Origin of the sequence: Maricaulis sp. (assembly GCF_017642925.1) — a bacterium.
Classification (GTDB): Bacteria; Pseudomonadota; Alphaproteobacteria; order Caulobacterales; family Maricaulaceae; genus Maricaulis.
In genome coordinates this window covers 1-54,196 of sequence record NZ_JAEPOL010000024.1, presented here as the reverse complement: position 1 = coordinate 54,196, position 54,196 = coordinate 1, and the positions used below count along the sequence as shown (strand labels likewise).

The following is a 54,196-nucleotide window of genomic DNA, read 5'->3' as shown; positions in this document are numbered from 1 at the left end:
GTCCCGCAAGGGATCCGGGTAAATCTCCGCGTGCGGGATGCCTCGGGCATCACCACCAAAGCTTCAAATCGGACACCAGATGTCCGCCGTGCATCCCGCACCCCTCTCATAGCTCCAGGCGCACAGCGCCGTGGAGGGTTTGGTGCTGACACACCTTTCCTCCCCATTTCATGGGGAGGTGGATCGCCGCAAGGCGGCGAGACGGAGGGGCGCCGCGTCAGCGGCGTTATGTTGATGCCAAGCTCCACCGCCCTCCGGCGCTGACGCGCCGGCCCCTTCGACCCCTCCTTCGCCAAGGCTACGGAGGGCCCACTTCCCCATGAAATGGGGAAGAAAGAGGGAGTGCCGCTTTCCCCGGACTTGTTCCGGGGTCTGGCGGCGTTTCAGGAGGAGGCTCCTCCTGGCCCCGGCACGGGGGCCGGGGGAAGCGGGGAAAGAGACAGGAAAAGAAAGCGGTGCGGCTCAGGTCTGGCCGGTCTTGATCCGGACGTCGGCCGGCGGGGCCTTGTAGGTTTCGAAAGCGGCCAGCAGCGTGTCGATACGGTCCGCGATCATCAGCGAGCGGCGGTGGTTTTCCGCCAGGAAGCGCTCGTCCGTCATCCGGTCGAGGAAGCCGATGAGGTCGTCGTAATAGCCGGCCGCATTGAGCAGCCCCACAGGATGGGTGTGGTGGCCCAGCTGGGCCCAGGTCCACACCTCGAACAATTCCTCCATCGTGCCGATACCGCCCGGCAGGGCGATGAAGGCCTGGGACATCTGCACCATCATCGCCTTGCGCGCATGCATGGACTGGACGACATGCAGTTCGGTCAGCTCGAGATGGGCGATTTCCTTCAGGGCCAGGAATTCCGGAATGATGCCGATCACGCGGCCACCGGCCTCCAGCGCGGCATCGGCCAGCTCGCCCATCAATCCGACCTGTCCACCGCCATAAACGACATCGATGCCGCGTTCGGCCAGCGTCCGGCCAACCCCGCGGGCTGTTTCGACGAAGGCCGGATCCTTGCCCGGATTGGAGCCGCAATAGACGCAGATCGATTTCATCGGAACTCCAATCGACTTGGTATACAGGTCAGCTATCGTATCCTGCGGGAAACGTGACGGGGGACAAGCATGAAACGGGTGTTCGCTCTGATAGTCGTGCTGCTGGTTGCAGGCAAGCTTGCCGCGCCGCCCCCGGCGGCCGCCCGCACGATCGATCCGGTCGTCCTGCCCTCGCAGATGTGCCGCGGCTATTTCTTCCTGCCGGTGACACTCGAAGTGCGCGACGGCGAGACGGCGCAAGACCGGACGCTCTGGTTTCTCTACGACACGGGCGCCTCGGCCAGCTATGTCGATCCGGACAGTGTCGAGCGCGTTTCCGGACAGCGGCTGGACAGTGGCGTGCGGGCGAATTTCGGACGCGTCACCGCCGGGCCGGTCGCCCTGACCGGCCTGCGGGCGGGGGTCCGCGAGCTCGATCACCTCTCGATTGCCCTGGGGCGCGAGATCGACGGCATACTGGAGTATGACGCCTTTGAGGATGTGCTGCTGACGCTCGACTATGGCCTGGGCGAGATGCGGGTGGAGAGCGGCGCCCTGCCACGCCCGGACGGCGTCACGGTGTTCGATGCGAACGGTCCCGACTCCCGCCCCTGGATCCGCGTCAGCTTTCCCGATCGCACGCGACGCCTGCTGATCGACAGCGGCGCGGCGCTGAGCCCGATCGTCCTGCGCGATCTGGAACGCTATGACACGATCGCGCCGCCGCGCGCGACCGGCGCAGCCGTCCGCTTTTCGGAGATCGAGCGCCGCTCCGCCGCGCGCCTCGCCGGAAATGCGCAGATCGGCGACAACGTGCTGATCCAGCCGGTGATTGAATCCACGCCCGAAACGGAAATTCTGGGTGGACAGGCCATGCGGCACTTCGTGTGGACCTTCGACCAGCGCCATGAGCGCGTCCGCATGATGCGTCACGCCCCGGACACGCCCATCACCTTCGAACCGCTGATCACGCACGGTCTGGTCCTGGTGCCGGAGGGCGACGGCATGCGCGTGGCCACCGTGATCGCCAATACTCCGGCCTTCGATGCCGGCGTGCTGACGGGCGACGTCATCACCCATTTCAACGGCCGTTCAATGCGCGACCGGGACTGCTCGGTCGACGGTACACCGCCCGAAATTCTCGATCTCAGCCTGCTGCGCAATGGCGAAGCGATGGACGTGCGCCTGACGCTCTACCCGCTGGTCGACTGAGCCGCGACGACATAGGCGCCCATGGCGCGGATGGCCTCGACGATGCGCATGATATCGGCCTGGAAAGCCCGTTCGCCGATGCAGAGCTCCAGAGCGGGCACCGGGTCGTGCCCGAAATGCCAGAACCGGTTGCCAAGCCAGACGCCCGTCGCCTCGGCGACCGCATCCCGGGCCGCTTCGGCCGTCGCGACATCACAATCCAGCCGGACATGCATCATGTTGACCTTCGGTGGATTGGGCGTGATCGACAGTCCGGGCTGGTCGCCGACCCCCATCGCGATCCCGCGCGCCCGTTCCACGAAAAGCGGGATCTGCGGCAGCCGCACATCGAGTACACGCAGCGCATCGGGCACCATCGGCCAGGCCGAGACCAGACGCCCGCCCATGCGCGCCAGCCACAGGCGGGCCTCCTCCACGAAGTCCGCCTCGCCGGCCAGGACGGCGCCGCCCGAGGCGCCGAGATCCTTGTAGAAGGAGGCGTAGACCGAGGCGAAGCCGTCGCAGATTTCGGGCAGGTCATGCCCGGGCCAGGCCATCGGCAGAGCCCAGATCCGCGCACCGTCCATGTGCAGCGCCTGGCCGGTTTTACGTGCACGCGCCTTGATCGCCTGCAGCGCATCCCAGTCGGGCAGAGCGCCGCCATTGTGGCGCTGCGGCAGTTCGATGATCGTGCACCCGGCATCGGCCGGCAGGTCGTCCGCACTCAGGGGACGGGGCCACGCGCCGCAGCTCACCGGCTCCAGCCCGTGCAGATGGATGTGGCCGTCTTCTTCGTGAAGGGCGAGATGCGAGGTCGGGTGCAGGCCGAGACGGGCATTGCCAGCGGCCTGGCAGTGCAGGCGCGCCGCAACGCCCTGGGCCATGGTGCCGGAGGGAAACCAGACCGCCGCCGGCTTGCCGAACAGGGCCGCCATGCGCGCTTCCAGACGGGCGACACTCTCGCCCGTCAGATAGGCTTCTGCCCCCAGCCCCGCTGAGCGCATATAGGCGGCGACGCGTTCGAGCCGGTCTGCCGGACTGCCATCGGTGTGATAGGGAAAGCTGAGATCGAGATCGCAGCGGGCTCTCAATGCGGCATTCATTCCGCGGCCGTGAGCCCGGCCAGCGTATCGCTGCTCCAGCCCACAATCACATCGCCGCCGGCCTCGATAACCGGCCGCTTGATAAGGGTGGGATAGGTGATGAGCAGGCCGGCCGGATCATCCTCGGCAATCAGCTTGTCTTCGGCCGACAGATTCCGCCAGGTCGTGGAACGCGTGTTCACGAGCTTCTTGGCGCCCACGGCATCGATCCAGGCCGGCACTTTTCGCACCCGGTCGAGCTCGTCGCGGATATCGACAAATTCGTGATCCCGGCCGGCCTCTTCCAGCTCCTTCACCGCCTTGCGGCAAGTGTCGCAATTCTTCAGCCCGTAGATCCTGACCTGCATGATTTTCCCCCAGCCGGAGAACCCGCGAATCCGGACTCTCCCCATGCGTGCATTTCACTAAACCGGCACCGGTCCGGAAAAAAGCCCGTGCCACAGCCGATACCTGGCCGTCCAGCCCTCTTATTCCGCAGCGGTGTCCGCCAGGCTCTCGGCGCGCATTTGCGCGGCGCGCGCTTCCACCATCTCGACGATGTGATCGATCATCTCCTCGTTGGAGACATTGTGGTCCGGCCGGCCGGACACGTACATCTTGCCACGCCCCGCACCGCCGCCGGTGAAACCGAGATCGGTCATCAGCGCCTCGCCGGGCCCGTTGACCACACAGCCGATGATCGACAGCGAGATCGGCTCGGAGATATGCGCCAGCCGCTGCTCGAGTTTTTCCACAGTCCGGATGACATCGAAACCCTGCCGGGCGCAGGACGGGCAGGCAATGATATTCACGCCGCGGGTGCGCAGGCCGAGCGATTTGAGAATGTCGAACCCGACCTTCACCTCCTCTTCCGGTTCCGCCGACAGCGAGACGCGGATCGTGTCGCCGATCCCTGCCCACAGGAGCGAGCCGATACCGATGGCAGATTTCACCGTCCCCGTCCGCAAGCCGCCGGCCTCGGTCACACCGAGGTGCAGCGGCGCATCCGTGGCTTCGGACAGCGCCTGATAGGCCGCCACGGTGAGGAAGGCGTCCGACGCCTTCACGGAAATCTTGTAGTCGCGGAAATCGAGGTCTTCGAGGATGCGGGCATGATCCAGCGCGCTTTCCACCATCGCCTCGGGACAAGGCTCGCCGTATTTCTCCAGCAGGTGACGCTCCAGCGAGCCGGCATTGACGCCGATGCGGATGGCACAGCCGTGATCGCGTGCGGCCTGGACGACATCCTTCACCCGGTCCATCGAACCGATATTGCCCGGATTGATCCGCAGGCAGGCCGCTCCGGCCTCGGCGGCTTCGATGCCGCGCTTGTAGTGGAAATGGATGTCCGCGATCAGCGGCACCTTGGCCGCTTTCGCTATGGTGCGGAAGGCCGCCGTCGAGTCTTCGTCGGGACAGGAGACGCGTACCATGTCGGCACCGGCCTCTTCGCAGCGCCGGATCTGGTCGATCGTCGCGGCGGCATCCGCCGTCGGCGTATTGGTCATGGTCTGGACCGTGATCGGCGCATCGCCGCCAACTTCCAGTCCGCCCACGCGGATGGTGCGGCTCTTGCGGCGCTCGATCATGCGCCACGGTCTCACGCTGCGGGGATCCTTACCGGCTTGCGACATCCGTCACTCCCTTCGCGGCCGTCCAACGGCCGTCCGGTGCGCATATAGCGTCAATGCGGCGATGTTTCGACCGGGGTGCGACAGATTACTGCGGCTGCGCGGTGTCCTGCGGCTGCAGCTGGGCCAGAACCGGCAAGTTCTCGACCGGTGCACCGAGTTCGCCGAGCGTGCCGACGATCTCGCCCTCATGCTCCAGCTGGATTGCGCCCGCATCCGTTGCGGACACGGTCAGGCCCGGCTCCAGCGCCTGATAGGTCTCGCCGGCGGCGAGCTCGCGGGCGAACAGGATCCGGCCAGACGCGTCCTGCACCTCGATCCAGGTCGGCGACAGGGCCCGCATCACGACGGTGCCGGCAGCGGTTCCGGCCTTGCCGAGCGGAAGCCCCGTCCAGATATCGTCGAGACTGGGCGCCGTGGCGGCCACGTCGAAACCGGGACGCGCCCATTCCGGCGCCGCATCCGGCGGCGAGGGCGGATTGCCCAGAATGCCGCCTGTGCCGACCTGCTCGGAATACCACCAGGCCACACCGGCCAGCGCGGCCAGGATGATGACGACACCGAACAGGCCGCGCGGCAGCTTGATCGGCTTGCGCGTCGGGGCCGCGGCACTGGGCGCCGCCCGGCCTGTCTCGGTGTCCACCTCGCGCTTGAACTGCTCGACGAGCCCGGCGGGCTCAAGCGACAGGAAGCTGGCATAGGTGCGCAGATAGCCGACAGCATAGGCCCGGGCCGGCAGGCCGCGCGGGTCCATGTTTTCAAGAGCTTCGAGATAGTCGGCGCGGATCCGGGTGCGTTCGGCAGCCTGTTTGAGCGACAGGTTCATCTTCGACCGCGCCTCGCGCAGCCGGTCGCCGGCCGTCAATTGCACATAGCCGATACTGTCATCAGAATAGACAGCATCAACCGGAACGAAGTCCGCACCCGACGCTTGACCCATCATAGCCATCTACCGCTCTCTCCCCGGAGCGATCGTCACCCAAGAACGCAATTAAGGGTAACTTTGCCCTAACCCCGCTCTATAAGATCAAATCCCTCGACCGTTTTCAACAGCCTCGCGAGGCAGTCCGGCGTCTTCCCCTGCCTCGAGGAGAAGCGGACGCAGACTGTCTGCGGGGCTCTGAAGCCGGCTCGCAAGCCAGATGCCAAGTTTTTCGACGTCGAGACCGGAGACGAGTTTCTTGATCGGGCCGATGTTCGGAGCGGCCATGGAAAGACTTCGGTAACCAAGGCCTATCAGCACGGCAGCCTCCAGCGGCTTGGAGGCGATTTCGCCGCATACGGACACCGGCGTGTCGTGTTCGGCGCAGATATCGCGTACCCGTTTGAGAAGGTCGAGGGCGGCCGGGCTGAGCACATCGTACCGATCCGAGACACGCGAATTCTGCCGGTCGGCCGCAAAGAAATACTGCATCAGGTCATTGGCGCCGACGGCGACGAAGTCGACCGCTTCGATGGCGTGCTCAAGCGCCCAGGCCATGCCCGGCGTCTCCAGCATGATGCCGACCTTGACGTCCGACGGCATGACATAGCCCGCCCGTTCGGCATGACGCAGCTCGCGGTCCAGCATGTCGCGCGCCGCGCGCACTTCCCAGGGCGCCGAGATCATCGGGAACATGACTTTCAGGGGCCGCCCCGCCGCCGCCAGGATCAGGGCGCGCAGCTGGTAGCGCAAGAGGCCGGGACGATCCAGGCCCATGCGGATGGCCCGCCAGCCCAGCGCCGGATTGGGTTCCTTGGTCGAGGGCGCAAAGGGCGCGACCTTGTCGCCGCCCAGATCGAGCGTACGGAACACGACCGGCCGCTCGCCCGCCGCATCCAGGACCGACTTGTAGACCGCCGACTGGGCGGACAGGCGCGGCAGCGTCTCGGCGACCATGAACTGGAATTCGGTGCGGAACAGGCCGACGCCGTCGGCACCGGTCTCGTCCAGCGCCATCAGCTCGATCAGCAGGCCCGCATTCATGTGCAGGCCGATCCGCACACCGTCCGCCGACACTGCCGGGCCCCGCAACTCGGCATAGGCCAGCCGGCGTTCCGACAGGGTCTGGATCCGGGCGTCATAGGTTTCGGCGACATCGACCTGCGGCCGGATGTGCAGCACGCCGAACTCACCGTCCAGGATGACCGGATCACCGTCCTCGGTCTGGTCGAGCGCACCTTCCAGGCGGCCGACGAGCGGAATGCCGAGCGCCTTGGCCACGATCGCGGCGTGAGACTGGGCCGAGCCTTCTTCCAGCGCGATGCCCTTGAGCTTCTCACGGTCGAACTCCAGCAATTCTGCCGGACCGATATTGCGGGCGATGATGATCGCATTGTCGGGCAGCTCGGCCGACGACTTGGCGCCGCCATTGAGATGGCGCAGCAGGCGGTTGGCGAGGTCTTCCAGATCGTGCAGGCGCTCGCGGAAGGTCGGATCCGCCGCCTTCATCAGCCGCGCCCGGTTCTCGTTCCGCACGCGTTCGACCGCCGCCTCTGCCGTCAGGCCACGCCGCACCGCCTCGCGCAGCCGCTCCAGCCAGCCGCGGTCATGGGCGAACATCCGGTAGGCCTGCAACACGTCACGCGTCGGTCCACCAAACGGGATGCGGCCACTGTCCAGCATCTCGTCGATCTGGATCCGCAGTGAGGAGATGGCCGTGTCGAGCCGCTCTTCCTCGCGGCCGGGATCGTCGGCAATCAGCCGGGCTGACTCGACATGCGGCTCGAACAGCACCGCGACGCCGCGCGCAATCCCGCCGGAGAAGGCGCCGCCCTGGAAGCGTTCAGGCCGCGACTGGCGCATGTCCAGACCGGCCATTTCCTCGGAGTCGACGATATCGCCGGAAGCGACGATCTCGGCGAGCACCATGGCGACGGTCTGCAGCGTCTCGATCTCGTCGGTCGCGACCTGGCGTTCCTGGGAGGTCTGCGCGGTCAGCACCCCGACCATGCGGCCGCCGCGCAGGATTGGCACGCCGACAAAGGTGTTGAAGGGCTCTTCGCCCGTTTCCGGCTTGTAGGAGAAGGCCGGATGCGCCCGGGCGTTCGAGGTCGAGAGCGGCCGGGCCCGGCGGGCGACCAGGCCAACCAGACCCTCGCCCGGCTGCAGGCGCACATGGTGCACGGCCTCGGCCTTCAGGCCGAAGGTGGCGCACAGTTCCAGCGCGTTGGACTGGCGGGCCAGATAGATCGAGCAGACATCCCACCCCGCCTCTTCCGCGATCATGGCGGTGAGATGGTCCAGGCGTGCCTGGGCGTTCTCCTGCACCGCCATGAGCTCGCGCATGCGCTTGAGCAGGCGGCGCGGATCGCGCATGGGAGAGGTCTTCAGATCGTCCATGCGGCTATACCCGCTCCAGTCCGTAAGCCGTGTGCAACGCCCGCACGGCGCGCTCGACGGCGTCATTGTCGATAAGGGCGGAAATCTTGATTTCCGAGGTTGCCAGCACCCTGACGCTGATCCCCTGTTCGCCCAGCACTGCAAACAGGGAGCGCGCGATATCGGCCCGCTGGCGCAGCCCCGCCCCCACAATAGAGACTTTTGCCAGCCCCGTCTCCGACGAGATATCGGCGCCGGGCAGACCGGCCTCCAGCGCCGCCTGGGCGCGGGCCAGATCGCGGTGGGCGACGGAAAACTCGATATTCACACGACCCGGCGTGCGGGTGTGCGCCTGAACGATCATGTCGACCCCGATCTCCGCGTCCGCAAGGATGGCAAATGTGCGTGCCGCGAGCTCCGAGCGGCCGGAGGCACCCAGAAGCGCAATCCGCGCCTGGTCCCGCGCATAGGCAACGCCGGACACGATGCGGCGTTCCGCGATGTCCTGCGTCTCGACCACATCCGTGCCACGGCTCTCACCGGTCTCGAGGAAGGACGACAGGACCCGCATCGGCACGCCGCGCGATTTCGCGAACTCGACCGAGCGGGTCTGCAACACTTTGGCGCCCTGGGCGGCCAGTTCCAGCATCTCGTCATGACTGATCGCGTCCAGCCGGCGGGCGGCCGGCTCGATACGCGGGTCGGTCGTGTAGACGCCATCGACATCGGTATAGATATCGCACCGCGCCCCCAGCGCCGCCGCCAGTGCGGCTGCGGACAGATCGGTGCCGCCGCGCCCCAGCGTGCGGATCTCGCCCTGCGAGGTGATCCCCTGGAAGCCGGCCAGCACGGGAATGACCCCGGCCTGCATCGCCGCCTCCAGTGCAGAGACATCCATCCCCGCGATCCGCGACGCACCGGGCGGACCGTCCGTCACCACCGGCAACTGCCAGCCCTGGAAGGATCGCGCCTCGAAACCGGCTTCGCGCAGGGCCAGCGCCATCAGCGCAGAGGACACCTGCTCGCCCGCCGCCAGGGCGACATCGGTCTCGACATCGCCAAGCCCCGCGCCGAACGCACCGGCCAGACCGAGAATACGGTCGGTCTCGCCGGCCATGGCCGACACGACAACGGCCAGGCTCTCGCCCCGGCGCACGGCCTCGGCCACGAGCCCGGCAGAATGCCGGATACGCTCGATCGACCCGACCGACGTGCCGCCGAATTTTGCCACGACGCGTGTCATTCACCCGCCATCCCGAAGCCGTCCCTCAACCTGTCCCTCGCGCTTTTCCTTGCCGGCGGGTGCGCCCATAACGTCGCACCGGGCTCGATTAGCGGCATCGGCAAGGCCATATTAAGATCGGCGCCCATGTCGTCGCGCTCGCGGTTAGGTAAGCGCAGACGGCCGGGCACGCAACGCTCGAACGCAATCGCGGGCACGCTCGCCTGCAAGGAGAAACACGGATGGCAACGGCGACAGCGCCCGACACCCTCACCCGCCCCTCGGTCGATCCGGAGGAAGTCGAGAAGTTCTCGCGCATGGCGGCGGACTGGTGGAATCCGGATTCCAAGTTCAAGCCGCTGCACAAGTTCAACCCCGTTCGCCTGGGCTTTATCCGCGACACGATCTGCGAGCATTTCGGCCTGTCCGGCGCGACGCCCTTCGAGGGCCTGCGCATTCTCGATATCGGTTGTGGTGGCGGGCTGGTCTGCGAACCCATGGCCCGGCTGGGCGCACAGGTGACGGGTGTCGATGCCGCCGAAGCGAATGTGAAGACGGCCTCGGTTCATGCGGAAGAGCAGGGTCTGAAGATCGACTACCGGCACGGCGTTGCCGAACAATTGCTGGAGGCCGGCGAACCGCCCTTCGACGTCGTGCTGAACCTGGAAGTGATGGAGCATGTCGCCGACCCGCATGCCTTCCTGGTCGACTGCACCAGGCTGGTGAAGCCCGGCGGACTGATGATCTGCGCGACGATCAACCGCACGCCCAAGGCCTTTGCCATGGCGATTGTCGGCGCGGAATGGATCATGGGCTGGCTGCCGCGCGGCACGCACCGCTTTGCCAAACTGGTCAAACCGGCCGAGATTCGCGCCGCATTGCGCGAAGGCGGCATGGAAATGCGCGAACCGGTGGGTGTGCTCTACAACCCGCTCAACGACCAGTTTTCGCTGGGCGAGGATATTGCAGTCAATTACATGGCGGTTGCACAGAAACCCTCCCGAAATTAAGGCTTTGGAAATCGCAGAACGGTGACTTGGCGATCCATTTCGCGAGGAATCCGTCATGAACCAAGCCGCCCGAAAAACCTCCGTCCGCCCGTCCGGTTCCAGGTCGCTCGATAACCTGCAGGCCTTTCTGCGCCCCGACGGCTGGTCTGTTGACGAAGGCAGGAAGGTCTGGGCGGTGCTGGAACCGGCGCTCGAAACCATTCTCGACGATTTCTACGCCGATCTGCGCAAACAGCCCGAGCTCGCGGAAATATTCGCGCCCTTCGAAGAAGGCATGACCGGCATCCGCAAGCGTCAGATGGCACACTGGAAAGGCCTGCTGACCGATCCGCCGAGCCTGGACTTTGAAAGCCGCGCCATCCGTATCGCCGAGGCCCATACCCGGATCGGTCTGCCCTCGCACTGGTATCTGGCCGCCTATGGCCGCGTGATTGTTCAGGCGATCCCGGTTCTGATGTCGAAGTTCCGCCGCTCGCCCCGCAAGGCCGAGGCCGCGCTGCAGGCCTTCATCGGCCGCGCCTTCCTCGATATCGGCCTCGCCCAGGAAGGCTATGAGAACGGCATTCGCCACCGTGTTGAAGACCGGCTGAACCGGGATGCCCGGCTGGGCAATCTGCGCGGCGTCGCCAACACGATTTCCAGCGTCAACGAGATGATGCTGAACATGGCCGTGCTGCAGTCCTCCACGCAGGAATCCACCGCAAACAGCGAGTCCATCTCGGCCGCGGCCGAAGAGATGGTCGCCTCTGCCGAACAGATCGCCCAGAATTCCGATGGCGCTGCCGACCAGGCCGAAGAGACCAATACCTCGCTCAGCCATAGCGTTGCTGCCATGGGCGAAGTGGCGACGTCGATCGCCGAAATTGACCGCACTTCGCAGGACAGCGCGACCAGCCTGGTCGAACTGAACGAGGCCGCCGAACAGATTTCCGGCTTCCTGGGCGTCATCCAGACCATCTCGGATCAGACCAATCTGCTCGCCCTCAACGCAACGATCGAAGCCGCCCGCGCCGGCGATGCCGGCAAGGGTTTCGCCGTCGTGGCCAGTGAAGTGAAGAGCCTGGCGAACCAGGCCGCCAAGGCGACCGAGGACATTGCCGAACGGATCACGGCGCTGAAGAACGGCATGAGCGTGATCGAGAATGCCATCACCAGCTCGCGCGCAGCGGTCGAGCGCGGCCGTGAAACCATCGACGGCGCCAACTCCAGCATCCGCACAGTGGGCCAGCAGGTCTCCAGCGTATCGCAGCGCATGCAGGAGATCTCGACCATCCTGCAGCAGCAGAAAAGCGCGAGTACGGAGATCTCCGAGAAGATCGCCGGCGTTGCCGACCGGGCCCGTTCCGACAATGGCCGCCTCGGTGAGATGAACACATCGCTGCAGGCCTCGAACGACGCCTTCCTGGCCAACGCCCAGTCCTGGTTCCGCGCCGATTGCCACCGCTCCCTGGTACAGATGGCCAAAATCGATCACGTCTTCTTCAAGAAGCGGATTGTCGACATCATTGTCGGGCGCACGACCGGCAAGTCCGGCGATCTGCCGACCCACCATCAGTGCCGGCTGGGCAAATGGTACGACACGCTCGACGTGGCGTCCGTGCGCAACCACCCGGCCTACAAGGCGCTCGAGGCACCGCACGCCCGCGTTCACGACATCGCCCGCGAGGTCCTGGAGGCGCACGAGGGCGGCGCATCCAAGCGGGCCTTCGAGCGGCTTGCCGATCTGGAAACGGCGAGCCAGGAAGTCCTGCGTCTGCTCGACACGCTCGCCGAGGCACTCGACACCGATCTGCATGACGCGGACAGCCGCAGCTATGCCCGCCGCCCGATAGAAGGCGTGACCGGCCGCTTCACCTCGTCCGATGCGACCGGCGAGATTGTCATTCGCGACATCTCCGAAACCGGGATCGGCGTCGCCGGCCCCAATCTCGGCGTAGCCGGACGTGCCATGCAGCTGGAGGTCAACGGCCAGACCGTGCTGGGCGAGATCGCCTGGTCGAACGGCCAGGGCGCCGGCATCCGCATCCTGAAAGGCGAAGTCTCGCTCTGACCGGCCCGGCTCCCTGCCGGGCGGTTGACGGCAGGAAAAGCCGGTCATAACATTCACCCTAAAAGGTGAATGTTATGACCCAAGCAGCACCCGCCGGCCTTGACGCCACACTGACCGCAATTGCCGACCCGACCCGCCGGGCCATTCTGGGCCGGCTGTCGCGCGGCGAGGCACGGGTCACCGAACTCGCCCGCCCCTTCCCGATTTCACTGAACTCGGTCTCCAAACATATCCGGGTGCTGGAGCAGGCCCGCCTGGTCACGCGGCGCAAAGCCGGCCGCGACCATTTCATCGCCTTCAATCCGGCCCCGCTGGGCGAGGTCAACAGCTGGATCGAGCGGCAATGCGCCTTCTGGACCGGCGCGCTGGACGATCTGGAAGCCGCGCTTCTGGCCGAAAAGGACATACACGATGAATGAACCTGCCAAAGTGGTCGACGACAGGACAGTCCGCCTGCGCCGTCTTCTGCCGGCTCCGGTCGAGCGGGTCTGGGCCTATCTCGTGGAGAGCGAGAAACGGCGGACATGGCTGGCCGCCGGCGACATGGAATTGCGGCCCGGGGCCCGCTTCACGCTGCAATTCAAACACCGCGAACTCTCTGCAGAGCCGGCCGAGGCGGGCGCCAGCGACTATGAGGGCGCCCATCCCGCCGAGATTGTGGAGGTCGATCCGCCGCACCGGCTTGTGATCACCTGGGGCGAAGGCATCCAGGACGTGGCCGCGATCTCCGAAGTCGTCTTCGAGCTTGAGCCTCAAGACACCGGCACGCGCCTCACCATCACGCACAGAAAACTGGATGCGCCGACGACCGCAAAGGAAGTGGCCATGGGCTGGCACACCCATGTCGGCCTCCTGGAAGATGCACTGGCCGGACGCGAGCCACGCTGGTTCTGGGCCAGCTTCCACTCCATCAAGCCGGTTTATGACGCCGTCTTTCCCGGCGTGCCCGATTTCCTCGACGACATTGCTGACAAGAAGGATCCGTCATGACCGCCAGCGTCGCCCCGTTTTTGATGTTCGAGGGTCAGGCCGAAGCCGCCATGTCCCTCTACACCTCACTGTTCGAGAACTCGCAGATACTGGACGTCGAGCGTTACGGCCCGGAGGGTCCCGGCCCCGAGGGCAGCATCGTGAAAGCGGCCTTCACCCTGAATGGCCGCCTGCATCACTGCATCGACTCGCCGTCAAAGCACGACTTCTCCTTCACACCGGCCATATCCCTGTTCGCCGAGTGCGAGACAGAGGCTGAACTCGACAGGTTGTTCGAGGCCCTGTCGACGGACGGGCAAATCCTGATGCCGCTCGACACCTACCCCTTCGCCCGCAAATTCACCTGGATTGTCGACCGGTTCGGCGTGTCCTGGCAGCTGCGCCTGGCCTAGGCACGGCCCTCAGCCGGCCTGCGAAGACGTGTCCGGCTGCAGGGCCTCGCGCTGGTCGGCCCATTTCAGAAGCGCATCCAGCGCCGGGCAAAGCGCCTGTCCCCATTCGGTGAGGCGATATTCGACCCGGGGCGGAACCACGGGATAGACCTTCCGGAACACCACGCCATCGCTTTCCAGCTGGCGCAGCTGCTGGGTGAGCATTTTTTGCGAAATGGCCGGGATCGCGCGCTCCAGCTCGGAAAAGCGCATCACCTTGCCGCCGAAGAGATGGAAGAGGATCACCAGCTTCCATCGCCCCTCGACGATCCGCAGCGTGTTGACCACGCCTTCGGCGGCCGTCTCGGCCGTGAAGGCCTCTAACTTACTTTTTGGTGCGTACCAGACTTTATCGTGCGTACTTGTCATTTTCTCATTGTCGCTCCACTTGCCTTGCCGATCAATCCGGAGGCTTGGCCTCCACCAGCAAGGAGACGGCCATGACACAGACACTTCCTTCTTCCATCGCCGCATATTTCGACGCCGCCAATCGCCGCGACTTCGATCGTGCCGCCGCGCAGTTTTCCGACGATGCCCGTGTCCGGGACGAGAGCCGGGATCATATCGGCAGAGCCGCGATCGAAACCTGGCTGAAGCAGACGGTCGACGCATACGACTTCCACGCAGAACCTGGCACGGCAGAACACAGGGATGGCGCCGTCTTTGTGCCAGCCACGGTGTCCGGCAGCTTTCCGGGCAGCCCGATTGCATTGACCTACCGCTTCGGGATGGACACCGGCCGGATCGCCTCGCTGGAGATTGCCTGATGCCGTCTGTTGCGACGCCGGAATTCGCCGGCAAGCGCGTCCTGGTGACCGGCGGCACCAAGGGAACGGGCGCAGCCACCGTAGACCTGTTCCGCAGCCGCGGAGCCCGTGTCGCCACCGCCGCCCGCTCAACACCGCCCGGCGGTGTGAATGCCGACCTGTTCGTTCAGGCTGACCTGACGCAGCCGGACAGTGTCCAGCCCCTGGCCGATACGATCACCGACGCCTTCGGCGGTATCGACATCCTGGTCCACTGCCTGGGCGGATCGACAGCGCCGGCCGGCGGTTTTGCGGCACTTCCGGACGATATCTGGCACGATGAACTGCAGCTCAACCTGCTCAGTGCCGTCCGGCTGGACCGGGCGTTTCTGCCCGGCATGCTCACCCGCCAGGAGGGCGCGATCATCCACGTCACCTCGATCCAGCGGCGCCTGCCCCTTCACGACTCCACTACAGCCTATGCGGCCGCCAAGGCCGCGTTGAGCACCTATTCCAAATCACTGTCGAAGGAAGTCGGGCCGGCGGGTGTGCGGGTGAACGCCGTAGCACCGGGATGGATCTATACCGAAGCCGCCGAAGCCCTGGTGCAACGCGTCGCCGAGAATGCAGGGACCGACGAAGCGGCTGCAAGGCAGAGCATTCTGGATGCGCTCGGCGGGATTCCGATCGGCCGGCCGGCCCGGCCGGAAGAGGTCGCCGAAACGATCGCCTTCCTCGCCTCCGACCGCGCGAAAGCCATCCATGGCACCGAGGTGACAATCGACGGCGGCACAGTCCCGACGGTGTGACTGCGGCTCGAGAGCGCGCCTGGCCTGGTTCGCCTAGTTCGCTTTCTTCGGCGGCGTCGGAGCCATGGCATCCGGCAGCGGGGCGACCGGGACGCCGTCATCGACGAGCTTGCGGCTCTCTTCCGGCGTCGTCTCGCCATAGATCAGGCGTTCCGGCTTGTCGCCCGCATGCATCGCCCGGGCCTCGCGGGCGAAATCGCCGCCGACATAGTCGTAATTCTTGCGGATATGCGCCTTCACCCGGTCGGCAAGATCGCGGAACTGCGCCTCAGGGGACGCCGCCTCGCGCTTGCGGGCGGTCGACACAGCCGGCGCCATGAGGGCCTTGTGGACCTCGCTGGATCCGCATTCGGGACATTGCACCAGATCGCGTTCGATCTGGTCGTCAAAGGCATCGGAACTGGAGAACCAGGCCTCGAATTCATGGTCCTGGTCACAGCGCAGCGCATAGCGGATCATGTCGGTGACGGCATGTCCGGACCGGTTAGATCGCGGTCATGTTCCAGGGCGGGAATGCGGCGGCGGGCCTCGGCGACCTTGTCGAGATCGATCCGCGCGGCCAGTATGCCCGGCTCGGCATCCTTGCGGACGGCAACAACCTCGCCCCAGGGGCCGATGATCATCGAATGCCCCCAGGTCTTGCGGCCATCCTCATGCAGACCCGACTGCGCGGGCGCGATGACATAGCTGCCGGTCTCGATCGCCCGCGCCCGCAGCAGCACCTCCCAGTGCGCGCGTCCGGTCGGCCGGGTGAAGGCGGCCGGAACGGCCAGGATCTGGGCTCCCGCCTTGGCCAGGCGCCGGTAGAGATAGGCGAAGCGCACATCATAGCAGATCGACAGGCCAAGCCGGGCACCGGCCGCATCGGCCACGACCAGCCGGTCGCCGGGCGCGTAATTGTCGCTTTCCCGGTAGGTCTCGCCCTTGCCCAGGCCGACATCGAACATGTGCGCCTTGTCATAGCTCGCCAACAAAGCGCCATCGGGGCCGAACAGGAAGCTGCGGTTTGCTGCCCGGCCGTCCGGCGTGCGCACGGCAAGCGAGCCGATCAGCAGGGTGATACCCAGCTCGTGCGCCAGGGCCGAAAAGGCCGGCAGGGCCGGTTCGGTCTCCGGCGCGTGCAGCACCTTGAAGGCTTCCGCGGCATTCTTCTGCACGAGATGCGTGGTTTCCGGCGTGGCGACAAGCTGCGCGCCGGTGGCCGCCGCATCCCGGATCAGGCGGATGGCGTCCTTGATGTTCGCTTCGGGGGCGATCCCCGACCGCATCTGGACGAGGGCAATGTCGAGTTGGCTCATCAGGCGGCGAGCATATCATCCAGCTTGCCGGCCCGTTCAAGAGCCATCATGTCGTCGCAGCCGCCGATATGGATATCGCCGACGAAAATCTGCGGGAAGGTGCGGCCGCCATTCGAGCGCTGGATCATCTCGTTGCGCTTGGCCTGGTCGAAGCCGGCATCGATCTCGTTGAAGGTCACACCCTTCTGCTTCAGAAGGGATACGGCGCGGGCACAATAGCCACACATCGGGCGCGTATAGATTGTCACTTCAGCCATGAAACTACTCCATTACGAGCCGGCCGCGGCGGGGCGGACGGCCGGAAAATCCGTTCAGCCTCCCTAGATAGTGGGATCCGTGGACCTGACAACGCGGCACAGTGTCATAACCGATACATGCGCCGCACCCGCGCGTTTCAGCGTGCGGGCACAGGCGGTCGCTGTGGCACCGGTGGTGAAGACATCGTCGACGAGTACCACGCGGCGCCCCTCGACGCGACTGCGCTCCGGCACATGGAAGGCGCCCGCGACATTGCGCTTGCGCGAGCGGGCGCTCTGTCCGGCCTGGCTGGGGGTGGCGCGACGGCGCAGCAGCCAGCCGGTTTCCATCGGCACACCGGACAGCCGGGCGATCGCCGCAGCCAGCAGGGCCGACTGGTTGTAGCGGCGCGCCAGCAGGCGTCGCCAGTGCAGCGGTACCGGCAGGATGGCATCGGCACCGCCGAGGCAGTCACCGCCCGCCGCGATCATCCAGCGGGCGAACTGGTCGATCATCTCGCGCCGGCTGCCATGCTTGAACCCCAGCACCAGCGGCCGTGAGGCATCGTCATACGCCAACGGGGCCCGTACGAGGTCGTAAACGGGCTGCTTTGCGACACACAGGGCGCACAATGTTGCAGATGTGGACGCGCTGCCGCCGGGATAGGGAAAGGGCAGGCCGCACACGCTGCACCAGGGCGCGTCCAGGAAGGTCAGCCGGGCCCAGCCCGCCGCCTGCAGCCGGCCACTGGCATCGACGGCACTGCCCGTCACCGGGCAGACCGGCGGCCAGGCCAGATCGGCCAGACGGCTGGCAATCGCGCCAATCACACACCTGCCCCCTTTTCCCGGCGGCCCTTAGACGGCATATCCCGCACCATGAATTCCGACACGCCACCCCGCCTTTTCGACCGGACCCTGCTGCGCACACGCCGCAACCGAGCTGCGGCCCGCCTGGCAGACTACAACTTTCTCGTGCGGCGCGCATTCGACGATATCTGCGACCGGGTGGAAAGTGTCACGCGGGACTTCGAGCGCGCGGCCATACTGGGCGGCGGACCGGGTCTGGCCGACGAGCTGATGGCGCGCCCCGCCGGCGGCAAGATCGGCTGGCTGACCAGCGCAGACCTGTCGCCGGCTGTCGCTGCAACGCTGGACCGCCCCGCTCTGGCGCTGGACGAGGAAGCCCTGCCCTTCGCGGAAGAAAGCCTGGATCTCGTCCTGGCGCCCTGGGGGCTGCACTGGACCAACGACCTGCCCGGCGTGCTGGTGCAGATCAATCACGCCCTCAAGCCGGACGGTTTCTTCGCTGCGTCCCTTTTGGGCGGTTCGACGCTGAACGAGCTGCGGCGCTGCCTGATGACGGCAGAGAGCGAACTGACCGGCGGCGCCAGCGCACGCGTTTCGCCCTATGCCGGCACGTTCGACATGGCGGCGCTGATGCAGCGTGCCGGCTTTGCCATGCCGGTTGCGGATATCGACCGTGTGACCGTGCGCTACGACAATGTCTTCGCCCTGATGGCCGATCTGCGCGGCATGGGCGAGACATCCGTTCTCGCCGACCGGCCCCGGAACCCGGCCACGCGGGCGCTCTTCATGCGAACTGCGGAACTCTATGCGCAGCAGTTTGCCGACGAGGACGGCCGCGTCCGCGCGACTTTCGAGATCGTGCATGCGGCCGGCTGGGCCCCGCACCCGGATCAGCCCAAGCCGAAACGCCCCGGTTCCGCAACGCACCGGCTGGCAGACGCGCTGGGCGTGCGGGAACAGTCGCTGGGTGAAAAGGCCGGACGCTAGAAGGGCGCAGAGGCCTGGTCGAGCATGTTCATGATGGCCGGGCCGATCAGGGTCAGGCCGCCGATGATCATGATCGAGATCAGCACGGCAATGATCGAGTATTCGATCGCCGTCGCGCCGCCCGTATCGCCGCAAAAATCGGACAGGCGCCGGATCAGAGCCGGTCGCGAATCTCCGCGGCCAGCGACCGGTCCGCGGGCGAGAGCCGGTACTCGCCCAGCTTTTCCTTGCGGACCCAGGCGATCTCCTGCCCCTCCAGCGGACGGGCGAACCCGTCCCAGGTGCGGCACAGGAAAAGCGGCATCACGATGTGAAAGGTGTCGTAGGGATGGGATACGAAGGCGAAGGGATGCAGGCATCGCTCGCATGGCTCCACTCCCAATTCCTCACGGAGCTCCCGGACAACGGTCTGCTCCGGCGTTTCCCCCGGCTCGATCTTGCCGCCGGGAAACTCCCAAAGCCCTGCCATCGGTTTGCCCTCGGGCCGTCTGGCGATGAGGATCCGTCCATCCGGATCCAGCAAGGCGCAGGCGGCGACATGGATCACCGGTTTGGGGCCACCAGCCGACATCGTGCGTGAACTCCTTTAAGATCGGGTGCAGAAACGCGGTGAATACCGGCTTAACCCGGCTCGTCCGGACTGTCGTCCTCGCCGGGCAGATCGCCGTCATGAGCCTCCGGACCGGCAGAGATGTCCGGCTCTTCACCCGACCGGGGCTCGATGACGATTTCCGGCCGTTCGATCTGGGCATCGGCCCGGAGCCCGTCAATCAGCGCCTCCAGCTGATCGAAAGTGTAGAAGCGCACGATGTTGGGCCGCAACGCCTCGATCGAGGGCGGCGGCTGACGGCGGCGGTCGACCACTTTGAGCAAATGCCAGCCGAATTCGCTGCGGAAGGGCTCGGATACCTCGCCCTCGGGCGTCGAGAAGGCCACGGAACCGAAGGCGGGCAGGATGCCCTCGCGGGTGAAATAGCCCAGGTCGCCGCCTTCCAGCCGTGTTGCCTGGTCCTGGCTCATCGCGACGGCCAGCTCGGCAAAGTCGCGCCCCTCGGCAAGGAGCTGCGCGATGGCATCGGCCTCGGCGCGTGTGTCGACGAGGATGTGGCGCGCCCGCACTTCCTCGCCTAGCGGGATCAAGCGGATCTGTTCGCGATAGATGCGCTGGATGGTTTCCTCGGTAACCGCATCGGCCAGCGCCGTCTCGACCAGGACATTGCCCAGGATGCGCTCTTCGGCGAGCGCCATGCGGCGGCGCGCCTCCTCCGACTGGTGCAGACCGCGCCGGCGTGCTTCCAGAGCCAGCAGGCGCTGATCGATCAACTCGTCCAGAACCCGGTCGAACTCGGCATCGCCCGGCTGCAGTGCCACCTCGTCATCGCCCGATTGCGAACGGGCTTCACGCTCGACATCGGACCGGCGGATCACCGTGCCGTCGACCCGGGCAACGACCGGGTCCGCCTCGTCGGGCGCGACGCGAGCCGCCGGATCGACGCCCGGTTCTGCCGGCCGCCGGGGCTCCGGACCACAGGCCGCGAGGCTCGCGGAGATCAACAACAGTCCTACAAAAAGCCGCAGAATGGCCACGCTGGCAGTCCTTTACGGGAATATGCCGCATGGCAGGCGCCGCGCGGCTTGATTGACACCCATCCCCCCCATCCTTAAGTCACCCTGACGTTTCAAAGCAATGTTGGCGTCTCCGGCGAGAGGGACGGACTCGAGCGCCGGACGCCGGTCCAGTTGTACGCAAAGCCAGAACCACATGCTGTCTATAGCCCGCAAGATCTTCGGAACCGAGAACGACCGCAAACTTCGCCGCATGCGGCCGATGGTCGAAAAGATCAACGCCCTGGAGCCCGACTTCCAGGCCCTCTCCGACGACGCCCTGAAGGGCAAGACCGCGGAATTCCGCGAAAGGCTCGACAAGGGCGAGAAGCTGGACGACCTGCTGCCGGAGGCGTTTGCCGCCGTGCGCGAGGCCGCCAAGCGCGCTCTGGGTCTTCGCCCGTATGACGTGCAGCTGATGGGCGGCATGGTGCTGCACGAGGGCTCCATCGCCGAGATGAAGACCGGTGAAGGCAAGACGCTGGTCGCCACCCTGCCGACCTATCTCAACGCGCTGACCGGCAAGGGCGTGCACATCGTCACCGTCAACGACTACCTCGCCACACGTGACGCCGAATGGATGGGCCGCGTCTTCGCCCAGCTGGGCATGACCACCGGCGTGATCGCCCACGGCATGACCGATCCGGAACGCCGCCAGGCCTATGCCTGCGACATCACCTACGGCACCAATAACGAGCTCGGCTTCGACTATCTGCGCGACAACATGAAATACACGGTCGACGAGATGGTGCAGCGCGGCCACGGCTTCGCCATCGTCGACGAGGTCGACTCGATCCTGATCGACGAAGCGCGCACCCCGCTGATCATTTCCGGCCGCACTGAAGACCGGACCGAATTCTACCAGACGATCGACCAGCTGATCCCGCTTCTCGACGAGGATTGCTACGAGATCGACGAGAAAGCCCGCTCGATCCTGCTGACCGAAGAGGGCAATGAGAAGGTCGAGGAGCTGCTGAAGTCCCGCGAGCTCCTGGAGGCAGACGCCGACCTCTACGATGTCGAGAACATCGCGACGGTCCACCACGTCAACCAGGCGCTCAAGGCGCACAAGCTGTTCGTGAAGGACAAGGACTACATCATCAAGGATAATGGCGTTGTCCTGATCGACGAGTTCACCGGCCGCATGATGCCCGGCCGCCGCCTGTCCGATGGTCTGCACCAGGCGATCGAGGCCAAGGAAGGCACGGACATCCAGCCGGAAAACCAGACCCTCGCCTCGGTCACTTTCCAGAACTATTTCCGCCTTTACGACAAGCTGGCGGGCATGACCGGTACGGCCCTCACCGAGGCCGACGAGTTCATGGATATCTACAAGCTGGGCGTGGTCGAGATTCCGACCAACCGGCCGATCGCCCGCGTGGATGAGGAAGACGAGGTCTACCGCACGGCGAAAGAAAAATACGACGCCGCCATTGCCGATATCGAGGATTGCGTGAAGCGCGGCCAGCCGGTGCTGGTTGGCACGGCCTCGATCGAGAAATCCGAACTGCTGTCGGACATCCTGACCAAGCGCAAGATCAAGCACCAGGTGCTCAATGCGCGCTATCACGAACAGGAAGCCTACATCATCGCCGATGCCGGCGTGCCGGGCGCGATCACCATCGCGACCAACATGGCCGGCCGCGGTACCGACATCCAGCTCGGCGGCAATGTGGAAATGCGTCTTGGCGCCTGGCTGAGCGAGCAGAAGGAGCTCGGCAAGGAGCCGACCGAGACCGAGATCGCCCGCGAGAAGGACAAGATCGCAGCCGACGTTGCCGAGAAGAAGAAGCAGGCCCTCGATGCCGGCGGCCTCTACGTGCTGGGCACGGAGCGCCATGAAAGCCGGCGGATCGACAATCAGCTGCGCGGCCGGACCGGTCGCCAGGGCGATCCGGGCCGCTCGAAATTCTACATCTCCGTACAGGACGACCTGTTGCGCATTTTCGCGCCGGAACGCCTGGACGGTATCATGCGCACGCTGGGCATGAAGGAAGGCGAGGCCATCCAGCATCCCTGGATGTCCAAGGCGCTGGAAACCTCCCAGAGGAAGGTCGAACAGCGCAATTTCGACATCCGCAAGAACGTGCTCAAATACGACGACGTGATGAACGACCAGCGCAAGGCCGTGTTCGAGCAGCGCATCGAGTTCATGACATCCGACGACGTCTCCGACGTCATCAAGGACATGCGCCAGCAATCCGCCGAGGATCTCGTAGAGGCCCACATCCCGCCGAAGGCCTATGCCGACCAGTGGGATGTCGAGGGTCTGACCAATGAGGTGAAGGATACGTTCGGCCTCGACCTGCCGATCGCCGACTGGGCAGCCGAGGAAGGTATTGCCGACGAGGAGATCCTGGAGCGCATCGTCGACGCGGCCGACAAGGCTTATGCCGAGAAGGCGGTCAATGCCGGTCCGGATCTGATGCGCCGGATCGAGAAGTCGATCCTGCTCCAGGCGATCGACATCAACTGGCGCGAGCACTTGCAGAACCTGGATGCCATGCGCGCCATGATCGGTCTGCGTTCCTACGCTCAGCGCAACCCGCTGAACGAGTTCAAGACCGAGGCTTTCTCGCTGTTCGAGCGCATGATGGACAATCTGCGCGGCGAAGTGACCCGTCAGCTGATGCTGATCCGCTTCGAACGCGCCCCGGCCCCGCCGCAGGCACCGCGGGACATCCAGGCCAGCCATATCGACGCCAGCACGGGCCGTAACGAGATGGACGGGCCGGACCGCGAGCCGGTCGCCCCGCGTCCGTCAGCCCCGCGTGCTGCAGCCGTCGATCCGAACCGCCCGGAGACCTGGGGCCGCGTCGCGCGCAACCAGCTCTGCCCGTGCGGCTCCGGCAAGAAGTACAAGCATTGCCACGGTGCGATCGATCAGGCCTCGGCCTGATCCTCGATGGGCGCCGATAGAGACTTTCCCCGTCTTCGCCCGGCCCGGCCGGGTGAGGACGAGGCCCTGTCCCGCCTGTGTCTCAGGTCCAAGGCTTACTGGGGATATGACGCGGCCTTCATGGCGGCCGTCTCGCCCTATCTCAAGGTCACACCCGACGCGATCGAGGCCGGCTACACCACGGTGGCCGAGGCCGAAGACGGCACGCTCCTGGGCGTCTGCCAGATCGATCCGGACGGGCATGGCGGCACGCTGGACCTTTTGTTCATTGCACCGGAAGCGATCGGCTCCGGCGTCGGACGCGCCCTGTTCGAGAGCGCCAAGGACCAGCTGCGCACACGGGGCGACACGGTAATGACCATCCTGTCGGACCCTTATGCCGAGCCCGCCTATCTGCATATGGGCGCGCGCCGGGTCGCCATGCGCCCCTCCGACGTCTTCAAGGGCCGCGAACTGCCCTGGCTGGAAGTGGCGCTTTAACGGCCCGGCCACACAGTCTTCAGTCCGGATACTGGAACACATCCTCCAGACCAACGCCAAATATCCGGGCGATCTTGAAGGCCACCTCGAGCGAGGGCGAGTATTTGCCCTGCTCGATCGCGATCACGGTCTGCCGGGTGACGCCCACCTTCTCGGCCAGCTCGGCCTGGGTCATCTCATTGGTGTGAAAACGCAGCGTGCGGATCTGGTTGGTGATCGGGGTAGATTTTGCCATGCGTCACACCTCCCCGCGATAGGCGAACAGCTTGACGCCGATCGAGACCACGCCGGCGAGCATGCCGCCGACGAAGAGCGTCTGGGCGATCCAGAAACTGTGCACGTCCAGCACCAGCATCACCAGCGCGGCAAAGCCGACCGCATGCATGGCATGACCGCCCCAGGCATCACCGCGCCGCTCGATGTCGTGGTCACGCTCGTCATCGATGATGCCGTCAGCCTTGCGCACAGCCGGGTCCGAGATCGCCATGCGGACGGCGGAGATCACCAGCAGGACGATGAATATCCCCATCGCGATCGCCATCGGCCACTTCCAGGATATCTCGTCCAGGGGTATCTGGCCGATCTGCGGCACGACCCGGACCAGATACCAGCCCAGGGCCAGAACGCCTCCGGCGAGCGCCGCCAGATTGAGCTTTTCCATGAAAGACATGCGCTACACTCCCTGGCGGTAGCCGATCAGGCAGGCGACCGACTTGACGATCTCGCCGGCGACCAGGGCCAGCAGGACCAGGTTGGCAATCCAGAACACCGAGAATCCGGCCAGGGCCAGAACCAGCGATCCGCCCGCACCGGCCGAGACGACATAGCCGGCGATCTGGTCGCTGCGCATCGAGATCAGCCGGTCGCGTTCGTCAGCCGGCGCGTCTGCATCCTTCGGCGCCGTCGAGCTGACGATGATCGTGCCGACAATCATCACGACGATGAGCAGGACGATGGTGCTGATCATGTGGCCGCCATTCAGCACGGCCTCACCGGCGAGCGCCGCCTTGGCGGTATTCCCGAAATACATCCCGTAGATCAGCACATTGGCGATCAGGGTCAGAACCGCGATTTTTTCACGGAAGGACATGTCAAACACTCCAGTCTTGATGTCGATTATCTTTGACACTGATGGATGTAAGATATCGCCGACTTGATGTCAAATTTTTATTACTTTATGTCGCAAAAAGATGACCCGGCAAGCGGGTCATCTCATGAAATCAGCCTTTTAAGAGGTCACCCGCCAGGGCCTGCTCGATCAGGGCGATGGTTTCCGTGACGCCATAGATCGCCACGAAGGAGCCGAAGCGCGGCCCCTGGGACTGGCCCAGCAGGACTTCATACAGCCCCTTGAACCAGTCGCGCAGATTGTCGAAGTCCTGGGTCTTGCCGGCGGCATAGACCTCGTCCTGGATCTTCGCAGCGTCACGCTCGCCGGCGTCCATGGCTTTCAGTCGCTGCAGCAGGTCCTCCATCGCCGCCCGCTCGATATCGCTCGGCGCGCGGAAAGCCTTGGTCGGCTCGACGAAGTCCGCGAAATACTGCACGGCAAAGCTCGCCAGATGGTCCAGCAGCGGATGCGTCTGCGGCGTCGCACCCTCGACATAGCGGCCGATAAAGCCCCACATCACATCGCTGGAATGCGCACTGGCGGCCGAGGCCAGGTTGAGCAGCAGGGCGAAGGAGATCGGCGAGGTCTCCGACGGCGGATTGCCGGTATGGATGTGCCAGGCCGGATTTTCCAGCTTCTGGGCCTCATCCTGGCCGGGATAGGCCGCCAGGTGCTGGAGATACTCGTCCACCGCCTTGGGAATGACATCGAAATAGAGCCGCTTGGCCGTCTTCGGCTTCACGAAATTATAGTAGGCCAGGCTCTCCTGCGGCGCATATTTCAGCCAGTCCTCGACCGACAGGCCATTGCCCTTCGACTTGGAGATCTTCTCGCCCTTCTGGTCGAGGAAGAGCTCGTAGACGAATTGCGTCGGCGGCTCGGCGCCAAGGATCTTGCAGATGCGCGAATAGATCGGCGCATTGGTCTGATGGTCCTTGCCGAACATCTCGAAGTCGACACCGAGGGCTGCCCAGCGCATGCCGAAATCCGGCTTCCACTGCAGCTTCACCTGTCCGCCCTTCACCGAAAGGGTCGTTTCCGTGCCGTCCTCGTCGTCGAACGTGACCGTGCCGGCCTTCGCATCGACCGCCTTCATCGGCACATAGAGCACGCGCCCGGTCTTCGGCGAGACCGGCAGGACCGGCGAATAGGTCGCCTGGCGCTCGGCACCCAGCGTCGGCAGCATGACCTGCATGATCTCGTCATACTTCTCCAGCGCCCGGACGAGCATGTCGTCATAGGCTCCGGACCGGTACAGCTCGGTGGCTGACTTGAATTCGTAGGTGAAGCCGAAACTGTCGAGGAAGCCGCGCAGGCGCGCATTCATGTGGGCACCATAGCTGTCATGCGTGCCGAAGGGGTCCGGCACCACGGTCAGCGGCTCCTGCAGGTGTTCGGCCAGCATCGCCTGATTGGGCAGGTTCTCCGGCACCTTGCGCATGCCGTCCATATCGTCGGACACGCAGATCAGCTTCGGCTCATAAGCGCCGCCGGTCAGCACGTCGAAAGCATGCAGCACCATCGTGGTGCGCACGACTTCGCCGAACGTGCCCATATGCGGCAGACCCGACGGCCCGTAGCCGGTCTCGAACACGACCGGCCCGGATTTTCGGCCGAGCTTGTCCAGACGCTTTTTCAGCAGGCGCGCTTGTTCAAACGGCCAGGCTTTCGCGTTTTGGGCAAGATCGGAGATCATCGGATCGGTCTTTCTGTTCTTGGAGTGCGCAAAAGCTGGCGAGGTAGAGGGGAAGCGCCAGAGCGTCAAGCCACACAGGCCGATCATGGGAATTCATGCTGGCCGCCTTTATCGCCCGTCACGCTCGACAGGCAGAGGATTGCCGTACAGGTTCAGAACGGCCTGCCCCGGTTCAGGCCCGACGATCAGTTCGATCGGAGCCTCCCGGCAGAAGAAGTGGCGCGCCGACCGGGCAAACAGGCGCTGCGGTGGCTGCTGCGGCAGTTGCAGGCTCAGGACGCCGTCGGCGTCTGCCTCGACGATCACCGTATCGCCGGACTCCAGAACCCACCGCCCCTCGGCGGCTGCGACCATATCCGGTGTAACGGAAACACTCGATCGCGCACCTTCAAGGGAACCGGGCAGAGGATCTGCCGGCCAGGCTTCCAATGTCGTGCCCGAAACGAAGACCAGACCCGGCGCATCCGTGCGCGGGCGGATATGCGTCAGGCTGTCCGGACGGAACAGGACGCCGTCTGCCGTCACAGCGAGTTCGGACCAGCGCCCGCCGCCCAGATTGTATCGCGCGCCATCCTCGACATGGATCTGCAGCACACGGCCATCACTGAGCACGTAGCGGCCTTGCAGGCTGGCGAGATCTGCATCCGGTACCGCCACTGCTTCCAGCTCCGGTATAGGATTGTCCGCCAGAACAGCAAGCGCCCGCCGCGCCATGGCCGTGGTATTGGGGCGGTAGTACCCATTCGACAGGACAGCGACTGCGCGATCGCTGTCCGGCAGGATCAGCCATGCGGCCTGGAAGCCGTTGATCGAGCCATTGTGCCAGATGACGCGCTCGCCCATCAGCGTGCCGACATTGAAGCCCAGCCCGTAGCCGAACCCTTCACCGTCAGGGCCAGTAACCTCCTGCCATGCGCGCGATTGCCAGGCAGGCGGCAGGAGCGCGTCGTTCATCAAAGCGCGGGTCAGGCGCACCATGTCAGCCGCCGAGACCGTCAGAGCCCCGGCCGCATAGGCGTGCGAGGGGTCGAAAGTGACCGTATTGAGCACGCTTTCGCCGTCATGGTCGTACCCCCGCGCCCGGCGCGGCACGATGCGGGGCTGGCGGTCATAGTGGGAGTCCGTCATGCCCAGTGGCGCGAATATGTCGTCCTCAATGATGTCCCCATAGGTGCGCCCCTGCGGATCGGTCACTTCCAGCACACGCCCCAGCAGAACATAGTTGAAGTTGGAATAGCTCCACGCCTGGCCCGGTTCGAACATGGGTTCGGCGCCACGCATGCGGCCGATGATTTCATCCGGCGTTGTCGGATTACGCATGATCGAGGGCGTGTCCGGCAGGCGGAAGTGATCCGGCAGGCCGGATGTGTGCGACATCAGCTCGGCAAGGGTCGGCCGGCCCAGTGTTTCATCGAGACCGGGAAGATATGAACCGACCGGCCGGTCGAGATCCAGCACGCCGTCTGCAGCCCGCTGGAGGATTGCCAGAGCCGTTATCGGCTTGGTGATCGATCCGATACGAAAGCTCGTATCGGCCGTCGCCGGCACGCCCCATTCCACATCGGCCAGCCCCGCCGCCGACAGCAGAACCAGACGATCCCCGTCCAGGACCATCATTGCGGCGCCGGGCTCGTCACCGCCATAGGCACGCTCAAGCATCTGCTCCAGTCGCGCAGCGGCATCGCGCCCGACCGGGTCGTTCGACGCCGAGACGTCGAGAGCTAGTACGGCGTAAAGGATTGCCGCACCCGCGAGGCCGGCTGCGAAAACAGGAATCGGGCGGAGCATCATGCGCTCTCCTCCGTTCCAGCTGCCAACGCACTGCCCCGCTGATCGGACAGGCGCTTGATCAACGACCGCCGCGCCAGTGCGGCCTCCATTGCGAGCAGGCCCGCTTCCAGATCGATACCGATTTCGTCCCACAGGGCCTGGTAGACCGTTTCGAACTCCCCCATCACAGCCACCGCCCGGGCGACAGTGGGCTTCGCCGCATCGCCGATCCCGTAGATCGTGCGCCGGGCGTCATCCGGGTCAGGCCTGGACGTGAAAATGCCCCGTGCCACGCCGGGCTTCAGCCGGCTTTCAATCACCTGGCGGGAGTGCCCGATATGGTCGGCCAGCTGGGTCGAGGTCATCGGCCCCCTCGCATTGAGTGCGAGCACGATCGAAAGCCAGCGGGCGTCAAGTGCGATGCCGAGCACGTCGAATGCCTCGACACCCTGGTCGCCGACAAGCTGTGATGCGCGAAACAGGATCGCGCCGAACTGAGGGTCTCGCGGGGTCATCACCACCTCCATTTATGCAAATTTTTGCGTAAGTAAGCGTGATGACACAAGTTACGGATCGGCCACGTTTCGCGTCACCGCCGCAATTCGGCCCGTTTGCATCCGAAATGATGCCATGTGCTGTGCCTAGCCTCTTGAAGCGGGCGGGGAGCCATGCGTTAGTGGGAGAAAATTCGAGCATGTCGGATAGATCGATGGAATTTCACCGAACCAAGCGCCTGCCGCCCTATGTATTCGAAGAAGTCAATCGCCTGAAGGCACGTTTGCGGGCCGAAGGTGCCGACATCATCGATTTCGGCATGGGCAATCCCGACCTGCCCACCCCGCAGCACATTCTCGACAAGCTCAAGGATACGGTGGAGAAGCCGCGCACCAATGGCTATTCGGCCTCGCGCGGCATTCCCGGCCTGCGCAAGGCGCAGGCGCGCTATTACAAACGCCGCTTCGATGTCGATCTCGATCCCGACAAGGAAGTCATCGTCACGCTGGGTTCGAAGGAAGGCTTTGCCAATCTCGCGCAGGCGATCACCGCTCCGGGCGATGTCGTCCTGGCGCCCTCGCCCTCCTATCCGATCCACACATTCGGCTTCCTGATTGCCGGCGGCACGATCCGGCATGTCCACGCGCCCTCGCCGGAGGAGTATCTGCGCGGCCTGGAACACGCCGCCCGCCACACCGTGCCGAGCCCGATCGCCGTCGTTGTCTGCTTCCCGTCCAATCCGACGGCGCAGACCGCCACGCTGGACTTCTACAAGGACGTCGTGAAGTTCGCACAGAGGCACGACCTCCTCATCCTGTCGGACCTGGCCTATGCCGAGATCTATTTCGGCGACCAGCCCAGCCCTTCAATGCTGCAGGTCGAGGGCGCCAAGGACCGGACGATCGAGTTCACCTCGATGTCCAAGACCTATTCCATGGCCGGCTTCCGGGTCGGCTTCGCGGCCGGATCGGAACGCCTGGTCGGCGCTCTGGCACGCGTGAAGTCCTATCTGGACTACGGCGCCTACACGCCGGTCCAGGTCGCCGCCTGTGCCGCACTGGACGGCCCGCAGGACTGTGTCGACGAGGCCCGGGCGATCTACCGCCATCGCCGTGATGTTCTGGTGGAAAGTTTCGGCCGCGCCGGCTGGACGATCCCGAAGCCGGAAGCCTCGATGTTCGCCTGGGCGCCCCTGCCCGAGGGCTGCGAGGAGATGGGCTCGCTGGAGTTCTCGAAACAGCTGATGGAGGAGGCCGGCGTTGCCGTCGCGCCCGGCATCGGCTTTGGCGAGCACGGGGAAGGCTATGTCCGCCTGGCGCTGGTGGAAAACGAGCAACGCATCCGCCAGGCCGCGCGTGGCATCGGCGAGTTCCTGAAAACCCGCCGACCCGCGATCCGGGCCGTCTAGGCCCGGCGATACATCACTAGAAGTAGTGGCGGATGCGCGTGGTGTGCGGCCACTTGGCGCCGGCACGAGCCCGCAGACGGCGCCGACGCATACGCTGTTGCATGAAGTCTCGTGCTTCATCGAGCGGCACCAGGTCCTTGGCCTCGCCGGCCTGGATATCCTCTCGGTGCGCGACGAAGTCGGCATAAGCCTCGAGCTCGGCGGACAGGCTGGCAGCGACGAGATCGATCATGATCGCATCGTCGACATAGCCCAGGACCGGCGTGGCGTCCGGGATCAGGTCTTCCGGGTCGGCAAAATAGGCCAGCGCGTCGATGACATTCTTGCGGTCATCGCCTTCCAGCTTCCAGTCCTCGTCTTCCAGCATGCCCAGAAGCGGACCGAGCTGGCGGATGCGGGCCTTGACGAATTCCGGCGGATTGGACGCCAGCGCCTTGTCCATCATGTCGGAGACACCCGCCATGATCCGGGCTTCGTCCGTCGTACCCAGCGAAGCGCGGGACTGTTCGAGACGCTCCCGGAAAAAGTCGAGATCCGCGTCGGTCAGATCGAGCTCGACCTTGAGAGTGGGGGTGGTTTGTTCGGTCATGATGTCGAAGGCACCTTCCTGTTGCCGTTGATTGATGACGCCTTGTCGCATGACCGGCGTCCAGCACAAAGCGGGATCGGGTGCGCCTGCCGTCCCGGGGGATCGTCGTGAAGGCCGTCACCCCGGGGGCAGCGGCAATGCGCGGTTAACCACCAACATGATTTCCGCTCCCTGCCAAGGCCCGCGCACGATAAGTTTTCCGCATGAACGTCGCTTTCAATACTGCCGTCACAGGCATGCTCGCTGCCCAGTCCCAGGTCGCCACAGCCGGTTCGCAGATGGTTGCGAATTCGGCCAAGGGCCAGGACATCATCCAGGCCGCCGTCGCCATCAAGCGCGCGGAAGCCACACATGCCGCCGCAGCAGCCGTGGCCCAGACGGCAAGCGACATGACCGATACCCTGCTCGACATCACGGTCTGAGCAGTCCCCGCTCGGTCGGTGGATGGCCGGTGGGCGTCATCTCCTGTGCCGGTTACCTCTGTGGGCGCAGTGCGGCACGGGAGATGACGATCCCGGACGCCCCACAATCGCCCTCGCAATCTCCGGCAAAACAGCCTAACTGATGGGCCATGGCCCAGAAGATTTCCGTCGATATCGTCGCCGACCTTGTCTGCCCGTGGTGCTGGCTCGGCAAGCGCAACTGGGATGCGGCTGTCGCCGCCGTGCCCGAGGTTTCGGTCGAGACGATCTGGCGCCCCTACCAGCTCGATCCGACGCTGGCCCGCGAAGGCCGCCCCTATCGCGACTATATGAAGGCGAAATTCTCCAGCGCCGACGATGCCGGCCGCTGGAAAGCCATGCGCGAATACCTGGAACAAGCCGCCCCCGGCGCCGGGATCGACTTCCGCTTTGACGCCATCGAGATGCGGCCCAACACGCTGGACGCCCACCGCCTGATGCGCTGGGCGCGCGGACAGGATTGCGCGGACGCGATGGCAGAAAGCCTGTTTGCGGCCTTCTTCCGCGATGCCCGTGATATCGGCGACCGTGCGGTTCTGAACGAACTGGCGGGCGAAGCGGGCCTCGACGCCGCGATCACCGGCGACCTGCTGGCGAGCGATCGCGACGAGAAAGCCGTCTGGGAAGAAGAGGTCTTCTTCCGCAAGCTCGGCGTAACCGGCGTACCCACCTATATTTTCAACGGGCAGTTCGCAGTGTCGGGCGCCCAGGAGCCGGCCGTGCTGGCCGACGCCATCCGCCAGGCCGTGAACGAGCCGGCGGAAAGCTGACCGGACCCTGATCCGGCAAGAGGGGAAGCATGTCTGCACTGCAAGCCGTCGGGCTCTATTCGGCACTCAATCTTCTGATCCTTCTGGTGCTGGCCGCGAATGTGTCGCGCCACCGCCGCCGCGCCAAGGTGAGCCTGGGCAGCGGCAAGGACGCGCTGCTGGAACAGGCCATCCGCGCCCATGGCAATGGTGTGGAATGCGTGCCGCTGGCGCTGCTCGCACTCTTCCTCACGGCATCGCTGGGATATGGTGCGATGATCATCCACGCACTGGGCATCGGCCTGACGCTGGGCCGCTTCGTCTACAGCTACGGCCTGCTGACCAGCCCGGGTCCCAGCATGGGCCGCATGCTCGGCACCGGGCTGACCTGGCTGGTCCTGCTGGCCCAGGTTCTGCTCCTGCTCGCCGCCGCGATCAGCTGACCCATTGCCCGGCGGCCGTTCCGGGCGCTATAGGCCTGCCATGACCCAAGCCCAATCCGCACCCGATGCCGCCCGCCTGCAGGACATTGCCGCCGACCTGATCGCGCGCGCCAAATCCGCCGGCGCCGACCACGCCGAAGCCTCCGTCGCTGAATCGCGCCATACGGAACTGTCCGTACGCGATGGCAATCTGGAAGACATCGAGCGCTCGGAGTCGCTGGATGCCGGCGTACGGGTCTTTGTCGGCCAGCGCCAGGCCGGCGTCGCCTTCTCCGACCTGTCCGAACAGGGCCGCCAGTTCACCGTCGAACGCGCCATCGCCATGGCCAAGGCCGCGCCGGAAGATCCGTTTGCGGCTCTGGCCGATCCGGAGCGCCTGTGCACCAACCCGCCGCGCCTCGACCTGTTCGAGGCCGTTGAATGGTCACCGGAAGAACTGGAAGCCATCGCCAACCGCGTCGAGAAGGCGGCACGCGCGATCGACGGCGTGACGATGACCGATACCGCCTTTGCCAGCTATGGCCAGGGCGCTGCGGCCTACGCGACGACGACCGGGTTCAATTCCGGCTGGCGCAAGAGCCAGTTCGGCTATGGCGCCTCGGTGATCGCCGGCAAGGACGGCGCCATGGAGCGCGACTATGCCGCCACCAGCGCCCGCCGGGGCGCAGACCTGAAATCGCCCGAGGAAATCGGCACCGAGGCCGGCGAGCGCACAGCGCAGCGGGTCGGTCCGCAGAAGATCAAGAGCGGCGTGATGCCGGTCGTGTTCGACCGCCGCGTCGCCACAGCCTTCCTCAGCGCCTTTTGCGGGGCGATCAGCGGCCCCTCGGTGGCCCGCGGCGTATCCTTCCTGCGCGACAAGATGGGCGAGAAGGTTTTCGGCGACGGCATTGTCATCGTTGACGATCCGCACCGCGACTGGGGCCATGCCTCCTGCCCCTTCGACGGCGAAGGCACGGTCAACGCCCGCAGCAACATCATCGAGGACGGCCGGCTGACCACCTGGTTCCTGAACTCGTCCGCAGCCCGCCAGCTGGCGCTGGAGCCGACCGGTCATGCGCGCCGCAATATGGGCGGCCCGCCGGGCGCCGGTCCGACCAATCTCCACCTGGAGCCCGGACAGGCCAGCCGCGACGATTTGATTGCCCAGGCCGGCGACGGTCTGCTGGTGACCGAGATGTTCGGCCCTTCGCTCAACGCCAATACGGGCGACTGGTCGGTCGGCGTGTCGGGCTATCGCATTGCCGGCGGCCGGATCGACCACCCGGTCAGCGAAGTGACTGTGGCGGGCAATCTGATCGGGATTTTCGCCCGCCTCGTGCCGGGCAGCGATCTGGAATTTAGAGGGGCCGTTAACGCCCCCAGCGTATGCGTTGACGCGATATCGGTCGGCGGGCTTTAACGCCGCCGCAGACACGACCTCATCGGGAGCCCATCATGAGCGAGACCCACATCAACAACCAGCTTCTGCACATCGTCATCGGTGGCGAGTTGGTCTGCGTCGATCCCAAGAATTGCGAGTTCAAGGATCTCAAGGCCGTCGATTTCGTCGGCGCGTTCGGCAGCTATGAAGATGCCCGCAAGGCCTGGAAGAATGCGGCTCAGCAGACCGTGGACAACGCCCACATGCGCTATTTCATCATCCACGCGCACAAGCTGCTCGATCCGGCCGCAGAGACGAAATAGGCCGGACCGCTGACCGCGACCGCACCCCCCGCCTCATCCACCGCAAGCCTGGGCCGCCGGCTGTGGCGTGACTGGCTGTCGCGCCATACCGGCCTGGTGATCGGGGCGATCCTGCTGTCGGCCATCACCGCCGGCGCAGCTGCCTCCTATGTCTGGGTGGTCGGACGCACCTTCGACCAGCTTGAAGCGGGTCTGCAGACCGGCGTGATGTGGTTTGCGCCCGCTGCGATTGTCGGCCTCGCCGTGCTGCGGGCGGTCAGTCTCTATCTGCAGACCGTACAGACCAATCGCCTCGCCCTGACCGTGATGCAGGACCTGCAGAACGCGATGTTCGCCAAGCTGGTGCGCGCCGATTTTGCGCGGCTGCAGGGCGAGCCGGTCGGGTCTCTGGTCTCGCGCTTCACCAATGACATCACGCTGCTGCGCGAAACCCTGATCCGGCTGACCAACAATCTGCTGCGCGATGTGCTGCAGGTGATCGCGACGATCGGCTGGATGCTGTGGCTGGACTGGATGCTGACCCTGCTGGTTCTGGTCGTCTACCCGCTCGCCTCCTGGCCGGTGATCCGGATCGGCCAGCGCTTGCGCAAGACGTCCAACCAGGCCCAGTCCCAGATGGGCGCGGTGACCAGCCAGCTGGAAGAAAGCTTTTCCGGTACGCGTATGGTCAAGACCTACGGGCTGGAAGAGGCCGAGACCGAGCGCGCCGCCCGGTCCTTCGGCGACCGCCTGCGCTTCCTTCTGCGTATTGCCGAGAACAAGGCGCGCGTCGATCCGATCCTGGAAGCCGTGGGCGGTCTGGCGCTGGCCATACTGATCACCGTCGCGGGACTGCGCCTGTCGGCCGGTGAAAGCTCGATCGGCGACCTGATGGGCGTGCTGACCGGCGTTGCCCTGCTCGCCTCGCCGATCCGCGCCATCGGCACGCTGAACGCCGTGGTGCAGGAAGGCTTCGCCGTGCTCGAGCGGGTGTTCGCGGTGCTGGACGAACCGGAGCGCGTGTCTTCCGCCCTTGAAGCCCCGGCGCTTGACGTGCCGGCCGGTGCGGTGGAATTCGATACGGTCGGCTTTGCCTATCCCGACGGCACCCCCGCCCTGAAAGGCGTGTCCTTGAGAGCCGAACCGGGCCGCACCGTCGCACTGGTCGGCCCGTCCGGTTCGGGCAAGTCCACGGTGCTTAATCTGCTGCCCCGCCTCTACGATCCGCAATCCGGCACGATCCGTATCGACGGCACCGATATCCGCGCGGTGTCGCTGGCCTCGCTGCGCAGCGCGATGGCCCTGGTCAGCCAGGATGTGACCCTGTTCGACGACACGGTGAAAGCCAATATCGGCTTCGGCGATCCCGGTGCCCCGGACGACGCCATCGTCGCGGCGGCCAAGGCGGCCGATGCCCACGATTTCATCATGGATCTGCCCGGCGGCTATGACGCGCCCGTCGGCCCGCGCGGCAGCAATCTGTCCGGCGGTCAGCGCCAGCGCCTGTCCATTGCCCGCGCCATCCTGAAGGATGCGCCGATCCTGCTGCTCGACGAGGCCACCAGCGCGCTGGACACCGAGTCGGAACGTCGCGTGCAGGCCGCTCTCGAGCGCCTGTCGGAAGGGCGCACCTGTCTCGTCATTGCGCACCGCCTGTCGACCGTGCGCAATGCCGACTGGATCTATGTCATGGAAAACGGCGAGATCTGCGAACAGGGCCGCCATGACGAGCTGGAAGCCGCCGACGGTCTTTATGCCCGCCTGTGTCGCATGCAGTTCGGTGCCAGCGAGGACTGAGCCTATTCCGCCGCGGCCTGGCTTTGCAGGACGGTCTGTCCCGGCAGGTGCAGGCAGAAGACCGAGCCGGCCCCCGGCGCGCTTTCCACCCGGATATCCCCGCCCATCAGCTCGGCCAGCTTCTTGGCGATCGCCAGGCCAAGCCCGGTGCCGCCGACCTTGCGCTGCATCACCGCCTCGCCCTGGCTGAAGGGCATGAAGACCCGGCCGATCAAGTCGCGGTCCATGCCGATGCCGGTATCGGCGACCTCGAACATCAGGTCGTGCGTGCCGTCAGCCGCCTGATGGACCAGGCAGCGCACCCGGACCTCGCCGCGGTCGGTGAATTTGACGGCGTTGGACAGGAGGTTCGACAGGATCTGGCGTAGCCGGGCCGGATCGCCCTGGGCCGTCTTCTCGGCGACCGGGTCGATCTCGATATGCATGTTCAGCCCCTTCTCCATCGCCTTCAGGCGATAGGGACCGGCAACCGAGCGGACAATCTCTGCCGGATTGAAGTCGGTCGTCTCGACCTCGAAGCGGCCGGACTCGATATTGGCCAGGTCCAGAATGTCGTTGAGGATGCCCAACAGCGCCTGGCCCGAGGCCTCGATCAGGCTGACCATCTCGCGCTGTGACGGCTCCAGATCGGTAGTCGCGAGCAGGCTGGACATGCCCAGAATGCCGTTCATCGGCGTGCGGACCTCATGGCTCATCGTCGCCAGGAATTTCGACTTCGCCCGGCTGGCCTCGGTTGCCTGCTGGCGCGCTTCCACCAGATCGTGGATGTCGGTCATGGCGCCCACCATGCGGACGGGATCGCCTTCCGGCGTGCGGACCGCCTCGCCACGGATGCGGAACCAGCGATGCTGACCGCCGACAATGCGCAAGCGCACCGACAGGTCGAAGGGCCGGCCGCTCTTGAAATGCGTGTTGAGGGCCGACTGGAAGCGCGGCGTGTCGTCCCGGTGAACCAGCGAGAGGAACTGGTCGGAGACCGAGGTGTGCTCGCGGCTCTGATAGCCCAGCAATTCGCGGCCGCGCGGCGAGACATAGATCTGGTCGGTGCGCAGGCACCAGTCGAGAATGCCGTCCGACGTACCCTTGATCGCCAGCGCCGCCCGGTCGCCGGTCTCCAGCGCCAGCACCTCGCCGGTCAGGCGGCGGCGATAGTGATTGAACACGGCGAGCAGATCGTCGGCGATCTCGATCGGACGGCGGAAGGTCGCCACCACAATGCCGACCGTCTGGGCGCCGTTGAACAGCGGCAGCCCGACATAGGCCTGCGTCCCCATCTCCTCCAGCATGAAATCCTTCGGGAAATGCGCGCTGACATGGTCTTCGTAGACCGTCGCCCCGCCCTGCATCGTCTCTTCGCACGGCGTTCCGGCGATGTCGTAGCAGTAATTGTCGACAAGGGCGCCACCGGCCGCGACCTGCAGGGTCTGCATGCGTGTCTTGGTGGCATCGATACGGCCGATGACGACGCTGTCGGCGGCGAAGACTTCGGCGGTCTGGCGCACGAAGGCCTGCAGGAAAGACGGTCCCCACTCGCGCGAGAGCAGGAAATTCAGACGGTTGAGTTGTTCCTGCGTACGGTCTGCTCGAATGGCCAGATCCGGCATCAGCCCCTCCTACGTCGCCGGGTCGCCCCCCGGAGTCCAAACGTGGTTAACGGGCATTAATGTGACTCATTCCTGTGGACAGAGTCGTCATATCTGATGCATTCGCGGGTTATAAAGAATCAGCCGGTGCGCAATTGCTACCTTATTCGCGGCGCAGGATGCGCTCGGTCAGCATGTTGCCCCACCAGCTGGACATGAAGCCGTTCTGCACCGCCTCGCGATCATAGACCGTCTCGACCCATTCCATGAAATCGATCGGCGTTTCGGCGTTGTAGGCGCGGTAGGTCTCGAAGAAATAATCCAGCACGCCGGTCTTGCCGGCCTTCACGTGCAGGTATTTCAGCGACAGATGCTCGATGGCTTCATCGTAGGGCAGTTTCAGGTGCGCCAGCCGGTAGAAGACCGAGATCAGCCCGGCCCGGTCCGCCCCGGACTTGCAATGGATGAGGGCGGGATATTCGATCGTCTGGAAAATCTTCGCAGCCCGCTGCATGCGGTCGACATAGGGCGCCTCGCGCGAGCCGAAGGGCATGTCGATCATGGTCAGGCCGAGACGCTCGCAGGCCTCTCTCTCGAGATCGTAATAGCACACGCCCGGCTGAGTGCCGCGGATATTCAGGATCGTCTTGAACCCTTCCGCCGCCAGCGCTTCGAGCCGCTGCGGCGACGGCTGGTTGGCCCGCCACATGCCGCCGCCCACTTCGTGCATGTTGTGGAAGCGCTCACGCAGGATGCCGTGATCCTTCCAGAGATAGTCACTCCAGGCGCGCTTGCGGTCCTGCGGGTCGTTGAGGTCGTAGGGCATGGGCTCGCTTTCCGTGTTCCGGGGCATTTAGGCCGACCGGCGCACGGACGCAACCGCGGCCCATGCTTGACCTTTTCCTCTGCGGAGGCGAGCTAGGGTGACCATGCTGAAACGCCTGCTCTCCCAGCCTTGGGCCCAGGAAGCCGTCGCCTTCCTTCTCCTGCTCTACGTGGAGCTGGCGCGACGGAGCATTCGCTGGGAGGTGCGCGGCGATGAATTCGTGCGCCAGGCCTGGGACGAGAAACTGCCGCTGATCGGTTGCGTCTGGCACGGCCGGGTTCTGATGACCTTGCAGGGCTGGAGACGCGAACGCGAGCGCATGGTCGCGCTCGCCTCGAAATCGCGCGAGGGCGAGATCGGTGCCCGCTGGGCCCGCTGGTACAAGGTGGGCGTGGTGCGCGGCTCGACCCGCAATCCGGACAAGCCGGGCGCCAAGGGCGGCGAAGCGGCCTATCGCGCCATGATCAACCATCTTTCTGCCGGCGGCTGCGGGGCGGTGACACCCGACGGGCCGCGCGGTCCCCGGATGCGGGCGGGCTATGGCGCCGTGCGGATGGCGCGCGAGACCGGCGTTCCGATGGTGCCCTTCACCTGGTCCAGCCGCGGCCGTACCGTGCTGCATCGCGCCTGGGACAAGCACTGTCTGCCCCACCCGTTTTCGCGCGGCATCATCATCTGGGGCGAGCCCATTCATGTGCCGTCCGACGCCACGCCGGAACAGCTGGAAGCCGCCCGGCTGGAGCTGGAGACCCAGCTCAACCGCATTACGCGCGAGGCCGATGAGGCCATGGGCGTCGATGTTATCGAGCCTGACGAACGCCGTCGCCCGGGAACGGCGCGGCCCCGCCGCAATCGTGCGGGAGGCAAGGCGTGAGCTTGCCGCCTTCCCTCGGCCTCTACCGCACGGCGACCCGGCTGGCGGCCCCGCTCCTGTCCGGACTGCTGGCGCGGCGGGCGCGCAAGGGCAAGGAAGATCCTGAACGCCGCCATGAACGCCTCGGCCGGCCCGACCGCCCGCGGCCCGATGGCCCGCTGGTGTGGATGCATGGCGCCAGCGTCGGGGAAAGCCTGGTTGTCGCCAGTGTCGCAGAGCGTCTTCTCGCCCGCCGTCCGGACCTGAATATCCTGGTGACGAGCGGCACGGTGACCTCCGCTCGCCTGCTGGCCGCGCGCCTGCCGGAACGGGCCTTTCACCAATACATCCCCGTCGACACACCGGCCGCCGCCCGCCGCTTCATCGCGCACTGGCAGCCCGATCTCGCGGTCTTTGCCGAGTCCGAACTCTGGCCCAATCTGATCGTCGAGACCGCCCGCCGCGAAACGCCGATGGCGCTGATCAATGCCCGGATGAACGACAAGTCGATCCGCAGCTGGCGCCGGCGGCCTGACACGGCACGCTGGCTGCTCGGCCGGTTTTCCTGGATCGGCGCCGCCGACACACGCACCCGCGACGGGTTGGAGGATCTGACCGGTGTCCCGGTGAGCCTCGCCGGCAATCTCAAACTGGAAGCGCGACCGCCAGCCCCCGATGCGGTCGAGCTGGACCGTATCCGCACCGCGCTCGGCAACCGGCCGGTCTGGCTCGCCGCCTCAACCCATGAGGGCGAGGAAGCCATCGTTCTGGATGCGCACTTGAAGCTGCTGGCCGACGATCCCGCGGCCCTGCTGATCCTGGCACCCCGGCACCCGGAACGCGCCGCGGCGGTGGCGCGGCTGATTGCCGATCGGGGTCTGACCGCCGTGCGGCGGTCGGAAGAACGCCTGCCCGATGCGCGCTGCCATGTCTGGCTGGCCGACACGCTGGGCGAGATGATGCTGTGGTATGCGCTGGCACCCGCCTCCCTGATCGCCGGCAGTCTGGTGCCCGGGATTGGCGGCCACAATCCCGTCGAGGCCAGCCGGGCGGGTACGGCCGTCATCACCGGTCCGCATGCCGCGAGCTTTGACGATCTGTTCGGCGCCTATCGGCGCCACAAGGCCGCGATCGAGGCCGCCGATGCAGAAAGCCTCGCCGAAGCGGTGCGCGCGATCTGGCGCGGTGACGGCCCCGCCATCGAAGCCGCGGAAGCGGCGCTGGCTGACGCGTCCGGCGGCGCCATGGAGACCACGCTGCAACAGCTCGAACACCTGCTCGACGGCAAGGCGGTGCGGCGATGAGGGAACCGGCTTTCTGGCGCACCGATGGCGGACGCGGCTCCGGCGCGCTTGCTCGCGCCCTGCTCTCGCCGCTGGGTCATATCTACGCCTGGACGGTGGCGCGCCGCCTGCGGCGGACCGAGCCTGCAAAAGCCGGTATCCCGGTCTTCTGTGTCGGTAATCTGACCGTCGGCGGGACGGGCAAGACGCCCGTTGCAGCCGCCCTCATGGCGCGGCTGAAGGATATGGGCCGCACGCCGGCGGCCCTGTCGCGCGGCTATGGCGGCACGCTGTCCGGCCCGGTGCAGGTCTATACCACGCAACATTCCGCCCGCGAGACCGGCGACGAGCCCCTGCTGCTGGCGCGGGAGGCCGCGGCCTGGATCAGTCGCGACCGGGTCGCGGGTGCACAGGCCATCGCCGCGTCCGGCGCCGACGTGATCGTGATGGATGACGGACACCAGAACCCGGCATTGGCCAAGGATTGCTCCATCGTCGTGGTGGACGGTATCGCGGGCTGGGGTGCCGGCACGCTGTTTCCGGCCGGACCGCTGCGCGAGCCGGTGGCGGCCGGTCTCGCCCGCGCAGATGCCGTGATCGTCATGATGCCCGGGCCCGACCACACGCCGGACTATCACCGACTGGGCCTCGCCGATCTGGAAATCCCGGTCTTCCACGCCTGGCTGGAACCGGCCGCGCCGCCACCCGACGGCCCGCTCGTCGCCTTTGCCGGGATCGGCCGGCCGCAAAAATTCTTCGATGCGCTGAGTGCGGCAGGCGCGCGGATCGCCGAGATCGCCGACTATCCCGACCATCACCCCTATTCGGCGCGCGATATTGCCGCGCTCAAGGCGCTCGCCCAGGCACACGATGCGCGCCTGGTGACGACCGAGAAGGACTGGGTGCGACTGGACAGCGAAACGCGCCGCAATGTCATCGCCTGGCCGGTGAAGGCCGAGTTCGCCAATCCGGCGGCCCTGGACGGTTTGTTGCGCGATGTATTGGACGCGGCGAACACGGATCGCTAAATCCCTGTCATGATCGAAGCACAACGCAGAGCCTCGCTCCTGACCCGGATCGGCTGGCGCGTCGAGGCGGCCGCCTGGGACGCCTATGCGGCCTGGTACAAGATCAAGGGCATCGACCGGGCGTCCGACGCGGCAGGCGACCTGCTGCGCAGGATCGGCCCGCTGACGCCCACCCAGCGCATTGCGCGCATCAACATGCAGCGCTGCTTCCCCGAAGCCGCCGAGCCGGAGATCGACCGGCTGCTGGGCGGCATGTGGGAGAATTTCGGCCGGCTGGCAGGCGAGATGCCCCATCTGGGTGTGTTCGCCGGGCCTGAATTCGAGGAACGGGTGGAGTTCATCGGCCGCGAGCGGCTGGAAGCGGCACGCGATGCCGGCCAGCCCCTGGTGCTGATCGGCATGCACAATGCCAACTGGGAGATCGCGGCCGCCGCGATCAGCCAGACCGGCCTGCCCTGCCATGTCACCTACCGGCCGGCCAATAATGTGCTGATCGACAAGCGTATCTCGAACATGCGCGTGGGCTATGGCGTGAAGACGCTGACCGCCAAGGGCGGCGAAGGCGCCAAGCAGATCATGCAGGCTCTCAAGGCCGGCGAGTCGGTCGCGCTGATGAACGACCAGAAGATGAATGACGGCGTCGCGGCGCCCTTCTTCGGCCACCCCGCCATGACGGCACCCGGCCCGACCCGGCTTGCCATGCGCCATAACTGCCCGCTGGTTCCGATGTCCGTGCGGCGCACCGAAGGTGCACGCTTCCGCGTCGAGGTGCTGGATCCGATCGAGATCTCGCAGAACCCGGATCGCAATGCCGCCATTGTCGAAACGGTGACCCGCATCAATCAGTGGGTGGAAAGCGAAATCCGCAAGGCCCCGGAACAATGGTTCTGGGTGCACCGGCGCTGGGCCAAGGACGTCTACCGCGTCTGAGGCAAAAGCATGCCCCGCTACGCGAGGGAGCCCTGATCAGGGCTCGCCCCGTTTACGGGGGAGCTGTCCGCGTAGCGGACTGAGGGGGCGGCGCGCACGCGACGCGGAGCGCGCAATCAGTCGAGTGCGCGCGGATCCAGATCGAGCAGCGTGGCCGGATCGGCATAGAAGCCGTTGCGCAGCTTCACCCGCCAGTCGAGATGCGAGCCGGTCGCCCGGCCACCGGCGCCCATGCGGCCGATCAGCTGTCCCTGCTCGACCACGTCGCCGGCTTGAACATCGACCCCCGACAGGTGCAGGAAGGCCGAGACCAGGCCCTGGCCGTGATCGATGAAGATCAGCCCGCCTTCGTAATACATGTCCGGCTCTGCCAGGGTGACAAGGCCACCGGCCGGTGCATGCACCGGCGTGCCCACATCATTGGCCCAGTCGAGCCCCCAATGCGGGCTGCCTTCATGACCGTTATTGTAGACGCGAGCCGAGCCGTAGACGCCGGTCGTGATCCCTTCGGCCGGCGGAATGAAACCATCCAGAAAGCCGGTGCCGTCCCAGACCGAATTGAACGCGTCCTGCTTCTGGGCGTATTCGCGCTGGCGGCGCGGCAGGGTGGAGGGATCCGGGGTCACGGTTGCCTGGGGCACGCCATTGACCTGCTGCAGATCGTATTCGCGCTGGGCAATCGTGAGGCGTTCGGCGATCTCGCCCGGCGTGCCGCCGGCGCCGTTATAGGTGATGCGCAATGGCATCTCATCCGGCGCCTGTCGCGGAATGGCCAGAACGACATAGCCGTCGGCGTCGGCACGGACATCCATCTCACCGAGCTCGACACGCGCATCCGGCAGGAAGCGGCAGACCAGGAAACTGCCTTCCCGGAAGGTCCCGCTGCAGAAGGAGGCCGGAGCCGCCGCGACACGCATCTCGCGGACGCTGGTCGCATTGTCCTCGATGAAGTCGGCAATCGGATCGGCGGCCGGCCCCGCGCCGCCGGCTTGCAGTGCCAGAGCGAGAACGGCGCCGATCATTGGCCCGGCTCCGCGTGCAGTTCCAGCCAGCGCTGCTTCGCGATCATCGCGTCGCGATAGGCTTCCTGCTCATCGACATTCCAGTAGCGCAGCTCCGCCAGCGGGATCGGATCGCCCGTCACGGAACACCGCACAAAGGCACCAGCCTTCAGGATGATGAAGTCGCTGTCGCCATACTCCAGGATCGCTTCGCCCTGGAATTCCTTGTCGAATGTGAAATCGCTCATGAGGCCGACTTAGCACGCGTTATCAAAAAGGGGGAGAGGTCTCTCGCGGTCCCCTCAGAACAGGGTTCCCTGTCCGGCAGCGGGCGGTTTGGCGCGCGGTTTCGGCCTGGGCTTGACCGCGGCCGGTTTGACCGCAGGCGGCGGGGATGACGGCGTCTCGCCATCGACGATCGCGGATCGCCGCATGTCGGCGAATTCCAGCTCCACCGTGTCGCCACTGTCGAGCGCCTGGCCCGAACGGACCAGCTGACCGTCTTCCTTGCGCACCAGGACAAAGCCACGGCGCAGTACCGATTTGTGGCTGAGCGACGCCAGCCGGGCGCCCCAGGCATCCAGCGCCCGGGTCTCGCGCTGGAGAACACGCTCGAGCGCCGGGGTCAGCCGGGCGCCGCGATCGGCCAGCCGCTCCTGCTTCTGCCGGATATCCCGTTTCAGCGCGGCCGGTTTGAGGCCGGCCTGCAGCACCAGGAGGCGCGAGCGCTTGCCCGCCGCATTGTTCTGCAGGGCCGGATCGAGCCGGTCGGCGATCGTGTCGAAGCGCTGGCGCTTGAGATCGAGCAGCGCCGCGGGCCGCGGCAGGGCGCGGGCAGCGCCGCGCAACTCGGTCCGCCGGCGCTCGATATGGCGCGACAGCGCCGAGACCAGACGCGCGCCCAGCGCGTCGATATCGGCTTTCAGCTCGGCCCGGACCGGCACCGCCATTTCCGCCGCCCCGGTGGGGGTCGGAGCGCGCCGGTCGGAGGCAAAATCGATCAGCGTGGTGTCGGTCTCGTGGCCCACGGCCGAGATCAGCGGGATCGTGCTTTCGGCCGCAGCCCGCACCACGATCTCCTCGTTGAAGCTCCACAAATCCTCGATCGAGCCGCCGCCGCGGGCGACAATCAGCACATCGGGTCGCGGCACCCGGCCGCCTTCAGGCAGCGCGTTGAAGCCGCGAATGGCGGTGGCGATCTGTTCAGCCGCCTGCTCGCCCTGCACCAGGACCGGCCACAGGATGACATGCCGGGGAAAGCGGTCCTGCAGACGGTGCAGGATATCGCGGATCACCGCGCCTGTCGGCGAGGTGACGACACCGATCGTGCGCGGCAGGAAGGGCAGCGGTTTCTTGCGCGCCGGATCGAACAGGCCCTCGGCGGCCAGCGTCTTCTTGCGTTCTTCCAGCAGCGCCATCAGCGCGCCGGCGCCGGCCGGCTCCATCGATTCGACGATCAGCTGGTATTGCGAGCGCCCCGGATAGGTCGACAACCGCCCTTCGATGACGACTTCCAGCCCCTCTTCCGGGCGGAAGCGGAAGCGGGCCGCGGTGCCCTTCCAGGCGATCGAGGCGATGACCGAGCGCTCGTCCTTCACGTCGAAATAGACATGGCCCGACTTGGCCACCACGACCCGGCCCAGCTCGCCGCGCACCCGGACATGGCCGAACGCATCCTCGACCGTGCGCTTCAGCGCGCCGGCCAGTTCGGAGACTGAGAATTCGTGGATGTTTCCGGGCGCGTCGCTCATGCCTCATCTGGTAGGATGTATCGCCCCGCATCGCAACGGTCCGGCGGACTCGCGATCCGGAGCGCTTTGGGCTAGGCAGAGCCCGAACACACAGTCGGCGTCGGGACGCGCCAAGAGGCATGAGGTCAAGATGAAGGTTCTCCTTGTCGGTTCGGGCGGCCGCGAACACGCGCTGGCCTGGAAGATCGCGCAAAGCCCGCTCCTGACGGCCCTGCACGCCGTACCGGGCAGCGATGCCATCGGCGAGCTGGCGACCTGTCATGACGGCTCGGTGTCCGATATTGACGGCCTTGTCGAACTGGCCCGGAAGATCGAGGCGGACCTGGTCGTTGTCGGCCCGGAAAACCCGCTGTGCGACGGCCTGGCCGACCGGCTGCGCCAGGCCGGTATCGCCACTTTCGGCCCGTCGGGCCTGGCGGCACGGCTGGAAGCGTCCAAGGCCTATGCCAAGGATTTCTACGCCCGCCACAAAGTGCCCTCCGCCGGCTATGGCACTTTCTCCGATGCGGCCGAAGCGAAGGCCTTCCTCGACCGCGTCGAGCCGCCCTATGTGCTCAAGGCCGACGGTCTGGCCGCCGGCAAGGGTGTGGTGATCCTGGAGGATCGCGCCGAGGCGGAAGCCGAGGTCGACGCCTTCCTGTCGGGCAAGTTCGGCGAGGCCTCCAAGACGCTTGTGATCGAGGAATTCATGGCCGGCGAGGAGGTTTCCATCTTTGCGCTGTGCGATGGCGAGACCGTGCTCTATTGCGGCGCAGCCCAGGATCACAAGCGCGTCGGCGAAGGCGATACCGGTCCCAATACCGGCGGCATGGGCGCCTATTCGCCCGCCCCGATCGCCACGCCTGAACTGATCGACACGGCGATGAAGACCATTATCGAACCGGTCGCCCGCGGCCTGGCTGCCGAAGGCCACCCCTTCCAGGGCGTGCTGTTTGCCGGCCTGATGGTGACGAAGGACGGCCCCAAGGTCGTCGAGTTCAACATCCGTTTCGGCGATCCGGAATGCCAGGTCCTGATGATCCGGATCGATACCGATCTTCTGCCCTACCTGATGGCCACGGCTACCGGCGCGCTCGGCGAGATGCCGGCCATCGCCTGGTCGCCGGATCCGGCGATTACCGTCGTGCTCGCCGCCAACGGCTATCCGGGCGACTACAAGAAGGGTTCGGTGATCAAGGGCGTCACCGAGGCCAACCGGATGGAGGGCGTGCAGGTGTTCGAGGCCGGCACAGGCCGCAATGCCAGGGGCGAGCGAATCGCCGCCGGCGGGCGCGTGCTGAACGTCACCGCCTCGGGCGAGACCCTGCACTATGCCGTCGAGCGGGCCTATGCCGCGATCGACCAGATCGACTGGCCGGAAGGCTTCTGCCGCCGCGACATCGCCTGGCGCGCCCTGCGCACCCACTAGGCTGGCAGTTTTTCGACGTACAGGTACGCTCGCCGTTTGACTTCGCGGCCGGCTTGATCATCCTTTGCCCCACATATTCGAGGGGAGAGGATCATGCTGAGAACCGTTGCAACGGCGCTGGCCGCCACGGCGTTGGCCGGACTGGCCCAGGCGCAGGACGCCGAAGAGGCGCTGACTGTCATTCACGCAGGCTGGCTGCTGGCCGTACCGGGCGAGGCGCCGCTGGAGCAGCAGTCCATCCTGGTCCGCGGCGAACGCATCGAAGGCATCCAGGCCGGCTATGTGACGCCCGACGGCGCGACGGTGATCGACCTGACCGACGACTATGTCATGCCCGGCTTCATCGACAGCCATGTCCACCTGCAATCGGAACTCGGCCCGGGCCGGCGCTTCAACACCTTCACCGAAAGCCCGTCCGATCTCGCCTTTGCCGGCGCCGACAATGCCCGCACCACGCTGATGGCCGGCTTCACGACGGTGCAGGATGTCGGCGGCAATTTCGAAGCGGCCCTCGCCCTGCGCGATGCTGTCGATGCGGGCTTCGTTCCGGGACCGCGCATGCGGGTTGCCGGCACCGCCGTCACGCCGACCGGCGGCCATGCCGACGTCAACGGTTTCGCCCTCGACGTGCTGCACCAGTTCACCAGCCCCACCGCCTGTAACGGCCCGGCCCAGTGCCGCGAAGCCGTGCGCACGCTGATCCGCGGCGGTGCCGATGTGATCAAGATCACCGCCACGGGCGGCGTGCTGTCCGACACGGCAGCGGGCGTCGAGCGGCAATTCTTCGACGACGAGCTGGAGTCGATCGTCGAGGCCGCCCACATGATGGGCCGCCAGGTCACCGCCCATGCGCATGGCGTGACCGGCATCAACGCCTTCCTGGAGGCCGGCGGCGACTCGATCGAGCACGGCACCTATCTGGACAATGACTCGATCCGCCTGATGCGCCGCAACGGCGCCTATCTCGTGCCGACCGTGCTGGCCGGTGTCACCGTGGCCGAGCTGGCCGAGACCGCCGATTTCATGACCGACAACCAGCGCGCCAAGTCGCGCGCCGTCGGTCCGCAAATGCTGGAGATGGCCCGCCGCGCCCATGATGGCGGCGTGACCATCGCGTTTGGCACCGATAGCGGCGTGTCGCAACATGGCGACAATGCCCGCGAGTTCGAACTCCTGGTCGAGGCCGGCCTGACGCCGATGGAAGCCATCGAGACCGCCACGATCCACGCCTCGCGCCATGTCCGCATGGACAGCGATATCGGCACGATCGAAACCGGCAAGTATGCCGATATTGTCGCCGTCGACGGCAATCCGCTGGAGAATATCTCCGAGCTGCGCGACGTCGACTTCGTCATGAAGAACGGCACGGTGTATCTGAGCGAATGAGCAAGATCGACGAACAGTATTCCGGCACCAAACAGGTCGCCGACGCCCTCGCTTTCGACGAGGCCCAGCTGGCTGCCTGGCTGGCGGAGCAGGTCGAGGATTATGAAGGCCCGCTGACGGTGAGCCAGTTCCGGGGCGGCCAGTCCAACCCGACCTACAAGCTGGAAACGCCGGGGCATTCCTATGTGCTGCGCCGCAAGCCGCCGGGCAAGCTCCTGCCCTCGGCTCATGCGGTGGACCGCGAATTCGAAGTGATGAGCAAGCTGGGCAAGGCCGGCTTCCCCGCCCCGAAAATGCACGGGCTGTGCATGGACCGCGATGTCATCGGCACCGAATTCTACGTCATGGATTTCGTCACCGGCCGGATCTTCTGGGACCCGCTCCTGCCCGACCTCGACAAATCCGAACGCGGCCCGATCTATGACGCGGCCAACGCCACGCTGGCGCATCTGCACAATATCGACCATGAGGCCGCCGGGCTGGGTGGATACGGCAAGCCGGGCAATTATTTCCAGCGCCAGATCGGCCGCTGGTCCAAACAATACCGTGCCGCCGAGACGGGTACGGTCGAGGCGATGGACAAGCTGATCGACTGGCTGCCCCAGGCCGCACCGGAACAGGAACGCACCAGCGTCGTTCACGGCGACTACCGTCTGGACAACATGATCTTCCACCCGACCGAACCGCGGGTCATCGCGGTGCTGGACTGGGAGCTCTCGACGCTGGGCGATCCTCTGGCCGACTTCACCTATCAGCTGATGGGCTGGGTGATGCCGCCGGAAATCCGCAACGGGCTCGCCGGGGTGGATATCGCCTCCATGGGCATTCCGACCGTCGAGGAATACACCGAGGCCTATTGCCGCCGCACCCATCGCGACAGCATTCCCGAGCTGGATTTCTACTTCGCCTACAACATCTTCCGGCTGACCTCGATCATCCAGGGCGTCTATGCCCGCTCGTTGCAGGGCAATGCCTCCAACGAGCGCGCCAAGGAAATGGGGGCCGCGGTCCAGCCCATGGCCGAAGCCGCCTGGAGTTTTGCCGTGAAGGCGGGGGCTTAAGCCCCCGCCTCACCGGCTACACGCCGGCCTGTTTAACCGCCGATATGCCCCAGCCAGGGCGCCATCAGGGCGAGACCGACCACCAGCTCAAAGCCGACCGAGAACAGATTGTATCCGGTCCGCGTGCCATGCCTGGCATGGTCCGCCAGCATCGACACGGTGCGTCCGACTGCCATGCCGAGCCAGGCGGCACCCGCTGCAAAGCCGGCCGCAACGACGCTTGCCATACCGGCCTGCTCGCGCATCGCGATCGCCAGCAGCACTGCGCCATGCAGCAGCAGCAAGCCACCGCCATAGCTCGCCCGGAATTCGGCCCAGCCGCCCGGCTTGTCCGCCATCGGCTGCAGCCGCACGACCGAAGCGCCCCAGGCCGGGCTGATCAGACTGCCCAGTCCGAGAAGGGCGCCCACAAGCGCCGCGGCGCCGCTGATGATGACGGTAACGGACATCGACTTCCCCTGTATGGTGACCTTCCCGCCATATAGCGCGAGAGAGCCCGCATTTCATGTCCGGACTGATCATCCTCACCGGCGTCTTCGTCACCGCCTTCATCTCCGGCGTGTTCGGCATGGCCGGCGGGCTGATCCTGATGGGGATCCTGGCGCTCGTCCTGCCCGTCTCGGCCGCCATGGTGGTGCATGGCGTCGTGCAGAGCGTGTCCAATGGCTGGCGCGCCATCCTGCATGCGCGCTGGATCGACTGGCGCATTCTGGGCATCTACCTGTTCGGTTCCGGCGCGGCGGCCGCCCTCCTCGTACTGGCGACCTTCGAACTGTCCAAACCCTGGCTTTTCGTCGTGCTGGGCCTGGTGCCCGGCGTGATCTGGCTGCCCAGGCGCTGGGTCCATTTCGACGCCGCCCGGCCGTCCCATGCCGTGGCCTGCGGCTTCACGGTGACCGGGCTCAACGTGGTGGCCGGCGTATCGGGACCGCTGCTGGATGTCTTCTTCGCCGATACCGAGCGCGACCGCCGCTGCATCGTCGCCACCAAGGCCGCAACCCAGGTCGTCTCGCACGCCGTGAAGATCGCCTACTACGTCCTGCCAGCCCTCGCAGCGGAAAGCCTGCCCCAGGCGCAATGGCTGCTCGTCGCCGCACCGCTGGCCATTGTCGGCACCACGCTGGGCGCCCGCTTCCTGGCCATGATGAGCGATATCCAGTTCCGGCGGTGGACCAAGTGGATTGTCTCGGCGATCGGTCTTGTCTACATCGCCAGAGGCTTGATTATCCTGACAGGAGTGGCGCCATGAAGCTTGAACCGGCCGTGCTGGAAAACGCCGTTGTTCGCCTGGAGCCGCTGACCGAAGCCCATCGCGAAGCCCTGCGCCCCCTGGCCCAGGAGGCGGAACTCTGGGCGCTGACCTCACTGCGCGGCGACGGTGAACATTTCGATCACTGGTTCGATCTGATGCTGGAGGGTAGCCGGGCCGGCAGCCAGATATCCCACCTCGTCCGGCGCCGGTCGGACGGTGCCCCCGTCGGTCATTCCGCCTTCCTCTCCATCGTTCCCGAGCATGAACGCCTGGAGATCGGCTGGACCTGGTATGGCGCGACCGCCCGCGGCACGCAGGTCAATCCGGCTGCCAAACACCTCCTGCTGGGCCGGGCCTTCGAATGCGGTGCAGAGCGGGTGGAGCTGAAGACGCATCACCGCAATCTGCGCTCCCAGGCCGCGATGACGAAAATGGGCGCGACCCGCGAAGGCACGCTGCGCCGGCACATGAAGTGCTGGACCGGCGAGTGGCGCGACACGGTGTGGTTTTCGGTGCTGAAAGACGAATGGCCCGCCGTATCAGCCGGACTGGAAGCCCGCCTCGCTGCCTAGCGCATTTTCGAACCGCGAAACCGGTTCCGGCTTTCGTCGAATGCTTGAGTGTTAGCCGTTACAGGCCGGCATGACGCCGACAATGCGGCCGTCGCGGATTTCCATCTCGACATGGCCCGGACCGGTTTCCTCGGCATAGACCAGCAGGTCGGCCGGCGCGCCCGGCATGACGAGTTCGCGGCGTCCGGCACGCGACGGTGCCCGCGTTGCGGTGCGGATATAGATCGCGCCCGGCTCGGCTTCGGGACGCGGACTGACAATGGCGCCCGGTCGGCCCAGTACCGTCACGGCCTGGCCGGTTTCCAGCACCAGATCCGAACCGACGGCGGAAATCCGGCCATTTTCGATGAAGATGTCCTGGTCGCTCCAGCGACCCGACGCGTCGACGATGGTCACGTCCTGCAGCAGGAGCGGCATCGCGTCACAACCGCTATCGGCCGCATGCGCCGTTGCCGCCAGGGCAAGGGCACCAAGCGAGGCCGTCAGGCATTTGTTCAGGACACGAAGCATTCGCCACTCCAGATGAGTGCGCTCCTCTTCGTCCGTACACCGATTCCGTTCAAGACAAGGTTTTATGACAACGACGTTTATACGCGTTTTATCAAATCAATCCGGGACTTGCGCACGGCCTGCCCGGCGCGCTCCTGAAGAGGATGACAGATCAGCCGCCCTTGCGGCGGGCCCGGAAGAAAGACCGCAACAGCTCGGCGCTCTCATCAGCCAGTATCCCCTGCGCCACATCCGGCCGCCAGTGGCAGGTCGGCTGCTGGAAAAAGCGCGGCCCGTGTTCCACCGCACCGCCCTTGGGATCGCTGGCGCCATAGACCAGACGACCGATCCGCGCATGGCTGATCGCCCCGGCACACATCGCGCACGGTTCCAGCGTGACGTAGAGCTCCAGCCCGGTCAGGCGGTAATTCTCCCGCGTCTGCGCGGCTGCGCGCAGCGCCAGGATTTCCGCATGCCCGGCCGGATCATGGCCGGCAATCGGCCTGTTGTGCGCTTCCGCGACGATCTCGTCCGTGGCCGGATCGACCACGAGCGCACCGATCGGCGCCTCGCCGGCCTCAGCGGCTGCCTGCGCCAGTTCTAGCGCTCGGGCCATAAAACGTGTATCGCGCGGGTCCGTCATCCGCTGCGGGTTAGAGTGGCCGCCAGAAAGGGTCAAGCGTGAGCGAAGCCTCCGATACATCCGACAACACCGGCGAACGCATTGCCAAATACCTCGCCCGGGCCGGCGTGGCCTCGCGCCGCGAGGTCGAACGCATGATCGAGGACGGCCGCATCTCCCTGAATGGCAAGCGTCTGGACACGCCCGCCGTGAAGGTCACCCAGGCCGATCGGATCGAGGTCGACGGCAAACCGGTCGACCCGCCGGCCGCCACACGCCTGTGGCGCTATCACAAGCCGACGGGCCTGGTAACCACCCATGCCGACCCGGAAGGCCGCGAAACCGTGTTCGATGCGCTGCCGAAGGATATGGGGCGCGTGATCTCGGTCGGCCGCCTCGACCTGACCTCTGAAGGCCTCCTGCTACTGACCAATGACGGCGCCCTCGCCCGCGCCCTGGAACTGCCCGCCACCGGCTGGATGCGCCGATACCGCGCCCGCGCCTTCGGCTCGATCGACGAGGCGGCAATCGCCAAACTGCGCGCCGGTGTCACGGTGGAGGGCATCAAGTACGGCCCGATGGATGTCGAGGTCGAACGCGAGACCGGCTCGAATATCTGGCTCGATATCGGTATCCGCGAAGGCAAGAATCGCGAGGTCCGCAAGGCGCTCGACAGTGTCGGCCTGAAGGTGAACCGGCTGATTCGCACGGCCTACGGCCCCTTCCAGCTGGGCGATCTGCCGCGCGGCGAGGTGAAGGCCGTGCCGGGCCGCGTGCTGCGCGACCAGGCCGGGCATCTTGTCGAGATGGCGGCCACCACCGGCGAGGCCGTCGCGAAGAAGAAGCCTGCCCGTCCCGGCCGCAAGCCGGTGAAGCGCAAGATGGGTGGGGCCGGTCAGCCCGGCCTGCCCAAACCGGCCGCTGACGAGGATGGCGCCAAGCCGCTCAAGCGCGCCCGCGGCCGTCCCGCCGTGCGCCGTCCTGCCGGAAAAACAGGGGCAGCCGATCGCGATACCGCGGCCGGCCGTCCGCCGCGCAAGCCGCAGGGACGCCGCTAGGCGATGCGGGTCGTTGGCGGAAAATTCCGCAATCGCGCCCTTGTTGCGCCGAAAGGCCGCTCCACCCGCCCCACCTCCGACCGGGCGCGCGAGAACATGTTCAATGTGATCGAGCATGCCGACTGGTGCCCGCCGATCGAGGGGGCCCGGGTGATCGATCTTTATGCCGGATCCGGTGCGCTGGGCATCGAGGCCGTGTCCCGCGGCGCCGCTTTCTGCCTGTTCGTGGAAATGGCCGCCGAGGCGCGCGGCGCGATCCGCGACAATGTCGACACGCTGCAGCTTTTCGGCGTCACCCGTATCCATCGCCGCGACGCCACGGCGCTGGGCGAGAAACCGTCCAATCTGGGTGCGCCCTTCGACCTGGCCTTCCTTGACCCGCCCTACGGCCACGGTCTGGGCGAAAAAACGCTGGCGAAACTGGTCGAGGGCAAATGGGTCAGCGACGATGCCGTCGCGATTCTCGAAGTGGGCGCCGATGAAGACCCCGAGACACCGGGCTGGCACCGCCAGACCGTCAAGGAATACGGCGCCGCGAAGGTGCTCTTCCTGACCCGCGACAACGCCTGACCGCACGCCACTCTCACCGTTTCCCCCGGCCCCCGTGCCGGGGCCAGGAGGAGCCTGCTCCTGACACGCCGCTGGGCCCCGGAACAAGTCCGGGGAAAGCATCAGCGTATCTTTTTCTTCCCTCTCCCATTTTTCCCGGATGCAAGCCTGCGCAGGCAGGCTGCAGATCCGGGATCGACCTTGCTGCGTGAAGCGTGAGCCGCGTCCAGTCGGTCCCGGACAGCGCTGCGCGCTTCCGGGAAAAACTGTGTGTTTGGAGATGAGGAAGCACCAAACCCTCCACGGGCAGAACCCTGGAGCGATGAGAGGGGTGCGGGATGCACGGCGGACATCGTGTGTCCGGTTTTGAAGTGTGGTGGTGATGCCCGAGGCATCCCGCACGCGGAGATTTACCCGGATCCCTTGCGGGCCCCGTCTCGAAACCTGCAGGCACGGGCCGGTCGAGCTTTTTGCCGGTGTCCCCGCAGATGGCCACGCCGGAGCCTGATGCTGTCACCCACCAGGCGCGGACGAGCTCCGCACGCTCCCGGGCACAAGG

Annotated in this window: 59 protein-coding genes; 29 read left to right on the top strand and 30 right to left on the bottom strand. The window is 65.9% G+C overall.

Annotated elements, in window-relative coordinates:
* Positions 1-462: 462 nt before the first annotated feature.
* Positions 463-1,044 (bottom strand): TIGR00730 family Rossman fold protein, encoded by a 582-nt coding sequence (locus JJ918_RS15890; protein ID WP_291889534.1) that lies wholly within the window; start codon positions 1,042-1,044, stop codon positions 463-465.
* Between the two features lie 69 nt (positions 1,045-1,113).
* Between JJ918_RS15890 and JJ918_RS15885 the strand changes: the two genes are divergently transcribed.
* Positions 1,114-2,235: a PDZ domain-containing protein gene (locus JJ918_RS15885; RefSeq protein ID WP_291889531.1), complete on the top strand. Its 1,122-nt coding sequence runs from the start codon at positions 1,114-1,116 to the stop codon at positions 2,233-2,235.
* Here the strand turns inward: JJ918_RS15885 and JJ918_RS15880 are convergent.
* The 6 genes from JJ918_RS15880 to JJ918_RS15855 form a co-directional block, all read right to left on the bottom strand.
* Positions 2,217-3,305 (bottom strand): low specificity L-threonine aldolase, encoded by a 1,089-nt coding sequence (locus JJ918_RS15880; protein WP_291889527.1) that lies wholly within the window; start codon positions 3,303-3,305, stop codon positions 2,217-2,219. The genes JJ918_RS15885 and JJ918_RS15880 overlap by 19 nt on opposite strands.
* Positions 3,306-3,313: 8 nt before the next feature.
* Entirely contained in the window at positions 3,314-3,664 is a 351-nt protein-coding gene (locus JJ918_RS15875) for an arsenate reductase family protein (RefSeq protein ID WP_291889524.1), read from the bottom strand.
* Between the two features lie 120 nt (positions 3,665-3,784).
* The gene (gene ispG, locus JJ918_RS15870; protein ID WP_367277728.1) at positions 3,785-4,930 is read right to left on the bottom strand and encodes a flavodoxin-dependent (E)-4-hydroxy-3-methylbut-2-enyl-diphosphate synthase; all 1,146 of its coding nucleotides are present in this window, start codon (positions 4,928-4,930) and stop codon (positions 3,785-3,787) included.
* Between the two features lie 85 nt (positions 4,931-5,015).
* Positions 5,016-5,876, bottom strand: coding sequence for a RodZ domain-containing protein (locus JJ918_RS15865; RefSeq protein ID WP_291889519.1), 861 nt, complete (start codon positions 5,874-5,876; stop codon positions 5,016-5,018).
* Positions 5,877-5,954: 78 nt separating this feature from the next.
* Positions 5,955-8,249, bottom strand: coding sequence for a phosphoenolpyruvate--protein phosphotransferase (gene ptsP / locus JJ918_RS15860; RefSeq protein ID WP_291889515.1), 2,295 nt, complete (start codon positions 8,247-8,249; stop codon positions 5,955-5,957).
* Between the two features lie 4 nt (positions 8,250-8,253).
* Complete coding sequence (locus tag JJ918_RS15855) at positions 8,254-9,471, bottom strand: aspartate kinase (RefSeq protein ID WP_291889513.1); 1,218 nt, start codon at positions 9,469-9,471, stop codon at positions 8,254-8,256.
* Positions 9,472-9,692: 221 nt separating this feature from the next.
* Between JJ918_RS15855 and ubiG the strand changes: the two genes are divergently transcribed.
* The 5 genes from ubiG to JJ918_RS15830 all read left to right on the top strand — a co-directional run bounded on the left by ubiG (position 9,693) and on the right by JJ918_RS15830 (position 13,892).
* On the top strand, positions 9,693-10,460 hold the full coding sequence (gene ubiG / locus JJ918_RS15850; RefSeq protein ID WP_291889510.1) for a bifunctional 2-polyprenyl-6-hydroxyphenol methylase/3-demethylubiquinol 3-O-methyltransferase UbiG: 768 nt from the start codon (positions 9,693-9,695) through the stop codon (positions 10,458-10,460).
* 55 nt (positions 10,461-10,515) lie between these two features.
* Positions 10,516-12,510, top strand: a complete 1,995-nt coding sequence (locus JJ918_RS15845; RefSeq protein WP_291889508.1) for a methyl-accepting chemotaxis protein — start codon at positions 10,516-10,518, stop codon at positions 12,508-12,510.
* 74 nt (positions 12,511-12,584) lie between these two features.
* A complete protein-coding gene (locus JJ918_RS15840) occupies positions 12,585-12,929 on the top strand; it encodes a helix-turn-helix transcriptional regulator (protein ID WP_291889505.1) in 345 nt (114 codons plus the stop codon).
* On the top strand, positions 12,922-13,500 hold the full coding sequence (locus JJ918_RS15835; protein ID WP_291889502.1) for an SRPBCC family protein: 579 nt from the start codon (positions 12,922-12,924) through the stop codon (positions 13,498-13,500). The genes JJ918_RS15840 and JJ918_RS15835 overlap by 8 nt, the downstream gene beginning before the upstream one ends.
* A complete protein-coding gene (locus tag JJ918_RS15830) occupies positions 13,497-13,892 on the top strand; it encodes a VOC family protein (protein ID WP_291889499.1) in 396 nt (131 codons plus the stop codon). Before JJ918_RS15835 ends, JJ918_RS15830 begins: the two co-directional genes overlap by 4 nt.
* Before the next feature lie 9 nt (positions 13,893-13,901).
* Here the strand turns inward: JJ918_RS15830 and JJ918_RS15825 are convergent, their stop codons facing one another.
* Positions 13,902-14,300, bottom strand: coding sequence for a helix-turn-helix domain-containing protein (locus JJ918_RS15825; RefSeq protein ID WP_291889497.1), 399 nt, complete (start codon positions 14,298-14,300; stop codon positions 13,902-13,904).
* A gap of 71 nt (positions 14,301-14,371) precedes the next feature.
* Between JJ918_RS15825 and JJ918_RS15820 the strand changes: the two genes are divergently transcribed.
* Together JJ918_RS15820 and JJ918_RS15815 are read left to right on the top strand one after the other, a co-directional pair.
* Complete coding sequence (locus JJ918_RS15820; RefSeq protein WP_291889494.1) at positions 14,372-14,698, top strand: nuclear transport factor 2 family protein; 327 nt, start codon at positions 14,372-14,374, stop codon at positions 14,696-14,698.
* Positions 14,698-15,486 (top strand): SDR family oxidoreductase, encoded by a 789-nt coding sequence (locus JJ918_RS15815; protein ID WP_291889490.1) that lies wholly within the window; start codon positions 14,698-14,700, stop codon positions 15,484-15,486. Before JJ918_RS15820 ends, JJ918_RS15815 begins: the two co-directional genes overlap by 1 nt.
* Positions 15,487-15,519: 33 nt before the next feature.
* Here the strand turns inward: JJ918_RS15815 and JJ918_RS15810 are convergent, their stop codons facing one another.
* From JJ918_RS15810 to JJ918_RS15795, 4 genes are all read right to left on the bottom strand, one after another.
* Positions 15,520-15,945, bottom strand: coding sequence for a DUF1178 family protein (locus JJ918_RS15810; protein ID WP_291889488.1), 426 nt, complete (start codon positions 15,943-15,945; stop codon positions 15,520-15,522).
* The gene (locus JJ918_RS15805; RefSeq protein ID WP_291889485.1) at positions 15,942-16,784 is read right to left on the bottom strand and encodes a carbon-nitrogen hydrolase family protein; all 843 of its coding nucleotides are present in this window, start codon (positions 16,782-16,784) and stop codon (positions 15,942-15,944) included. Before JJ918_RS15805 ends, JJ918_RS15810 begins: the two co-directional genes overlap by 4 nt.
* The gene (gene grxC, locus JJ918_RS15800) at positions 16,784-17,041 is read right to left on the bottom strand and encodes a glutaredoxin 3 (RefSeq protein ID WP_291889482.1); all 258 of its coding nucleotides are present in this window, start codon (positions 17,039-17,041) and stop codon (positions 16,784-16,786) included. Before grxC ends, JJ918_RS15805 begins: the two co-directional genes overlap by 1 nt.
* A gap of 63 nt (positions 17,042-17,104) precedes the next feature.
* Positions 17,105-17,851, bottom strand: a complete 747-nt coding sequence (locus JJ918_RS15795) for a ComF family protein (protein WP_291889479.1) — start codon at positions 17,849-17,851, stop codon at positions 17,105-17,107.
* 48 nt (positions 17,852-17,899) lie between these two features.
* Between JJ918_RS15795 and JJ918_RS15790 the strand changes: the two genes are divergently transcribed.
* Complete coding sequence (locus JJ918_RS15790; protein WP_291889476.1) at positions 17,900-18,817, top strand: methyltransferase domain-containing protein; 918 nt, start codon at positions 17,900-17,902, stop codon at positions 18,815-18,817.
* Here the strand turns inward: JJ918_RS15790 and JJ918_RS15785 are convergent.
* The 3 genes from JJ918_RS15785 to JJ918_RS15775 are packed head-to-tail and all read right to left on the bottom strand — an operon-like array spanning position 18,814 to position 20,371.
* Positions 18,814-18,963: a Flp family type IVb pilin gene (locus tag JJ918_RS15785; RefSeq protein WP_291889539.1), complete on the bottom strand. Its 150-nt coding sequence runs from the start codon at positions 18,961-18,963 to the stop codon at positions 18,814-18,816. The two genes, JJ918_RS15790 and JJ918_RS15785, sit on opposite strands and share 4 nt — an antisense overlap.
* Before the next feature lie 8 nt (positions 18,964-18,971).
* The gene (gene mutT, locus JJ918_RS15780) at positions 18,972-19,388 is read right to left on the bottom strand and encodes an 8-oxo-dGTP diphosphatase MutT (protein ID WP_291889474.1); all 417 of its coding nucleotides are present in this window, start codon (positions 19,386-19,388) and stop codon (positions 18,972-18,974) included.
* A 50-nt stretch (positions 19,389-19,438) separates the two neighbouring features.
* Positions 19,439-20,371, bottom strand: a complete 933-nt coding sequence (locus JJ918_RS15775) for a peptidylprolyl isomerase (protein ID WP_291889472.1) — start codon at positions 20,369-20,371, stop codon at positions 19,439-19,441.
* Between the two features lie 208 nt (positions 20,372-20,579).
* Here JJ918_RS15775 and secA point away from each other — a divergent pair, with 208 nt between their 5' ends.
* Positions 20,580-23,321, top strand: a complete 2,742-nt coding sequence (gene secA, locus JJ918_RS15770) for a preprotein translocase subunit SecA (RefSeq protein ID WP_291889469.1) — start codon at positions 20,580-20,582, stop codon at positions 23,319-23,321.
* 6 nt (positions 23,322-23,327) lie between these two features.
* Complete coding sequence (locus JJ918_RS15765; RefSeq protein ID WP_291889466.1) at positions 23,328-23,801, top strand: GNAT family N-acetyltransferase; 474 nt, start codon at positions 23,328-23,330, stop codon at positions 23,799-23,801.
* Between the two features lie 19 nt (positions 23,802-23,820).
* Here JJ918_RS15765 and JJ918_RS15760 read toward each other — a convergent pair whose 3' ends face one another.
* The 6 genes from JJ918_RS15760 to JJ918_RS15735 all read right to left on the bottom strand — a co-directional run bounded on the left by JJ918_RS15760 (position 23,821) and on the right by JJ918_RS15735 (position 28,893).
* Positions 23,821-24,036 carry a helix-turn-helix transcriptional regulator gene (locus JJ918_RS15760; RefSeq protein WP_291889463.1) on the bottom strand — a complete coding sequence of 72 codons (216 nt, stop codon included), beginning with the start codon at positions 24,034-24,036 and terminating at the stop codon, positions 23,821-23,823.
* Between the two features lie 3 nt (positions 24,037-24,039).
* Entirely contained in the window at positions 24,040-24,471 is a 432-nt protein-coding gene (locus tag JJ918_RS15755) for a hypothetical protein (protein WP_291889460.1), read from the bottom strand.
* A 3-nt stretch (positions 24,472-24,474) separates the two neighbouring features.
* A complete protein-coding gene (locus tag JJ918_RS15750; RefSeq protein WP_291889457.1) occupies positions 24,475-24,891 on the bottom strand; it encodes a hypothetical protein in 417 nt (138 codons plus the stop codon).
* 130 nt (positions 24,892-25,021) lie between these two features.
* The gene (locus JJ918_RS15745) at positions 25,022-26,608 is read right to left on the bottom strand and encodes a lysine--tRNA ligase (protein WP_291889454.1); all 1,587 of its coding nucleotides are present in this window, start codon (positions 26,606-26,608) and stop codon (positions 25,022-25,024) included.
* Positions 26,609-26,716: 108 nt separating this feature from the next.
* Positions 26,717-28,399 carry a serine hydrolase gene (locus JJ918_RS15740; protein ID WP_291889451.1) on the bottom strand — a complete coding sequence of 561 codons (1,683 nt, stop codon included), beginning with the start codon at positions 28,397-28,399 and terminating at the stop codon, positions 26,717-26,719.
* Entirely contained in the window at positions 28,396-28,893 is a 498-nt protein-coding gene (locus JJ918_RS15735) for a helix-turn-helix domain-containing protein (protein ID WP_291889449.1), read from the bottom strand. The genes JJ918_RS15740 and JJ918_RS15735 overlap by 4 nt, the downstream gene beginning before the upstream one ends.
* Positions 28,894-29,087: 194 nt before the next feature.
* Between JJ918_RS15735 and JJ918_RS15730 the strand changes: the two genes are divergently transcribed.
* Positions 29,088-30,281, top strand: a complete 1,194-nt coding sequence (locus tag JJ918_RS15730; protein ID WP_291889446.1) for an LL-diaminopimelate aminotransferase — start codon at positions 29,088-29,090, stop codon at positions 30,279-30,281.
* Between the two features lie 16 nt (positions 30,282-30,297).
* Here JJ918_RS15730 and JJ918_RS15725 read toward each other — a convergent pair whose 3' ends face one another.
* Positions 30,298-30,870 carry a YkvA family protein gene (locus tag JJ918_RS15725; protein WP_291889443.1) on the bottom strand — a complete coding sequence of 191 codons (573 nt, stop codon included), beginning with the start codon at positions 30,868-30,870 and terminating at the stop codon, positions 30,298-30,300.
* 203 nt (positions 30,871-31,073) lie between these two features.
* Here JJ918_RS15725 and JJ918_RS15720 point away from each other — a divergent pair, with 203 nt between their 5' ends.
* From JJ918_RS15720 to JJ918_RS15695, 6 genes are all read left to right on the top strand, one after another.
* The gene (locus tag JJ918_RS15720; RefSeq protein ID WP_291889440.1) at positions 31,074-31,292 is read left to right on the top strand and encodes a hypothetical protein; all 219 of its coding nucleotides are present in this window, start codon (positions 31,074-31,076) and stop codon (positions 31,290-31,292) included.
* Positions 31,293-31,441: 149 nt separating this feature from the next.
* On the top strand, positions 31,442-32,101 hold the full coding sequence (locus JJ918_RS15715; protein ID WP_291889437.1) for a DsbA family oxidoreductase: 660 nt from the start codon (positions 31,442-31,444) through the stop codon (positions 32,099-32,101).
* Between the two features lie 29 nt (positions 32,102-32,130).
* Entirely contained in the window at positions 32,131-32,523 is a 393-nt protein-coding gene (locus JJ918_RS15710; protein WP_291889434.1) for an MAPEG family protein, read from the top strand.
* A 40-nt stretch (positions 32,524-32,563) separates the two neighbouring features.
* Complete coding sequence (locus JJ918_RS15705; protein WP_291889431.1) at positions 32,564-33,925, top strand: TldD/PmbA family protein; 1,362 nt, start codon at positions 32,564-32,566, stop codon at positions 33,923-33,925.
* Positions 33,926-33,960: 35 nt separating this feature from the next.
* The gene (locus JJ918_RS15700) at positions 33,961-34,209 is read left to right on the top strand and encodes a DUF4170 domain-containing protein (RefSeq protein WP_291889428.1); all 249 of its coding nucleotides are present in this window, start codon (positions 33,961-33,963) and stop codon (positions 34,207-34,209) included.
* 96 nt (positions 34,210-34,305) lie between these two features.
* Positions 34,306-35,985, top strand: coding sequence for an ABC transporter transmembrane domain-containing protein (locus JJ918_RS15695; RefSeq protein ID WP_291889424.1), 1,680 nt, complete (start codon positions 34,306-34,308; stop codon positions 35,983-35,985).
* A 2-nt stretch (positions 35,986-35,987) separates the two neighbouring features.
* Here JJ918_RS15695 and JJ918_RS15690 read toward each other — a convergent pair whose 3' ends face one another.
* Both JJ918_RS15690 and JJ918_RS15685 read right to left on the bottom strand, forming a co-directional pair.
* Entirely contained in the window at positions 35,988-37,589 is a 1,602-nt protein-coding gene (locus JJ918_RS15690; protein WP_291889423.1) for an ATP-binding protein, read from the bottom strand.
* Positions 37,590-37,731: 142 nt separating this feature from the next.
* Entirely contained in the window at positions 37,732-38,394 is a 663-nt protein-coding gene (locus JJ918_RS15685) for a sulfur transferase domain-containing protein (protein ID WP_291889421.1), read from the bottom strand.
* A gap of 103 nt (positions 38,395-38,497) precedes the next feature.
* Between JJ918_RS15685 and JJ918_RS15680 the strand changes: the two genes are divergently transcribed.
* The 4 genes from JJ918_RS15680 to JJ918_RS15665 are packed head-to-tail and all read left to right on the top strand — an operon-like array spanning position 38,498 to position 42,488.
* Entirely contained in the window at positions 38,498-39,268 is a 771-nt protein-coding gene (locus tag JJ918_RS15680) for a lysophospholipid acyltransferase family protein (protein ID WP_291889537.1), read from the top strand.
* Entirely contained in the window at positions 39,265-40,551 is a 1,287-nt protein-coding gene (locus tag JJ918_RS15675) for a 3-deoxy-D-manno-octulosonic acid transferase (protein ID WP_291889419.1), read from the top strand. The genes JJ918_RS15680 and JJ918_RS15675 overlap by 4 nt, the downstream gene beginning before the upstream one ends.
* On the top strand, positions 40,548-41,558 hold the full coding sequence (gene lpxK / locus JJ918_RS15670; protein ID WP_291889416.1) for a tetraacyldisaccharide 4'-kinase: 1,011 nt from the start codon (positions 40,548-40,550) through the stop codon (positions 41,556-41,558). Before JJ918_RS15675 ends, lpxK begins: the two co-directional genes overlap by 4 nt.
* Before the next feature lie 9 nt (positions 41,559-41,567).
* Positions 41,568-42,488 carry a lysophospholipid acyltransferase family protein gene (locus JJ918_RS15665; RefSeq protein WP_291889414.1) on the top strand — a complete coding sequence of 307 codons (921 nt, stop codon included), beginning with the start codon at positions 41,568-41,570 and terminating at the stop codon, positions 42,486-42,488.
* 116 nt (positions 42,489-42,604) lie between these two features.
* Here the strand turns inward: JJ918_RS15665 and JJ918_RS15660 are convergent, their stop codons facing one another.
* From JJ918_RS15660 to xseA, 3 genes are read right to left on the bottom strand one after another with little or no spacing between them, the layout of a single operon-like run.
* A complete protein-coding gene (locus tag JJ918_RS15660; RefSeq protein ID WP_291889411.1) occupies positions 42,605-43,510 on the bottom strand; it encodes a M23 family metallopeptidase in 906 nt (301 codons plus the stop codon).
* Positions 43,507-43,737, bottom strand: a complete 231-nt coding sequence (locus JJ918_RS15655) for a DUF2093 domain-containing protein (RefSeq protein WP_271187409.1) — start codon at positions 43,735-43,737, stop codon at positions 43,507-43,509. Before JJ918_RS15655 ends, JJ918_RS15660 begins: the two co-directional genes overlap by 4 nt.
* Positions 43,738-43,791: 54 nt before the next feature.
* Positions 43,792-45,240 carry an exodeoxyribonuclease VII large subunit gene (xseA, locus tag JJ918_RS15650; RefSeq protein WP_291889408.1) on the bottom strand — a complete coding sequence of 483 codons (1,449 nt, stop codon included), beginning with the start codon at positions 45,238-45,240 and terminating at the stop codon, positions 43,792-43,794.
* A gap of 130 nt (positions 45,241-45,370) precedes the next feature.
* On the opposite strand from xseA, the gene purD reads away from it, so the two are divergent.
* From purD to JJ918_RS15635, 3 genes are all read left to right on the top strand, one after another.
* A complete protein-coding gene (gene purD / locus JJ918_RS15645; protein WP_291889405.1) occupies positions 45,371-46,648 on the top strand; it encodes a phosphoribosylamine--glycine ligase in 1,278 nt (425 codons plus the stop codon).
* Between the two features lie 93 nt (positions 46,649-46,741).
* Positions 46,742-48,034: an amidohydrolase family protein gene (locus JJ918_RS15640; RefSeq protein WP_291889403.1), complete on the top strand. Its 1,293-nt coding sequence runs from the start codon at positions 46,742-46,744 to the stop codon at positions 48,032-48,034.
* Positions 48,031-49,095, top strand: coding sequence for a phosphotransferase (locus JJ918_RS15635; protein WP_291889401.1), 1,065 nt, complete (start codon positions 48,031-48,033; stop codon positions 49,093-49,095). Before JJ918_RS15640 ends, JJ918_RS15635 begins: the two co-directional genes overlap by 4 nt.
* 32 nt (positions 49,096-49,127) lie before the next feature.
* Here the strand turns inward: JJ918_RS15635 and JJ918_RS15630 are convergent, their stop codons facing one another.
* Positions 49,128-49,544, bottom strand: coding sequence for a hypothetical protein (locus tag JJ918_RS15630; protein ID WP_291889398.1), 417 nt, complete (start codon positions 49,542-49,544; stop codon positions 49,128-49,130).
* A gap of 56 nt (positions 49,545-49,600) precedes the next feature.
* On the opposite strand from JJ918_RS15630, the gene JJ918_RS15625 reads away from it, so the two are divergent.
* Together JJ918_RS15625 and JJ918_RS15620 are read left to right on the top strand one after the other, a co-directional pair.
* Positions 49,601-50,344, top strand: coding sequence for a sulfite exporter TauE/SafE family protein (locus JJ918_RS15625; protein ID WP_291889395.1), 744 nt, complete (start codon positions 49,601-49,603; stop codon positions 50,342-50,344).
* Positions 50,341-50,919: a GNAT family protein gene (locus JJ918_RS15620; RefSeq protein WP_291889393.1), complete on the top strand. Its 579-nt coding sequence runs from the start codon at positions 50,341-50,343 to the stop codon at positions 50,917-50,919. Before JJ918_RS15625 ends, JJ918_RS15620 begins: the two co-directional genes overlap by 4 nt.
* A 51-nt stretch (positions 50,920-50,970) precedes the next feature.
* Here JJ918_RS15620 and JJ918_RS15615 read toward each other — a convergent pair whose 3' ends face one another.
* Both JJ918_RS15615 and tadA read right to left on the bottom strand, forming a co-directional pair.
* Positions 50,971-51,429 carry a hypothetical protein gene (locus JJ918_RS15615; protein ID WP_291889390.1) on the bottom strand — a complete coding sequence of 153 codons (459 nt, stop codon included), beginning with the start codon at positions 51,427-51,429 and terminating at the stop codon, positions 50,971-50,973.
* A gap of 151 nt (positions 51,430-51,580) precedes the next feature.
* Entirely contained in the window at positions 51,581-52,024 is a 444-nt protein-coding gene (gene tadA, locus JJ918_RS15610) for a tRNA adenosine(34) deaminase TadA (RefSeq protein WP_291889387.1), read from the bottom strand.
* Between the two features lie 65 nt (positions 52,025-52,089).
* On the opposite strand from tadA, the gene JJ918_RS15605 reads away from it, so the two are divergent.
* Entirely contained in the window at positions 52,090-53,088 is a 999-nt protein-coding gene (locus JJ918_RS15605; RefSeq protein ID WP_291889385.1) for a pseudouridine synthase, read from the top strand.
* 3 nt (positions 53,089-53,091) lie between these two features.
* Positions 53,092-53,658 (top strand): 16S rRNA (guanine(966)-N(2))-methyltransferase RsmD, encoded by a 567-nt coding sequence (gene rsmD, locus JJ918_RS15600; protein WP_291889383.1) that lies wholly within the window; start codon positions 53,092-53,094, stop codon positions 53,656-53,658.
* The last annotated feature ends 538 nt before the right edge of the window (positions 53,659-54,196 follow it).

What these genes read in the sequence shown, in the direction of transcription:
- JJ918_RS15890 (WP_291889534.1), bottom strand. Translation starts at nt 1,044, where the DNA reads ATGAAATCGATCTGCGTCTATTGCGGCTCCAATCCGGGCAAGGATCCG.
- JJ918_RS15885 (WP_291889531.1), top strand. Translation starts at nt 1,114, where the DNA reads ATGAAACGGGTGTTCGCTCTGATAGTCGTGCTGCTGGTTGCAGGCAAG.
- JJ918_RS15875 (WP_291889524.1), bottom strand. Translation starts at nt 3,664, where the DNA reads ATGCAGGTCAGGATCTACGGGCTGAAGAATTGCGACACTTGCCGCAAG.
- ispG (WP_367277728.1), bottom strand. Translation starts at nt 4,930, where the DNA reads ATGTCGCAAGCCGGTAAGGATCCCCGCAGCGTGAGACCGTGGCGCATG.
- JJ918_RS15865 (WP_291889519.1), bottom strand. Translation starts at nt 5,876, where the DNA reads ATGGCTATGATGGGTCAAGCGTCGGGTGCGGACTTCGTTCCGGTTGAT.
- ptsP (WP_291889515.1), bottom strand. Translation starts at nt 8,249, where the DNA reads ATGGACGATCTGAAGACCTCTCCCATGCGCGATCCGCGCCGCCTGCTC.
- JJ918_RS15855 (WP_291889513.1), bottom strand. Translation starts at nt 9,471, where the DNA reads ATGACACGCGTCGTGGCAAAATTCGGCGGCACGTCGGTCGGGTCGATC.
- ubiG (WP_291889510.1), top strand. Translation starts at nt 9,693, where the DNA reads ATGGCAACGGCGACAGCGCCCGACACCCTCACCCGCCCCTCGGTCGAT.
- JJ918_RS15845 (WP_291889508.1), top strand. Translation starts at nt 10,516, where the DNA reads ATGAACCAAGCCGCCCGAAAAACCTCCGTCCGCCCGTCCGGTTCCAGG.
- JJ918_RS15840 (WP_291889505.1), top strand. Translation starts at nt 12,585, where the DNA reads ATGACCCAAGCAGCACCCGCCGGCCTTGACGCCACACTGACCGCAATT.
- JJ918_RS15835 (WP_291889502.1), top strand. Translation starts at nt 12,922, where the DNA reads ATGAATGAACCTGCCAAAGTGGTCGACGACAGGACAGTCCGCCTGCGC.
- JJ918_RS15830 (WP_291889499.1), top strand. Translation starts at nt 13,497, where the DNA reads ATGACCGCCAGCGTCGCCCCGTTTTTGATGTTCGAGGGTCAGGCCGAA.
- JJ918_RS15825 (WP_291889497.1), bottom strand. Translation starts at nt 14,300, where the DNA reads ATGACAAGTACGCACGATAAAGTCTGGTACGCACCAAAAAGTAAGTTA.
- JJ918_RS15820 (WP_291889494.1), top strand. Translation starts at nt 14,372, where the DNA reads ATGACACAGACACTTCCTTCTTCCATCGCCGCATATTTCGACGCCGCC.
- JJ918_RS15815 (WP_291889490.1), top strand. Translation starts at nt 14,698, where the DNA reads ATGCCGTCTGTTGCGACGCCGGAATTCGCCGGCAAGCGCGTCCTGGTG.
- JJ918_RS15810 (WP_291889488.1), bottom strand. Translation starts at nt 15,945, where the DNA reads ATGATCCGCTATGCGCTGCGCTGTGACCAGGACCATGAATTCGAGGCC.
- JJ918_RS15805 (WP_291889485.1), bottom strand. Translation starts at nt 16,784, where the DNA reads ATGAGCCAACTCGACATTGCCCTCGTCCAGATGCGGTCGGGGATCGCC.
- grxC (WP_291889482.1), bottom strand. Translation starts at nt 17,041, where the DNA reads ATGGCTGAAGTGACAATCTATACGCGCCCGATGTGTGGCTATTGTGCC.
- JJ918_RS15790 (WP_291889476.1), top strand. Translation starts at nt 17,900, where the DNA reads ATGAATTCCGACACGCCACCCCGCCTTTTCGACCGGACCCTGCTGCGC.
- mutT (WP_291889474.1), bottom strand. Translation starts at nt 19,388, where the DNA reads ATGTCGGCTGGTGGCCCCAAACCGGTGATCCATGTCGCCGCCTGCGCC.
- secA (WP_291889469.1), top strand. Translation starts at nt 20,580, where the DNA reads ATGCTGTCTATAGCCCGCAAGATCTTCGGAACCGAGAACGACCGCAAA.
- JJ918_RS15765 (WP_291889466.1), top strand. Translation starts at nt 23,328, where the DNA reads ATGGGCGCCGATAGAGACTTTCCCCGTCTTCGCCCGGCCCGGCCGGGT.
- JJ918_RS15760 (WP_291889463.1), bottom strand. Translation starts at nt 24,036, where the DNA reads ATGGCAAAATCTACCCCGATCACCAACCAGATCCGCACGCTGCGTTTT.
- JJ918_RS15755 (WP_291889460.1), bottom strand. Translation starts at nt 24,471, where the DNA reads ATGTCTTTCATGGAAAAGCTCAATCTGGCGGCGCTCGCCGGAGGCGTT.
- JJ918_RS15750 (WP_291889457.1), bottom strand. Translation starts at nt 24,891, where the DNA reads ATGTCCTTCCGTGAAAAAATCGCGGTTCTGACCCTGATCGCCAATGTG.
- JJ918_RS15745 (WP_291889454.1), bottom strand. Translation starts at nt 26,608, where the DNA reads ATGATCTCCGATCTTGCCCAAAACGCGAAAGCCTGGCCGTTTGAACAA.
- JJ918_RS15740 (WP_291889451.1), bottom strand. Translation starts at nt 28,399, where the DNA reads ATGATGCTCCGCCCGATTCCTGTTTTCGCAGCCGGCCTCGCGGGTGCG.
- JJ918_RS15735 (WP_291889449.1), bottom strand. Translation starts at nt 28,893, where the DNA reads ATGACCCCGCGAGACCCTCAGTTCGGCGCGATCCTGTTTCGCGCATCA.
- JJ918_RS15730 (WP_291889446.1), top strand. Translation starts at nt 29,088, where the DNA reads ATGGAATTTCACCGAACCAAGCGCCTGCCGCCCTATGTATTCGAAGAA.
- JJ918_RS15725 (WP_291889443.1), bottom strand. Translation starts at nt 30,870, where the DNA reads ATGACCGAACAAACCACCCCCACTCTCAAGGTCGAGCTCGATCTGACC.
- JJ918_RS15720 (WP_291889440.1), top strand. Translation starts at nt 31,074, where the DNA reads ATGAACGTCGCTTTCAATACTGCCGTCACAGGCATGCTCGCTGCCCAG.
- JJ918_RS15715 (WP_291889437.1), top strand. Translation starts at nt 31,442, where the DNA reads ATGGCCCAGAAGATTTCCGTCGATATCGTCGCCGACCTTGTCTGCCCG.
- JJ918_RS15710 (WP_291889434.1), top strand. Translation starts at nt 32,131, where the DNA reads ATGTCTGCACTGCAAGCCGTCGGGCTCTATTCGGCACTCAATCTTCTG.
- JJ918_RS15705 (WP_291889431.1), top strand. Translation starts at nt 32,564, where the DNA reads ATGACCCAAGCCCAATCCGCACCCGATGCCGCCCGCCTGCAGGACATT.
- JJ918_RS15700 (WP_291889428.1), top strand. Translation starts at nt 33,961, where the DNA reads ATGAGCGAGACCCACATCAACAACCAGCTTCTGCACATCGTCATCGGT.
- JJ918_RS15690 (WP_291889423.1), bottom strand. Translation starts at nt 37,589, where the DNA reads ATGCCGGATCTGGCCATTCGAGCAGACCGTACGCAGGAACAACTCAAC.
- JJ918_RS15685 (WP_291889421.1), bottom strand. Translation starts at nt 38,394, where the DNA reads ATGCCCTACGACCTCAACGACCCGCAGGACCGCAAGCGCGCCTGGAGT.
- JJ918_RS15680 (WP_291889537.1), top strand. Translation starts at nt 38,498, where the DNA reads ATGCTGAAACGCCTGCTCTCCCAGCCTTGGGCCCAGGAAGCCGTCGCC.
- lpxK (WP_291889416.1), top strand. Translation starts at nt 40,548, where the DNA reads ATGAGGGAACCGGCTTTCTGGCGCACCGATGGCGGACGCGGCTCCGGC.
- JJ918_RS15665 (WP_291889414.1), top strand. Translation starts at nt 41,568, where the DNA reads ATGATCGAAGCACAACGCAGAGCCTCGCTCCTGACCCGGATCGGCTGG.
- JJ918_RS15660 (WP_291889411.1), bottom strand. Translation starts at nt 43,510, where the DNA reads ATGATCGGCGCCGTTCTCGCTCTGGCACTGCAAGCCGGCGGCGCGGGG.
- JJ918_RS15655 (WP_271187409.1), bottom strand. Translation starts at nt 43,737, where the DNA reads ATGAGCGATTTCACATTCGACAAGGAATTCCAGGGCGAAGCGATCCTG.
- xseA (WP_291889408.1), bottom strand. Translation starts at nt 45,240, where the DNA reads ATGAGCGACGCGCCCGGAAACATCCACGAATTCTCAGTCTCCGAACTG.
- purD (WP_291889405.1), top strand. Translation starts at nt 45,371, where the DNA reads ATGAAGGTTCTCCTTGTCGGTTCGGGCGGCCGCGAACACGCGCTGGCC.
- JJ918_RS15640 (WP_291889403.1), top strand. Translation starts at nt 46,742, where the DNA reads ATGCTGAGAACCGTTGCAACGGCGCTGGCCGCCACGGCGTTGGCCGGA.
- JJ918_RS15635 (WP_291889401.1), top strand. Translation starts at nt 48,031, where the DNA reads ATGAGCAAGATCGACGAACAGTATTCCGGCACCAAACAGGTCGCCGAC.
- JJ918_RS15630 (WP_291889398.1), bottom strand. Translation starts at nt 49,544, where the DNA reads ATGTCCGTTACCGTCATCATCAGCGGCGCCGCGGCGCTTGTGGGCGCC.
- JJ918_RS15625 (WP_291889395.1), top strand. Translation starts at nt 49,601, where the DNA reads ATGTCCGGACTGATCATCCTCACCGGCGTCTTCGTCACCGCCTTCATC.
- JJ918_RS15620 (WP_291889393.1), top strand. Translation starts at nt 50,341, where the DNA reads ATGAAGCTTGAACCGGCCGTGCTGGAAAACGCCGTTGTTCGCCTGGAG.
- JJ918_RS15615 (WP_291889390.1), bottom strand. Translation starts at nt 51,429, where the DNA reads ATGCTTCGTGTCCTGAACAAATGCCTGACGGCCTCGCTTGGTGCCCTT.
- tadA (WP_291889387.1), bottom strand. Translation starts at nt 52,024, where the DNA reads ATGGCCCGAGCGCTAGAACTGGCGCAGGCAGCCGCTGAGGCCGGCGAG.
- rsmD (WP_291889383.1), top strand. Translation starts at nt 53,092, where the DNA reads ATGCGGGTCGTTGGCGGAAAATTCCGCAATCGCGCCCTTGTTGCGCCG.